General features: G+C 70.1%; 69 protein-coding genes and 1 tRNA gene (1 of these 70 only partly in view). 5 read left to right on the top strand and 65 right to left on the bottom strand.

The genetic code is table 11. The features are described 5' to 3' along the window. Nucleotides 1–916: aquaporin (locus CRM73_RS00005; protein ID WP_229586220.1), on the top strand; the 916-nt coding region annotated here is incomplete at its 5' end. 139 nt (nt 917–1,055) lie between these two features. Next, nucleotides 1,056–2,363 (top strand): hypothetical protein, encoded by a 1,308-nt coding sequence (locus CRM73_RS00010; RefSeq protein WP_017833232.1) that lies wholly within the window; start codon nt 1,056–1,058, stop codon nt 2,361–2,363. Nucleotides 2,364–2,455: 92 nt separating this feature from the next. Here the strand turns inward: CRM73_RS00010 and CRM73_RS00015 are convergent, their stop codons facing one another. The 3 genes from CRM73_RS00015 to CRM73_RS00025 form a co-directional block, all read right to left on the bottom strand. Further along, on the bottom strand, nt 2,456–3,196 hold the full coding sequence (locus CRM73_RS00015; RefSeq protein WP_229586225.1) for an MBL fold metallo-hydrolase: 741 nt from the start codon (nt 3,194–3,196) through the stop codon (nt 2,456–2,458). Then, nucleotides 3,193–4,290, bottom strand: coding sequence for an S-(hydroxymethyl)mycothiol dehydrogenase (locus tag CRM73_RS00020; protein ID WP_017833230.1), 1,098 nt, complete (start codon nt 4,288–4,290; stop codon nt 3,193–3,195). Before CRM73_RS00020 ends, CRM73_RS00015 begins: the two co-directional genes overlap by 4 nt. Nucleotides 4,291–4,466: 176 nt before the next feature. Further along, complete coding sequence (locus CRM73_RS00025; RefSeq protein WP_095651812.1) at nt 4,467–5,582, bottom strand: YihY/virulence factor BrkB family protein; 1,116 nt, start codon at nt 5,580–5,582, stop codon at nt 4,467–4,469. Between the two features lie 171 nt (nt 5,583–5,753). Between CRM73_RS00025 and CRM73_RS00030 the strand changes: the two genes are divergently transcribed. Then, complete coding sequence (locus tag CRM73_RS00030) at nt 5,754–6,578, top strand: transglutaminase family protein (protein ID WP_133410877.1); 825 nt, start codon at nt 5,754–5,756, stop codon at nt 6,576–6,578. A gap of 19 nt (nt 6,579–6,597) precedes the next feature. Here CRM73_RS00030 and CRM73_RS00035 read toward each other — a convergent pair whose 3' ends face one another. The 6 genes from CRM73_RS00035 to bcp all read right to left on the bottom strand — a co-directional run bounded on the left by CRM73_RS00035 (nt 6,598) and on the right by bcp (nt 14,572). After that, nucleotides 6,598–7,056, bottom strand: a complete 459-nt coding sequence (locus tag CRM73_RS00035) for a MarR family winged helix-turn-helix transcriptional regulator (protein ID WP_031282916.1) — start codon at nt 7,054–7,056, stop codon at nt 6,598–6,600. 232 nt (nt 7,057–7,288) lie between these two features. Further along, the gene (locus tag CRM73_RS00040; protein WP_144835935.1) at nt 7,289–10,486 is read right to left on the bottom strand and encodes an efflux RND transporter permease subunit; all 3,198 of its coding nucleotides are present in this window, start codon (nt 10,484–10,486) and stop codon (nt 7,289–7,291) included. Between the two features lie 210 nt (nt 10,487–10,696). Beyond that, nucleotides 10,697–12,181, bottom strand: coding sequence for a malate:quinone oxidoreductase (locus CRM73_RS00045; protein WP_031282915.1), 1,485 nt, complete (start codon nt 12,179–12,181; stop codon nt 10,697–10,699). 112 nt (nt 12,182–12,293) lie between these two features. Next, nucleotides 12,294–13,901: an ABC transporter substrate-binding protein gene (locus tag CRM73_RS00050; protein WP_115162818.1), complete on the bottom strand. Its 1,608-nt coding sequence runs from the start codon at nt 13,899–13,901 to the stop codon at nt 12,294–12,296. 78 nt (nt 13,902–13,979) lie between these two features. Further along, a tRNA-Leu gene (locus tag CRM73_RS00055) sits at nt 13,980–14,063 on the bottom strand. Between the two features lie 35 nt (nt 14,064–14,098). Then, nucleotides 14,099–14,572 (bottom strand): thioredoxin-dependent thiol peroxidase, encoded by a 474-nt coding sequence (gene bcp / locus CRM73_RS00060; RefSeq protein WP_017833222.1) that lies wholly within the window; start codon nt 14,570–14,572, stop codon nt 14,099–14,101. 228 nt (nt 14,573–14,800) lie between these two features. Between bcp and CRM73_RS00065 the strand changes: the two genes are divergently transcribed. Both CRM73_RS00065 and CRM73_RS19820 read left to right on the top strand, forming a co-directional pair. Beyond that, nucleotides 14,801–15,337, top strand: a complete 537-nt coding sequence (locus CRM73_RS00065) for a MarR family winged helix-turn-helix transcriptional regulator (RefSeq protein WP_017833221.1) — start codon at nt 14,801–14,803, stop codon at nt 15,335–15,337. A gap of 487 nt (nt 15,338–15,824) precedes the next feature. Beyond that, nucleotides 15,825–16,589 (top strand): Ltp family lipoprotein, encoded by a 765-nt coding sequence (locus CRM73_RS19820; protein WP_229586227.1) that lies wholly within the window; start codon nt 15,825–15,827, stop codon nt 16,587–16,589. Nucleotides 16,590–16,681: 92 nt separating this feature from the next. Here the strand turns inward: CRM73_RS19820 and CRM73_RS00075 are convergent, their stop codons facing one another. The 56 genes from CRM73_RS00075 to CRM73_RS00350 all read right to left on the bottom strand — a co-directional run. Then, nucleotides 16,682–17,113 (bottom strand): hypothetical protein, encoded by a 432-nt coding sequence (locus CRM73_RS00075; RefSeq protein ID WP_229586229.1) that lies wholly within the window; start codon nt 17,111–17,113, stop codon nt 16,682–16,684. Beyond that, nucleotides 17,110–18,576, bottom strand: coding sequence for a GH25 family lysozyme (locus CRM73_RS00080; RefSeq protein ID WP_229586231.1), 1,467 nt, complete (start codon nt 18,574–18,576; stop codon nt 17,110–17,112). The genes CRM73_RS00075 and CRM73_RS00080 overlap by 4 nt, the downstream gene beginning before the upstream one ends. 3 nt (nt 18,577–18,579) lie before the next feature. Continuing rightward, nucleotides 18,580–18,912, bottom strand: a complete 333-nt coding sequence (locus CRM73_RS00085; RefSeq protein ID WP_229586233.1) for a hypothetical protein — start codon at nt 18,910–18,912, stop codon at nt 18,580–18,582. Between the two features lies 1 nt (nt 18,913). Then, nucleotides 18,914–19,336 (bottom strand): hypothetical protein, encoded by a 423-nt coding sequence (locus tag CRM73_RS00090; protein ID WP_229586235.1) that lies wholly within the window; start codon nt 19,334–19,336, stop codon nt 18,914–18,916. 62 nt (nt 19,337–19,398) lie between these two features. Continuing rightward, a complete protein-coding gene (locus CRM73_RS00095) occupies nt 19,399–20,292 on the bottom strand; it encodes a hypothetical protein (protein WP_229586237.1) in 894 nt (297 codons plus the stop codon). 1 nt (nt 20,293) lies between these two features. After that, the gene (locus CRM73_RS00100) at nt 20,294–22,384 is read right to left on the bottom strand and encodes a hypothetical protein (RefSeq protein WP_229586239.1); all 2,091 of its coding nucleotides are present in this window, start codon (nt 22,382–22,384) and stop codon (nt 20,294–20,296) included. A 20-nt stretch (nt 22,385–22,404) separates the two neighbouring features. Further along, a complete protein-coding gene (locus CRM73_RS00105; RefSeq protein WP_229586253.1) occupies nt 22,405–23,403 on the bottom strand; it encodes a hypothetical protein in 999 nt (332 codons plus the stop codon). 14 nt (nt 23,404–23,417) lie between these two features. After that, nucleotides 23,418–24,560 (bottom strand): siphovirus ReqiPepy6 Gp37-like family protein, encoded by a 1,143-nt coding sequence (locus CRM73_RS00110; protein ID WP_229586255.1) that lies wholly within the window; start codon nt 24,558–24,560, stop codon nt 23,418–23,420. Between the two features lie 36 nt (nt 24,561–24,596). Next, nucleotides 24,597–25,538: a phage tail domain-containing protein gene (locus CRM73_RS00115; protein WP_229586257.1), complete on the bottom strand. Its 942-nt coding sequence runs from the start codon at nt 25,536–25,538 to the stop codon at nt 24,597–24,599. After that, nucleotides 25,535–29,536: a tape measure protein gene (locus CRM73_RS00120; protein WP_229586259.1), complete on the bottom strand. Its 4,002-nt coding sequence runs from the start codon at nt 29,534–29,536 to the stop codon at nt 25,535–25,537. The genes CRM73_RS00115 and CRM73_RS00120 overlap by 4 nt, the downstream gene beginning before the upstream one ends. Nucleotides 29,537–29,590: 54 nt before the next feature. Further along, nucleotides 29,591–30,061 carry a DUF5361 domain-containing protein gene (locus tag CRM73_RS00125; protein ID WP_229586261.1) on the bottom strand — a complete coding sequence of 157 codons (471 nt, stop codon included), beginning with the start codon at nt 30,059–30,061 and terminating at the stop codon, nt 29,591–29,593. Continuing rightward, entirely contained in the window at nt 30,025–30,399 is a 375-nt protein-coding gene (locus tag CRM73_RS00130) for a hypothetical protein (RefSeq protein ID WP_229586263.1), read from the bottom strand. The genes CRM73_RS00125 and CRM73_RS00130 overlap by 37 nt, the downstream gene beginning before the upstream one ends. A 167-nt stretch (nt 30,400–30,566) precedes the next feature. Then, nucleotides 30,567–31,163: a hypothetical protein gene (locus CRM73_RS00135; protein WP_229586264.1), complete on the bottom strand. Its 597-nt coding sequence runs from the start codon at nt 31,161–31,163 to the stop codon at nt 30,567–30,569. A gap of 86 nt (nt 31,164–31,249) precedes the next feature. Further along, nucleotides 31,250–31,420, bottom strand: a complete 171-nt coding sequence (locus CRM73_RS00140) for a hypothetical protein (protein WP_229586266.1) — start codon at nt 31,418–31,420, stop codon at nt 31,250–31,252. Beyond that, entirely contained in the window at nt 31,417–31,869 is a 453-nt protein-coding gene (locus tag CRM73_RS00145) for a hypothetical protein (RefSeq protein ID WP_229586268.1), read from the bottom strand. The genes CRM73_RS00140 and CRM73_RS00145 overlap by 4 nt, the downstream gene beginning before the upstream one ends. Further along, nucleotides 31,866–32,114 carry a hypothetical protein gene (locus CRM73_RS00150; RefSeq protein ID WP_229586270.1) on the bottom strand — a complete coding sequence of 83 codons (249 nt, stop codon included), beginning with the start codon at nt 32,112–32,114 and terminating at the stop codon, nt 31,866–31,868. The genes CRM73_RS00145 and CRM73_RS00150 overlap by 4 nt, the downstream gene beginning before the upstream one ends. Nucleotides 32,115–32,116: 2 nt before the next feature. Beyond that, nucleotides 32,117–32,476 (bottom strand): hypothetical protein, encoded by a 360-nt coding sequence (locus tag CRM73_RS00155; RefSeq protein WP_229586272.1) that lies wholly within the window; start codon nt 32,474–32,476, stop codon nt 32,117–32,119. Next, the gene (locus tag CRM73_RS00160) at nt 32,473–32,877 is read right to left on the bottom strand and encodes a Gp19/Gp15/Gp42 family protein (RefSeq protein ID WP_229586274.1); all 405 of its coding nucleotides are present in this window, start codon (nt 32,875–32,877) and stop codon (nt 32,473–32,475) included. The genes CRM73_RS00155 and CRM73_RS00160 overlap by 4 nt, the downstream gene beginning before the upstream one ends. Before the next feature lie 14 nt (nt 32,878–32,891). Then, nucleotides 32,892–33,332, bottom strand: a complete 441-nt coding sequence (locus CRM73_RS00165; RefSeq protein ID WP_229586276.1) for a hypothetical protein — start codon at nt 33,330–33,332, stop codon at nt 32,892–32,894. Next, on the bottom strand, nt 33,332–34,354 hold the full coding sequence (locus CRM73_RS00170) for a major capsid protein (RefSeq protein WP_229586278.1): 1,023 nt from the start codon (nt 34,352–34,354) through the stop codon (nt 33,332–33,334). The genes CRM73_RS00165 and CRM73_RS00170 overlap by 1 nt, the downstream gene beginning before the upstream one ends. 17 nt (nt 34,355–34,371) lie before the next feature. Beyond that, nucleotides 34,372–34,755 carry a hypothetical protein gene (locus CRM73_RS00175; RefSeq protein WP_229586280.1) on the bottom strand — a complete coding sequence of 128 codons (384 nt, stop codon included), beginning with the start codon at nt 34,753–34,755 and terminating at the stop codon, nt 34,372–34,374. 18 nt (nt 34,756–34,773) lie between these two features. Continuing rightward, the gene (locus tag CRM73_RS00180) at nt 34,774–35,565 is read right to left on the bottom strand and encodes a hypothetical protein (protein WP_229586282.1); all 792 of its coding nucleotides are present in this window, start codon (nt 35,563–35,565) and stop codon (nt 34,774–34,776) included. Nucleotides 35,566–35,588: 23 nt separating this feature from the next. Next, the gene (locus CRM73_RS00185; protein WP_229586284.1) at nt 35,589–36,446 is read right to left on the bottom strand and encodes a hypothetical protein; all 858 of its coding nucleotides are present in this window, start codon (nt 36,444–36,446) and stop codon (nt 35,589–35,591) included. Nucleotides 36,447–36,469: 23 nt separating this feature from the next. After that, on the bottom strand, nt 36,470–37,927 hold the full coding sequence (locus tag CRM73_RS00190) for a phage portal protein (protein ID WP_229586286.1): 1,458 nt from the start codon (nt 37,925–37,927) through the stop codon (nt 36,470–36,472). A 22-nt stretch (nt 37,928–37,949) separates the two neighbouring features. Further along, complete coding sequence (locus tag CRM73_RS00195; protein ID WP_229586288.1) at nt 37,950–39,620, bottom strand: hypothetical protein; 1,671 nt, start codon at nt 39,618–39,620, stop codon at nt 37,950–37,952. 19 nt (nt 39,621–39,639) lie between these two features. Beyond that, a complete protein-coding gene (locus CRM73_RS00200; protein ID WP_229586290.1) occupies nt 39,640–40,104 on the bottom strand; it encodes a hypothetical protein in 465 nt (154 codons plus the stop codon). 12 nt (nt 40,105–40,116) lie between these two features. Then, complete coding sequence (locus tag CRM73_RS00205; protein ID WP_229586292.1) at nt 40,117–40,530, bottom strand: hypothetical protein; 414 nt, start codon at nt 40,528–40,530, stop codon at nt 40,117–40,119. A gap of 376 nt (nt 40,531–40,906) precedes the next feature. Beyond that, nucleotides 40,907–41,170, bottom strand: a complete 264-nt coding sequence (locus CRM73_RS00210) for an HNH endonuclease signature motif containing protein (protein ID WP_229586294.1) — start codon at nt 41,168–41,170, stop codon at nt 40,907–40,909. Nucleotides 41,171–41,258: 88 nt separating this feature from the next. Further along, nucleotides 41,259–41,486 (bottom strand): hypothetical protein, encoded by a 228-nt coding sequence (locus tag CRM73_RS00215; RefSeq protein ID WP_229586296.1) that lies wholly within the window; start codon nt 41,484–41,486, stop codon nt 41,259–41,261. 11 nt (nt 41,487–41,497) lie between these two features. Further along, nucleotides 41,498–41,725: a hypothetical protein gene (locus tag CRM73_RS00220; RefSeq protein ID WP_229586298.1), complete on the bottom strand. Its 228-nt coding sequence runs from the start codon at nt 41,723–41,725 to the stop codon at nt 41,498–41,500. A 114-nt stretch (nt 41,726–41,839) separates the two neighbouring features. Beyond that, the gene (locus CRM73_RS00225) at nt 41,840–42,301 is read right to left on the bottom strand and encodes an HNH endonuclease signature motif containing protein (protein ID WP_229586300.1); all 462 of its coding nucleotides are present in this window, start codon (nt 42,299–42,301) and stop codon (nt 41,840–41,842) included. A 170-nt stretch (nt 42,302–42,471) separates the two neighbouring features. Continuing rightward, nucleotides 42,472–43,167, bottom strand: a complete 696-nt coding sequence (locus CRM73_RS19795) for a hypothetical protein (RefSeq protein ID WP_305067784.1) — start codon at nt 43,165–43,167, stop codon at nt 42,472–42,474. 68 nt (nt 43,168–43,235) lie between these two features. Next, the gene (locus CRM73_RS00235) at nt 43,236–43,487 is read right to left on the bottom strand and encodes a hypothetical protein (RefSeq protein WP_229586302.1); all 252 of its coding nucleotides are present in this window, start codon (nt 43,485–43,487) and stop codon (nt 43,236–43,238) included. A 133-nt stretch (nt 43,488–43,620) separates the two neighbouring features. Beyond that, nucleotides 43,621–43,824, bottom strand: a complete 204-nt coding sequence (locus CRM73_RS00240) for a hypothetical protein (RefSeq protein WP_229586304.1) — start codon at nt 43,822–43,824, stop codon at nt 43,621–43,623. Beyond that, nucleotides 43,821–43,994, bottom strand: a complete 174-nt coding sequence (locus CRM73_RS00245; RefSeq protein ID WP_229586306.1) for a hypothetical protein — start codon at nt 43,992–43,994, stop codon at nt 43,821–43,823. The genes CRM73_RS00240 and CRM73_RS00245 overlap by 4 nt, the downstream gene beginning before the upstream one ends. After that, nucleotides 43,991–44,323: a VRR-NUC domain-containing protein gene (locus CRM73_RS00250; RefSeq protein ID WP_229586308.1), complete on the bottom strand. Its 333-nt coding sequence runs from the start codon at nt 44,321–44,323 to the stop codon at nt 43,991–43,993. Before CRM73_RS00250 ends, CRM73_RS00245 begins: the two co-directional genes overlap by 4 nt. Next, nucleotides 44,320–45,369, bottom strand: a complete 1,050-nt coding sequence (locus CRM73_RS00255) for a hypothetical protein (RefSeq protein WP_229586310.1) — start codon at nt 45,367–45,369, stop codon at nt 44,320–44,322. Before CRM73_RS00255 ends, CRM73_RS00250 begins: the two co-directional genes overlap by 4 nt. 113 nt (nt 45,370–45,482) lie before the next feature. After that, entirely contained in the window at nt 45,483–45,770 is a 288-nt protein-coding gene (locus CRM73_RS00260; protein ID WP_229586312.1) for a hypothetical protein, read from the bottom strand. After that, entirely contained in the window at nt 45,767–45,943 is a 177-nt protein-coding gene (locus tag CRM73_RS00265; RefSeq protein WP_229586314.1) for a hypothetical protein, read from the bottom strand. The genes CRM73_RS00260 and CRM73_RS00265 overlap by 4 nt, the downstream gene beginning before the upstream one ends. A gap of 44 nt (nt 45,944–45,987) precedes the next feature. Beyond that, nucleotides 45,988–46,293, bottom strand: coding sequence for a DUF4326 domain-containing protein (locus CRM73_RS00270; RefSeq protein WP_229586316.1), 306 nt, complete (start codon nt 46,291–46,293; stop codon nt 45,988–45,990). Further along, on the bottom strand, nt 46,290–46,751 hold the full coding sequence (locus tag CRM73_RS00275) for a hypothetical protein (protein WP_229586318.1): 462 nt from the start codon (nt 46,749–46,751) through the stop codon (nt 46,290–46,292). The genes CRM73_RS00270 and CRM73_RS00275 overlap by 4 nt, the downstream gene beginning before the upstream one ends. Next, nucleotides 46,748–47,086: a hypothetical protein gene (locus tag CRM73_RS00280; RefSeq protein WP_229586320.1), complete on the bottom strand. Its 339-nt coding sequence runs from the start codon at nt 47,084–47,086 to the stop codon at nt 46,748–46,750. The genes CRM73_RS00275 and CRM73_RS00280 overlap by 4 nt, the downstream gene beginning before the upstream one ends. Next, a complete protein-coding gene (locus tag CRM73_RS00285; protein ID WP_229586322.1) occupies nt 47,083–47,304 on the bottom strand; it encodes a hypothetical protein in 222 nt (73 codons plus the stop codon). The genes CRM73_RS00280 and CRM73_RS00285 overlap by 4 nt, the downstream gene beginning before the upstream one ends. Continuing rightward, entirely contained in the window at nt 47,304–47,474 is a 171-nt protein-coding gene (locus CRM73_RS00290) for a hypothetical protein (protein ID WP_229586324.1), read from the bottom strand. Before CRM73_RS00290 ends, CRM73_RS00285 begins: the two co-directional genes overlap by 1 nt. A gap of 2 nt (nt 47,475–47,476) precedes the next feature. Next, complete coding sequence (locus tag CRM73_RS00295) at nt 47,477–47,719, bottom strand: hypothetical protein (RefSeq protein ID WP_229586326.1); 243 nt, start codon at nt 47,717–47,719, stop codon at nt 47,477–47,479. 2 nt (nt 47,720–47,721) lie between these two features. Then, on the bottom strand, nt 47,722–48,879 hold the full coding sequence (locus CRM73_RS00300; RefSeq protein WP_229586328.1) for a DNA translocase FtsK: 1,158 nt from the start codon (nt 48,877–48,879) through the stop codon (nt 47,722–47,724). Continuing rightward, nucleotides 48,876–49,226 (bottom strand): hypothetical protein, encoded by a 351-nt coding sequence (locus CRM73_RS00305; RefSeq protein ID WP_229586330.1) that lies wholly within the window; start codon nt 49,224–49,226, stop codon nt 48,876–48,878. The genes CRM73_RS00300 and CRM73_RS00305 overlap by 4 nt, the downstream gene beginning before the upstream one ends. Before the next feature lie 571 nt (nt 49,227–49,797). Further along, complete coding sequence (locus CRM73_RS00310; RefSeq protein ID WP_370658505.1) at nt 49,798–50,154, bottom strand: glutaredoxin family protein; 357 nt, start codon at nt 50,152–50,154, stop codon at nt 49,798–49,800. Beyond that, nucleotides 50,147–50,533, bottom strand: a complete 387-nt coding sequence (locus CRM73_RS00315; RefSeq protein WP_229586332.1) for a hypothetical protein — start codon at nt 50,531–50,533, stop codon at nt 50,147–50,149. The genes CRM73_RS00310 and CRM73_RS00315 overlap by 8 nt, the downstream gene beginning before the upstream one ends. Beyond that, entirely contained in the window at nt 50,530–50,868 is a 339-nt protein-coding gene (locus tag CRM73_RS00320; protein ID WP_229586334.1) for a hypothetical protein, read from the bottom strand. The genes CRM73_RS00315 and CRM73_RS00320 overlap by 4 nt, the downstream gene beginning before the upstream one ends. Next, a complete protein-coding gene (locus tag CRM73_RS19825) occupies nt 50,861–51,460 on the bottom strand; it encodes a hypothetical protein (RefSeq protein WP_370658506.1) in 600 nt (199 codons plus the stop codon). The genes CRM73_RS00320 and CRM73_RS19825 overlap by 8 nt, the downstream gene beginning before the upstream one ends. 2 nt (nt 51,461–51,462) lie before the next feature. Next, nucleotides 51,463–51,768, bottom strand: coding sequence for a hypothetical protein (locus CRM73_RS00330; protein WP_229586336.1), 306 nt, complete (start codon nt 51,766–51,768; stop codon nt 51,463–51,465). Continuing rightward, nucleotides 51,765–52,232: a DUF3263 domain-containing protein gene (locus tag CRM73_RS00335; RefSeq protein WP_229586338.1), complete on the bottom strand. Its 468-nt coding sequence runs from the start codon at nt 52,230–52,232 to the stop codon at nt 51,765–51,767. The genes CRM73_RS00330 and CRM73_RS00335 overlap by 4 nt, the downstream gene beginning before the upstream one ends. Next, nucleotides 52,225–52,623 (bottom strand): hypothetical protein, encoded by a 399-nt coding sequence (locus CRM73_RS00340; RefSeq protein WP_229586340.1) that lies wholly within the window; start codon nt 52,621–52,623, stop codon nt 52,225–52,227. The genes CRM73_RS00335 and CRM73_RS00340 overlap by 8 nt, the downstream gene beginning before the upstream one ends. After that, entirely contained in the window at nt 52,616–53,179 is a 564-nt protein-coding gene (locus CRM73_RS00345; RefSeq protein ID WP_229586342.1) for a hypothetical protein, read from the bottom strand. The genes CRM73_RS00340 and CRM73_RS00345 overlap by 8 nt, the downstream gene beginning before the upstream one ends. Before the next feature lie 334 nt (nt 53,180–53,513). Next, a protein-coding gene (locus CRM73_RS00350) for a hypothetical protein (RefSeq protein ID WP_229586344.1) crosses the window boundary here: on the bottom strand, nt 53,514–53,799 show its 3' portion. Its footprint extends 203 nt past the window's final position; only the last 286 of its 489 coding nucleotides appear in the window; its start codon lies off the right edge, out of view — the gene reads right to left on this strand; the stop codon is at nt 53,514–53,516.

Genomic DNA, 53,799 nt, shown 5'->3' on the forward strand with positions numbered 1-53,799 from the left:
CGGCACCACCGCGCGCCCCGGCGCCGACGGCGCCGACAGCGCCGTCCACGACGGCGCCGCCCCAGGCACGGCGGGCCTCGCGGCGCCCGTGCCCGTCGCCGCGCGCAAGGACACCGTGCCCGCCGGCGCCCCGGAGGCCGCGTCCGCGCCGGCCCAGTGGGCCGCCGAGTTCGCAGGGACGGCGCTGCTGGTCTTCGCCGGGCTGGGCACGGGCATGTTCGCCACCGAGGTCATCGACTCCGCGCTCGGCTTCGGTCTCGGCCTGGTCGCCGCGATCGTCGCCTTCGGGCACGTCTCCGGGGGGCACTTCAACCCCGCGGTGACGCTCGCCGCGGTCGTGGCCGGGCGCACGCCCGCACGGGCCGCGATCGGCTACGTGGTGGCCCAGGTGCTCGGCGCCCTGGCCGCGGCCGGCGTGCTGTGGGCGGTGCTCATCAGCCTGCTCGACTCCTCGACCACCGCGCAGGTCCTCGGCGCGGTCTCCAACGGCTTCGGGGAGAACTCCACCTCCCAGGCCGGGTGGACCACCGTGCTGCTCGTCGAGTTCGTGGCGACCGCCCTGTTCGCTCTCGTGGTCCTGGGCTCCACCGCGCCGCGGGCCAACGCGGTGCTCGCCCCCGTGGCCATCGGTGCGGCCCTCGCGTTCCTGCTCACGATCACCGCGCCGTTCGACGGCGGGTCGCTGAACCCCGCCCGCTCGACCGGCGCCGCCGTGGTCGCCGGCGCCGGCCACCTGGGCCAGCTGTGGCTGTTCTGGGTGGCCCCGCTGCTCGGCGGCCTCGTGGCCGGTCTGGTCCACCGCTCGGCGACGCTCTCCCGGCCGCGCCGCGGCGCCGGGGCGCCCGCCGCGGAGGAGGACGCCCCGGCAGCGGAGGCGACGCCCACCGCGTCCGCCGCGCCGGTCCGGGAGCGGTGAGCCCGCGGCCCTGCCGGATCCGGCAGGGCCGCCGGATCCTCCGCCCGCCGCGGGGGACCGACGCTTTCCGTCATCCTCCGGACGGCGGGGCTAGGCTGGTCCGTGCCCGGCCGCGGTCGGGAGGATGCGGAGGTACCTCGTGAGCAGTGCGCGCGCCGCCGAGCCCCTCGGGGGTTTCAGCACGGCCGCCCGCTCGCCCCTGGCCGACTCCCGGGAGCTCGCCGCCGTCAGCGGCGCGCTGTACCCCGTGCTGACCCTGCTCGTGCGGCTGCCCCAGACCATGGTGCCCCTCGGCGTGCTGACCACGGTGGCGCTGATCTCCGGGTCCCCGGCCCTGGGCGCCTTCTGCGCCGCCGCCGTGACGTTCGGCTCGGCGGTGTGCGGGCTGGCCATGGGCGCGGCCGCCTCGTGGCGCCGGCGCCAGCTCGGCCTGGTGCTGCTCACCCTCGTGAACCCGCTGGTGGTGTGGTGGCTCGTGCGCCGGCTCCCGGACCTCGCCGCCGACCCCGGGGCGGCCCCCGCCCAGCTGGTGCTCCCGTGCCTGCTCGCCGGGCTCGTGCTGCCGCAGATGGGCGTGGCGTGCCGGCTGCGCTGGTGGTCCCTGCTGCGCCGGGACTCCCGGGAGGACCTCTTCGACACCGCGCTGCGCCACGAGAGCGTCATGGACTCGCTGGCCACCGTCCTGGCAGCCGCGGTGACCGGGCTCGTGGCCGTGACCCTCGGGCCGGTGGCCGTGCTGGTGCTCGCGGCCACCCTGACCCTCGTGGGCACCACCGTGTTCCTGCTGCACTGCTCGGCCCGCCTGCCGCGGGGGCTCATCCACTTCCTGCCGCCCGTCGCGGCCGCACCGAACCGGGCGGCCCGCAACCGCCGCCGCCGGGCGCGGCAGCTCCGGCTGCTCCCCGTGCTGGGGATGGGGGCGCTGGGGGCCCTCGTGGGGTCGACCCTGGGAGCGGTCCTCGTCTTCGCGACCGCCGTGGACGCGGTGGTCTCGGTCAGCTGGCTGTACGCGGTCTCGGGGTTCACCTCGGCGCTGGCCGCGGTGGCCGCGTCCGCCCGCACCGAAGAGCTGCGGCTGTGGAACCGCTGGGTGGCGGCGGCCGCCGGGGCCGTGCTCGCCGCGATGCTCCTGACCATCCCGGACGACTCCGCGGGGATGGTGGTCGTGCTGGCGCTGGCCGGGCTGACCACCGGGCCGTGCCTGGTGGGGGTCTACGAGATCGCCCGGCTCGTGGCCCCGAGCTCCCGGGTCACGGCCCTGACCACCGTCATGACCGCGGTGATGAGCGTGGGGCTGACCGGGGGGCTCGCCCTGTCCGGGTGGTGGGGGGAGTCCTGGGGCTACCGGAGCGCCGCACTGGTGCCGGTGCTCTCCGCGGCGGTCCTGCTGGCCACGGCCCTGACCTTCGTGCACCGCTGGCGGCGCATCGGTCCCGGGGACCTCTGAGCCCACCGGGCCCGGGACAGTGCCGGCAGGGGCACCGCCGTCCCGGGCCACCCGCCGGGCCCGGAGGCCGCGGCGGGTGGCCGGGGTCGCGGTCAGTGGCCCCGGTCGATCCACTCCTGCAGGTGCGGGGCCTCGGCGCCGATCGTGGTGGTGTCGCCGTGGCCGGTGAGCACCTCCGTGGACTCGGGCAGCGTCAGCAGCCGCTCGCGGATGGAGTCGACGATCGTGGGGAAGTCCGACCAGGACCGGCCCGTGGCGCCGGGACCGCCCTGGAACAGGGTGTCCCCGGAGAACAGTACCCCGCCCTCGCCCAGGCCCGGGGCCCAGAAGCACACGGACCCGGGGGAGTGGCCCGGGGTGTGCAGCGCGGTGAGGGTCGTCCCCGCCACGGTGAACTCGTCCCCGTCGGCGATCGCCGCGTCGAAGGGCGTCTTCGGGTAGACCTGCTCCCACAGGACCGTGTCCTCCGGGTGCAGGTGGATCGTCCCGCCCACCTGCCCGGCCACCTCCTTGACGGAGCGGATGTGGTCGTCGTGGGCGTGGGTGAGCAGGACCGCGGTCACCGTGCGCCCGGCGACGGCCTCCACCACCGCGGCGGGGTCGTGGGCCGGGTCGATCACCACGCACTCGTCGTCGTCGCCCACGATCCACACGTTGTTCTCGACGTCCCAGGTCCCGCCGTCGAGGGAGAACGTCCCGGAGGTGACCAGCCGGTCGATGCGGGCCCGGCCGGCGCCCGCGGCGGGCCGCACCGGGACGGCGCCGCGGTCGGCGGGGTGGGCGCGCTCCCGGTCGGGCAGGGCCTCGCCGTCGTGGCCGTCGACGGCGCTCATCGGCCGAGCTCCACGACGGAGCGCAGCACCTTGCCGGCGGTCATCCGCTCGAAGGCAGGCTCGACGTCCTCGATCCCGATCCGTTCGGTGACGAAGCCGTCGAGGTCCAGCCGGCCCAGCCGGTACTGGTCCACGAGCATCGGGAAGTCCCGGTTCGGCAGGGTGTCGCCGTACCAGGCGGACTTGATGGCCCCGCCGCGGCCGAAGACCTCGTCCAGCGGGATCTCCCACGTGGTGCCGGGGGCGGGCACGCCCACCAGGACCAGCCGTCCGGCGAGATCGCGGGCCTCGAAGGCCTGCTGGAAGGTCGCGGCGACGCCCACGGCGTCGACCACGACGTCGGCGCCGTGCCCGCCCGTGAGCTCCTGGATCGCCGCGACGGGGTCCTGCTCCTTCGAGTTCACCGTGTGGGTGGCGCCGAACTTCTGCGCCGTGGCGAGCTTCTCGTCGTCGAGGTCCACGGCGATGATCGTGGTGGCCCCGGCGAGCTGGGCCCCGGCGATCGCCGCGGTGCCGACGCCGCCGCAGCCGATCACGGCCACGGACTCCCCGCGCCGGACGTTCGCGGTGTTGAGGACGGCGCCGATGCCGGCCATCACGCCGCAGCCGAGCAGGCCGACCGCGGCGTACTGGTGGTCCTCGAGCTCGCCCTCGATCTTGGTGCACTGACCGGCCGCGACCAGGGTCTTCTCGGCGAACGCCCCGATGCCCAGGGCGGGGGAGAGCTCCGTGCCGTCGGCGAGCGTCATCTTCTGGGTGGCGTTGTGGGTGGCGAAGCAGTACCAGGGCTCGCCCCTGCGGCAGGCTCGGCACTCCCCGCACACGGCGCGCCAGTTGAGGATGACCTTGTCCCCGACGGCGACCTCGGTGACGCCCTCGCCGACCGCGGCGACCACGCCGGAGGCCTCGTGGCCGAGCAGGTAGGGGTAGTCGTCGCCCACGGCACCGACCTTGTAGTGCAGGTCGGTCTGGCAGACCCCGCAGGTGAGGACGTCCACGAGCGCCTCCCCGGGCCCGGGGTCCGGGACGAGGATCGTCTCGAGGGTGGCTGGTGCGTTCTTCGCCGTGACGACGACGGCTCTGACCTCGTGCATGAGTGGGACCTTCCTGCGGACGACGTGACGGTTCCGGTCCGGAACACCGCTCCCCAGTCTAGGGAAGGACGCCGGGGGCGCGCGGTGCGGCGCCGGAGCGCGGCGGCCACGGTCCGGGCAGAACGAAGCGGCGGACCCGTGGATCAGCACCACGGGTCCGCCGCCGGGGTCGGCCGTCAGCTCCTGCCGGAGGCCTTGTCGGCGTCCTTCCCGGAGTCGTCCGAGGAGTAGTCGAGGTGCTCGTGCTCGAGGCGCAGCTTCCGGCCCTGGTCCACGAGCTTCTCCGCCTTCTTGTCCTTCTTGTCGACCTGACGGGTGTCGCGCGGCGGGAGCTGGATGGTCTCCTCGGCCTTGATCCCGCCCTGCAGCTGGCGGCCGCGCTCCACCTCGGCGTCGATCTCCGCGCCCAGCAGCAGCACGTTGTTGATGATCCACAGACCGAGCAGCAGGACGATGACGGAGCCGATGATGCCGTAGGTGGCGTTGTAGGACGCGAAGTTGACCACGTACCAGGTGAACGCCGCCGCGGCCACGGCCGCCACGACCAGGGCGACGATCGAGCCCATGCTGATCCAGCGGAACTTGGGCTGCTGGACATTGGGGGTGAAGTAGTAGAGCACCGCGATGAGGACGATGGCGAGGAGCACGATGACGGGCCACTTGGCGATGTTCCACACCGTCACGGCCGTGGCGCCGAGGCCCACGAGGTCGCCCACCCACTGGGCGACGCCGCCGGAGAGCAGCACCATGAGCATGATGAGGACCACGATGAGGACCAGCATCAGCGTGACGAGGAGGTTCACCGGCCGCAGCTTCCAGATGGGCCGTCCCTCCTCGACCTCGTAGATGCGGTTCATGGCCCGGCCGAAGGCCCCCGTGTAGCCGGAGGCGGTCCACAGTGCGCCGACGATGCCGACGACGAGGGCGAGCCCGGCGCCCGTGCTGGTGGTGAGGTTGTTGATGGGCTCCTCGAGGAGGGTCACGAGCGCCGCCGGTGCGTACTGGTCGAGGAAGTCCAGGATCGCCTGGGTGGTAGCCTCGCCCTGGCCGAACACGCCGAGCAGGGACACGATGGCGAGCAGCGCGGGGAAGAGGGAGAGCACCGCGAAGTACGTCAATGACGCGGCGAGGTCGGTGCAGTCGTCCTTGGAGAACTCGGAGATCGCACGCTTGACGACGTAGCCCCACGAGGGCTTGCTGATCTCGGTGGGACTGTCCGGCTTGCGGGGATCCTCGGGATCCGGTGCGGTGCGCTCCTTGGAGCGGCTGTCCTGGGTGGTGTCCTGGGCCATGCTGCGTCCTTCGCGGTCGGCCGCCGGGTGCAGCGCGCGGGCTCCGGCCGGCGGCGGGGCGTGTGGGGGATGTCTCGTGGATCAGTGTACTGATGAATCGCCCCCGTGAGCGACAATGGAGCGGACGGGCCACCGGTCCGCCGCACATTCCCCCCGACCAGGAGGCCCTTCGTGCCCACCACTCGGCGCACCGTTTCCGCGGAGGTCGACTTCGCCTCGGAGACCGACCACCTGGCGGTGTTCTCCCTCGCGGCCGCCCGCCCCGGCGGAGGCGCCCGCCCCGGCGAGCACCTGAGCCTGCGCGTGGACGGGACCGAGGTCGCGCTCGAGGAGGCGGAGGACCTGCACGGCACGCGGCTGCACCTGGCCCGGGTGCCGGGCGGCACGCAGTGCACGGTGTCCTATGCCCTGGAGCTGGACGGCCCGGCGGGGTCACCGCCTCCGGCGGAGCCGGTCGACTTCGTCCGCTACACCCGGCCCAGCCGGTTCTGCCCCTTCGACGAGATGGCCGGCACCCCCGACGCCCTCTTCCCCGGGGCCCGCGGCGGCGGCTACGAGACGCTCCAGCGGGTGCGGGACTGGGTGCACGAGCACCTGGACTACGTGGTCGGCTCCTCGACGGCCACCGACACCGCGGTGCACACGTTCCTCACCCGGCAGGGCGTGTGCAGGGACTACGCCCACCTGCTCATCACCCTGCTGCGGGGACTCGGGGTGCCGGCGCGGCTCGCGTCGGTCTACGCGCCCGGGCTGTCCCCCATGGACTTCCACGCGGTGGTCGAGGCCTGGCACGACGGCGCCTGGTACGTCCTCGACGCCACCGGGCTCGCCCCGCGCACGGAGTTCGTGCGCATCGCGACGGGCGCGGACGCCTCCGAGACGGCGTTCCTGACCACGCTCCAGGGGGAGATCACGCTGGGCGGGATGCGGGTGTCCGCGGAGTCCTCCGTCCCCGGCCGCGAGGACCCGGGGGCCAGGGTCGTCCTCCCGCTGTAGCGCGGCGGGGGAGCGCGGCTCAGAGCTCGTTGACGGCTTCCCGCAGGCGGTCGGCGAGCCGGGTCAGGATGCGCAGCTCCTCCGGGTCCAGGCCCGCGGACATCAGTTCGTGCACGTGCACCCGGAACTGCTCGGCGATCTGCACCTGCATCTGCCGGCCCCGGTCAGTCAGCCGGATCCGCAGCCCCCGCAGGTCCTGCGGGTCCTGCCAGCGGTGCACCAGCCCCTTGAGCTCGAGACGCTCCAGCATCCGGCTGAGGCTCGACTGGGTGAGCAGCACGTACTCGTTGAGCTCGTTGAGCCTCATGCCGGCCTCGTCGGAGCGGGAGAGGTTGAAGAGGACGTCGTACTCGCGGGCGGAGAGCTCCGCGAACTCGGGTTGGCGCTGGAGACGCCGCATGACCGTCACCTGGGCCCTGAAGAGGGCCTCCCAGGCGTCGGCGCTGTTCTGCACACGATCTGTTTCTCTGCGGGTCACAGGATAATGCTACGACCCGGTTACATCGGTGCACCGGGCCCCGGTGTCCCCCCTTTCGGGGGATGCCTCCCGGGGGCTCCCCGCACGCCGCCCGCTCCACAGCACCGAATCCCCCTGTGACCAGCGGCGATGATACCTTCTGCACCCTGCGGACGGGGAGTGACCGGGGTGCGCCCGCGAGTGTTTTCAGAAGCAAACGTCCACGAAAGAGCGCACGGTGACGAGTGTCACGTCACCTTCCGCGGGCGCCGCGCCCCGGGGCCGCGGCCAGCGCCGCGATCCGCTCCTCCCGGCGCCGGAGCCGCGCCTCCTTGCGCGCCTCGACGAGCCGGTACAGCACCGGCACGAGCACCAGGGTCAGCAGGGTCGAGGAGATCAGCCCGCCGATCACCACGACCGCCAGCGGCTGGGAGATGAAGCTGCCCTGCCCCGTGATCCCCAGCGCCATGGGCGTCATCGCCAGGATGGTCGCCAGGGCCGTCATCACGATGGGGCGCAGCCGGCGGGTCGCCCCCTTCTCGATGGCCTCCTCCAGGTCCATGCGGTGCTCCCGGCCCCGGTACTGGTTGATGAGGTCGATCAGCACGACCGCGTTGGTCACCACGATGCCCACGAGCATCAGCACGCCCACCAGCGAGGCGAGGCCCAGCGGCACCCCGGAGGCCAGCAGCGCGAGCACCGCGCCCGTCGCCGCGAAGGGGATCGAGACCAGCAGGACCAGCGGCTGGACGAGGGACTTGAAGGTCGCCACGAGCACCACGTAGACGATCGCGATCGCGGCGAGCACGGCGAGGCCCAGCTGCCGGAACGTGGTCTCCTGCTCCGTGGCGGCCCCGCCCAGCTCGGCCGCCGCGCCCTGCGGCAGGTCCAGGCCCGCGAGCGCGTCCCGGACCTCCCCGCTCGTGGCGCCGAGGTCGTCGCCGCCCGGGGTGACGGCCACGGTGGCGGTGCGCTGGTCGTTGCTCGAGGTGATGGTCTCGACCGTGAGCGCCTCCTCGACCTCGGCCAGCTCGTCGAGGCGGACGGTCCCGCCCGCGGCCGGCACCGGCAGGGCCCGCAGCGCCTCGAGGTCCTCGACGGCGCGGCCCTCGCCGATCGTCACCGCCACCGAGTCGGCGTCCAGGTCGATGGACCCGGCGGGGAGGGGGTTCACGGTGCCGGCGAGCGCCCCCGTGACCTGCTCCTCGCTCAGGCCGCGGGCGGCGGCGGCCGCCCGGTCGACCGTGACCACGACGGTGGGCTGGGTGGCGGCCAGGTTGCTCGTGACCTGCCCCGCGGAGTCGAGCTCCCGCATGGCCCGCACCACGGCGTCGTCGGCCTCCGCCAGCGTCGCCTGGTCCGTGGCGGTGACGGAGATCTCGACGTCGTTGCTCGTGAAGCCCTGGGCGCCCCGCACCGAGAACTCGCCGGCGCCGTCCAGCCGGTCCAGGCGCTCGCCGACGGTGCGGCGCAGCCGCTCCTGGTCGACCGCGGCGTCCGTCGTCACGGAGAACGTGGCGCTGTTGGTGCCGCTGCCGGGCAGGAACGCGGAGAAGCCGCCGCCGGGGCCCATGGTGACCTGGACGTCCTCGATGCCCTCGGTCCAGTCGAGCACCTCCTCGGCGCGGCCCGCCTGCTCGGAGGTCACCGCGAGCGCGGTGCCGGGCGGCAGGTCCTGCTCGATCGTCATGGTGTTCTGCCCGGTGTCCCCGAGCAGGTTGGTGGGCAGCACCGGCAGCAGGGCGGCCGTGCCGCCGAGGATCAGGACGCTCACCCCGAGGGTGGCCCACGGGTGGCGCTGCGTGCCGCGCAGGACCGGCAGGTAGCCCTGGGCCAGCCGGGGCGGCGTCCCGGCCGCGGCGCCGGGCGGGGGACCGGCCGTGCCGTCGGCCCAGGGGGCGGGGCGCCCCGCCGGCGCCCGGCGGGCCCGCCGCGCGAGGCGGGGGTCCCGGAGGAACCAGAACGCCAGCACGGGCACGATGGTCAGGGACACCACGAGCGAGGACAGCAGCGCGATGGTCGTGGTCAGGGCGAAGGGCCGGAACAGCTCGCCGGTCACGTCCCCCACGAACGCGATGGGCACGAACACCGCGACCGTGATGAGGGTGGAGGCGGTGATCGCCCCCGCGACCTCGCGCACGGCGGTGAGGATGGCCCGGCGCTTCGCGTTGGCGGGGTCGGTGCTCAGGTCGACCGTCCCGTAGTGGCGCTTGATGTTCTCGATCACCACGATCGAGTCGTCCACGACCCGCCCCACGGACAGGGTGATGGCCGCGAGGGTCAGCAGGTTCAGCGAGTAGCCCAGGGCGTTGATCCCGATGAACGTGGCGAGCAGGGACAGCGGGATGGAGATCGCGGTGACCAGGGTCGAGCGCAGCGACGCCAGGAACACCAGGATGACGAGCACGGCGAACGCGAGCCCCAGGAGGCCCTCGACCGTGAGGTCCTCGATCGACTGCTCGATGTAGGGGGCCTGGTCGAAGACCGCCGTGATCTCGGCGCCGTTGCCGAGGTCCTCCTCGAGCTCGGGGATCATCTCGCCGACCGCCTGGGAGATCCCGACCGTGTCCCCGTCCGGGGTCTTGGTGACGGACAGGGCGAGCGTCGGGGCCCCGTTGGTGCGGGTGATCGAGGTCTGCTCCTGCTCGGCGAGCTCCACGGCGGCCACGGCGCCCACCGTGGTGGGCTCGGCGCCGTCGGGCGCGTCCTCGGGGAGGGGCAGCGGGACGTTCTCCACGGCCTCGAGGGAGTCGAGCGGGGAGCCGGCCTGGACGGGCAGGGTCGTGGCCCCGTCGTCCACGGTGCCCACGGGCACCAGCCCGCCGCTCTCCTCCAGGGCGGTGCGGATGTCCGCGGGCGTGGCGCCCGCCCGGGCGAGGTCGGCGCGGTCCGGCAGGATCGAGACGACCTGCTCGGGGGCGCCGCTGACCTCGGCGGAGCGCACGCCCTCGATCCGCTGCAGGTCCGGGACCGTGAGCCGTTCCAGGTCGGCGGCGAGCGGGCTGAGGTCCTCGTCGGAGGACACGGCCAGGAAGACGATGGGGAAGTCGGCGACGGAGCCGGCGAACGCGGTGGGCTCGACGTCGTCGGGCAGCTGGGTCCGCACGTTGGAGATCGCCCGCTCCACCTGGTTGCGGGCCCGGTCCAGGTCGGTGCCGTACTCGAAGCCGAGCCGGATCTCGGACAGCCCGCTGCGCGAGGTGGACGCCGAGCTCTCGAGGCCCTCCACGATGTTGAGCGCCCGCTCCAGGGGCCGGCCCACCTGCTCGTCGACGACCTCCGCGGACGCGCCGGGCATCGCCGAGACCACGCTGATGGCGGGGATCTCCAGGGACGGGATGAGCTCCTGCTTCATGGAGCGCATGCTGAGCACCCCGAAGAGGGCGACGAACAGCGTGATGAGCACGATCAGGGCGCGGTTGGCCATCGACGCGCGGGCGAGGAGAAACACTCGTGCTCCTTGGGGAGGGATGGGCGAGGGCGTCCCGGCCGGGCCGGGGCGCACGCCCCTCAGCGTACCGCCGCGTACCGACAGGTCACCCGGGCCTCCTGGGCCGGGGGGCCGGGGCGGACCGGACGACGACGAGGCCCCGGACCGGCCGGTCCGGGGCCTCGTCGCGCGGGCACCGCGGCGTGCGGAGCGGTGCCCGTCGGGGCGGTGTCAGCTGATGCCGAGCACCTGGGCGGTGCGGCCCATGACCTCGTCCGCGAGCTGCGGGTTGTCGTTGAGCTTCACGCCGTAGGAGGGGATGAGCTCCTTGATCCGCGGCTCCCACCCGGACATCCGCGCCGGGAAGGACTTCGCCAGGAGGTTGAGCATGATGGGCACCGCGGTGGACGCGCCGGGGGAGGCTCCCAGCAGGCCGGCGATGGAGCCGTCCGCGGCGGTGATCAGCTCGGTGCCGAACTGGAGCACGCCGCCCTTCTGCTTGTCCCGCTTCATGACCTGCACGCGCTGGCCGGCCTCGATCAGCTCCCACTGCGAGCCGTCGGCGGTCGGGTAGAACTGCTGCAGCGCCTCGACCCGCTGGCCCTTGGACTTGGCCAGCTCGCTCAGCAGGTACTTCACGAGATCCAGGTTGGCCAGGCCCGCGCGGGTCATCGGGTAGAGGTTGTGCGGGCGCACGGACAGGGGCAGGTCCAGGTAGGACCCCTGCTTCAGGAAGTTGGGCTTGAACCCGCCGTAGGGGCCGAACAGCAGCGCGCGCCGTCCGTGCTCGTAGCGGGTGTCCAGGTGCGGGACGGACATGGGCGGGGCGCCCACGGAGGCCTGGCCGTAGACCTTGGCGTTGTGCTGGGCCGCCACGTCCTCGTCGGAGTTGCGCAGCCACAGGCCGGAGACCGGGAACCCGCCGTAGCCCTTGGCCTCCCGGATGCCGGACTTCTGCAGCAGCGGCAGGGCGCCGCCGCCGGCCCCCACGAACACGAACTTCGCGCGCACGAGCCGGTCGCCCTCGGTGTTGAGGCGGTTCTTGACCCTCGCCACCCAGGTGCCGTCGCCCTGCCGGTCGAGGTCCGTGACCTGCTGGCCGTAGCGCACCTCCCCGCCCCGGGCCTGCAGGTGGGCGACCTGCTGCCGGGTCAGCTCGCCGAAGTCGACGTCGGTGCCCTCGGGGGACCAGGAAGCCGCCACGCGACCCGCGCCGCGGCCGTGCATGGTCAGCGGCGCCCACTCCGCGATCTTCTCACGGTCCTCGGTGTACTCCATGCGCTCGAAGAGCTTGTTCGGCTGCAGGGCCTCCCAGCGGCGGCGCAGGTAGTCGCTGTGCGCGTCGCCGAAGACGAGGGACATGTGCGGCACCGGGTTGATGAAGGAGCCGGGCTCGCGCAGCTTGCCCTCCGACACGAGAGAGGCCCAGAACTGGCGGGAGAGCTGGAACTGCTCGTTGATGCCGAGCGACTTCTCCGGGCTCACGGACCCGTCGGCGGCCTGGGGCGCGTAGTTGAGCTCGCAGAGCGCGGAGTGGCCGGTGCCGGCGTTGTTCCAGACGTTGGAGCTCTCCGCGCCCACCTGGTCGAGGCGCTCGAGCATCGTGATGTCCCACTGCGGCTCGAGCTCCTTGAGGAACACGCCGAGGGTGGCGCTCATGATGCCTCCGCCGATCAGGAGGACGTCGGTCGATTCCGTTGTCTGAGGTGATGTCACAGTCGATGCTCCCGTTGAACGCCCGGCGCTGCGCCGGTGAATGGTCGGGATCAGACTATCGCCACGCCCGGACGAACCCCGAATGCGGCCGGGCGCGCGCCGGGGCCGGTGCTCACGGCGCGGCGCCGAGGTCCACCCGGTTGAAGACCTCGTTGCCGGTGGAGCTCAGGGGGAAGGACGTCACGGAGTCCCCGACGGCGACCGCGGAGATCGGGTGGGCCAGCGGGACGGCGGGCAGCAGCCGCGAGACGCGGTTGTTGATCGACACGTACGCGCTCGAGCGGTCCTCGCCGTCGGGCAGCGCCGCCGCGCGGTTGACGGCGCCGAACAGTGACACGGCGTCCGCGCCGAACTCCCCGCGGGGGGCGCCGAACAGGGCGGCCGTGAAGTAGTCCGGGTCGCGGTAGCCGCCGTTGAGGCCGAGCAGGTGCAGGGCGTGGTCGCCCTCCGGGTCCTGGACCTGCTGCACGTAGCCGTCCGACCAGGCCACCGGGACGGGCTCGATCACGAACCCCGCCCGCACGAGCTGGGCCGCGATGTCGGCGTAGATCTTCTCGGGCTCCTGCATGTAGGTGCGGGAGGTGCCGCGGGGATAGTAGAACCGCAGCGGCTCGCCGGCGTAGGAGGACGCCGCCAGCAGCTCGCGCGCCCGCTGCGGGTTGTAGGACGGGACCTGCAGGTCGGTCCCGTCCATCGCGAAGCGGGCGGGCAGGAACTGGTTCGCCACCCGGGTGCCGTCGGGGTAGTGCTCGCGCACGATCGCGCCGCGGTCCACGGCGGCGGCGATCGCCTCCCGCACCTCGGGGTCGTCCAGGGGCTCCACGTCCTGGTTGATGCCGAGGTAGGACACGGAGTACGGGTCGCGCTGGAGGACCTGCACGCCCTCGCGCGCGAGCGGGGCGAAGGAGTCCAGGCCCACCTGGTCGTAGCCGTCCACCTGGCCGAGGCGCAGCGCCACGTAGCGCAGCTCCGGCTCGGCGATCGTGCGGAACTCGAGCCGGCCGATGTCCCCGAGCTCGCCCCAGTAGTCGGGGTTCGCGACCAGCACCACGTTCGTCCCGTCCCCCGACTCGTAGCGGAAGGGGCCGGTGCCCACGGGGTGCGTCTCGTGCGTGCCGGCCGCCAGGGCCGCGGGGGACGCGATCCCGAACGCGGGCTGCGTCAGCGCCCGGAGCAGGGGCGTGTGCGGCGCGGTCAGCGAGAGCTCCACCGTGGACTCCGACGCCGCGGCGCACCCCGCGTAGAGGGAATCGATGCCGGGGGCGCCGGTGCGCAGGACCGTGGCGAAGGGGGTCCGTGCCCCGTCGGCGGCGAGGGCCTCCCAGCGCTCGAAGTTCGCGCACACCGCCGCCGCGTCCAGGGCGGTGCCGTCGTGGAAGCGCACGTCCCGGCGCAGGTCGAAGGTGTAGGTGAGCCCGTCCTCGGAGGTCTCCCACGACCGCGCCAGGGCCGGCACCGCCTCGCCCGTGGAGGGGTCGGCGGAGACGAGCCCCTCGAGCATCTGGGCCCCGATCCGGGACGTCTCCAGGATGTTGACCGTGGCCGGGTCCAGGGTGGGGGCGGCGGCGGCGTTGGCGAACACGAACTCCCCGCTCGGCACGGACCGGGCGGCGGTGGGGGTGCCGGGCCCCTCGCCCGCAGGGGCGCACCCGCCGAGGGCGAGGAGCCCCGCGACGAGCGCGAGCGCGGCCGCGGTGCGGGGGGTTCGCCTGGGCGCCATGGGTCCTTCGCCGCCTCACCGGATCTGTCGTGGGTGTCGTCGTGGGCCGGCCCCGGGGCGTGCCCGGGGACGGCGGGGTGCGCGAGGCGGGACTCGAACCCGCACGCCGGTCAGGGCACAGGAACCTAAATCCTGCGTGTCTGCCAGTTCCACCACTCGCGCCGAAGGGCCCGTCCGGGCCCCCGCCCATCCTAGCCTCAGCCCTCCAGGCCGAGGTCGCGGCGCAGCTTCGCCACGTGGCCCGCGGCGCGCACGTTGTACTGCGCGAGCTCCACCTCGCCCTCGGGCCCGACCACCACGGTGGAGCGCACCAGGCCCTCGTAGGTCTTGCCGTAGTTCTTCTTCTCGCCCCAGGCGCCGTACGCCTCGGCGACCCGGTGGTCCGGGTCGGAGAGCAGCGGGAAGGTGAGGGACTCGGCCTCGGCGAACCGCGCGAGGGCCTCCGGGGAGTCCGGCGAGATGCCGAGCACGGCGAACCCGTCCGCGGCGAAGCGCTCCAGACTGTCGCGGAAGTCGCACGCCTGCGTGGTGCAGCCGGGGGTCGAGGCCTTCGGGTAGAAGTAGACGACCACCCGCCGCCCGCGGTGGTCGGCGAGGGAGACGGTCCCGCCCCGGGCGTCGGGCAGGGAGAAGTCGGGGGCCGGGCTGCCGGGTTCGAGACGTGCTGCCATGGGGATGTTCCTCCGTCGGTTCGGTGGTGCCGTCCGGGCCGGGCCCGGGCGAGGGTCGGGTGCCGCGGGACGGCCCCGGACCACGAACACTACCGGCGCTCGTCCCGGTGGTCCCGGCCGTCCCGGGGGAGCGCTCAGGACCGCCGCGGATCCGCCCGCGGAGAAATGCTCGTCAGTTTGCTTAGCATGGTGCTGTATTCCGTGGTGCAGGTCGGTAGACTGCTTTGCATGCCTTTCACCACTCAATGGCCGACCAACCGACTGCTCTCCACCGCGGCCCGGCTCGTGGAGCACGCGTGGAACGAGCGCCTGGCCACGCTCGGGGTGACCCACGCGGGCGTCATGGCGCTGGACGTGCTGAAGACGGCGGGGAGCATGACGCAGGCCCAGCTGGCGCACCGCGTCCGGGTGCAGGCCCAGACCATGGGCAAGACGCTGCACCGGCTCGAGCTGCACGGCCACGTCAACCGGTCCAAGAACGTCCACGACCGCCGCAGCCACCTCGTGTCGATCACCCCGGAGGGCCTGCGCATCCTCGAGGCCGCCACCCAGCTCGAGGACGAGCTGGTGGACCACGGGCTGCTCACGGACGAGAACCTGCGCCGCACGCTGGCCGACATCATCACCACGCTCGGCGGCGCCCGCTGGAAGCTGCGGGTCCAGCCGGACGGGACCGTCACCGACGCCGGGTCCGCCGACGCGACCACGCCCGAGCAGTCGCGCGACATCGCCGAGGCCGGCACGGCGGGGGACACCGCGTCCTGAGACGGCCGCGGCCCGCGGTCCCGGCACGGACGGGCGCGGGGCGGGTCGGCACGGGGTCGAGGACGACCCCGGCACGAGGGCGCGCGAGGTCGCCGGACGGCGGCCTCCGGCGGGAGCACCCGGGGCACGACGACCCCGGGTTTTTTCGTGCCCGCGGGCCGCCGTGCCCCGGGGACGACAAAGGACCCCACCGCGGTGCTCCGCGGTGGGGTCCTCCTGTGGTGCGCCCCCTCGGACTCGAACCGAGAACCCATTGGTCACCCATCCCACCGCTTGCGATTGTCCCGGACGTGCCCTATGGGTACCCCGCAAAGTCCCGGAATCACGGGCAAGTACGGGCCCTCGGCCGGTCCGTTGTCCCGGACGTGACCCACCAATTACCCCCAGTATCCCGCTGTTTTCGATGAGTAAACGATGAGTGTCACAGATCATCATTTGCATCCACTTCCCTACAGTTAATGTCACCCCACTTACTAAGGAGCACCCCGTGTCGCACAACCCCAATGCCGGCCCCGACTACGGCCAGCAGCCCGGCCAGTACCCGCCCCCGGGCTACGACCAGCCCCCGAAGAAGAAGGGCAAGAAGAAATGGGCACTCGGCTGCCTCGGTCTGTTCCTTCTGTTCATCATCATCGTCGCCGGTTGCAGTGCCCTCGCCGGCGGCGGCGGCGATGACCCCACCCCCGTCCCCGAGCAGACCACCACCGCCCCGGCAGAGACCGAAAGCACCCCCGAGGACACCCCGGCCGAGACCGAGGCACCTCCGGCCGAGACCGAAACGGAACCTGCCGACACCGGTCAGGATGGAGACCAGTCGGGGCTGACGACGGCCCAGCAGAACGCAGTCCGCTCCGCCCAGAACTACCTCGACATCTCCGGCTACTCCCGCCAAGGGCTCATCGACCAGCTCGTGTTCGAGGAATACTCCACCGAAGACGCGACGCTGGCGGTGGACAGCCTCGACACCGACTACAACGAACAGGCCGCTCGATCTGCCCAGAGCTACCTCGACATCTCCGGCTACTCCCGCACCGGCCTGATCGACCAGCTGACGTTCGAGGGCTACACCCCCGAGCAAGCGGCGGCCGGTGTGGATAGCCTCGACACCGACTACAACGAACAGGCCGCGAAATCCGCCCAGAGCTACCTCGACATCACCGGGTACTCCCGCCAGGGGCTCATCGATCAGCTCACCTTCGAGGGCTACACTCCCGAGCAAGCGGCATACGGGGCCGACCAGGCCGGCCTCTGAACACCCCAGCCCCACACACGACGAAACGCCCCCTCCCCGGCCACAGGCGGCCGGAAAGGGGGCGTTCGTCATGCTGACGCATCCCTAGGGCGTCAGAGCGCCATGGAGCCGCCAGAACGGCGCAGCTGCGCGGCACGGGCCTCCAACGCGTCGGCCTCGGGAGTCAGCACCTCGGCGTGCGAGTCGTCCGCCGCGGGCTGCGCTTCCTCGTCCACGGCTTCCGCGGTGCCGACACCGGTGACGGGGAAAGCAGGGACGACCCCGCCGGCGGCGACTGCGGAGCCGCCGACCTCACGGAGCGGATCTCGCTTCGCCCAGGCGGCGACGCCGTAGCCGAGGGCACCGACGAACACGCCCACGGGGACGCCCCAGACGCCGAGGCCGTCCCAGGCCTCGTTGGGGATGGCCGCGATGCCAGCGGCTAGTGCGGTGGCCAGCAGGGTCAGCGCGATCCCGGTCCAGTTGCCGGCCTTCACCTTCGGGGAGATCTCCGCCTCAGCGGTGGTGGCGGTGTGCTTGCTCATGCTTGGGTTCCTTTCAGTGCGGCGACAGTGGCCCGCCCGATCTCGGCGTAAGCCTTCTCCGGGTCGAGCTCGAACTGCTCGGGGGACTTGTCGAGGAGGACGTCCACGGCGGACACGATGGCGTCCAGCTTCCGCTCAGCGGACCACGCCTTGTCCTCGATACGGCCAATACGGAAGCGGAACACCTCGCCGAACTTTCGGACGTTGCCGTTGGTGTCGTTGAACGTGGCGTGCTGGAGGTCCCGCTTGAGGACCCTCTCCACCACGCGCTCTAGCTGCTCTTCGGTTGCCATGCTGAACCAGTCTCCTGTTTCGGTTGCTGTGCCGTAGCCGGTGGGCCGCTTCCACGGGTCACCGAACGCCACGTTCAGGTCAAGGTGCCCCGCGTAACCGGGGAGGGTGCCACGCTGGGTGTACTGCCAGAGGGCGAGTCGCCAGCCGGGTGTCGCGGGTTTCGTGAACGTCTGCGCGTACCCGGTGAACGTGGGCTCCCCGAGCGCGTAGGAGGCGAGCCACAGCCCGTGGGACTTCGCGTAAGCCGACCAGTTCGTCCGCCGCGACTCGGTGAGGTTCATGTAGATCAGGCACTCAGTGCCCATCTCCGCCTCAACCCGGCGCATCCACGCGTCCGCGTAGTCCGTGCGGTGCCCCTGGCCCGGCGGCTCCCAATCCAAGATCGGCAGCACACGGCCCTTCCAGCGCTTCACCTTCGACAGGAAGTGCTTAGCCTCCACGTCACTGTTGGCGGAACCCTTCACCCGGGCGAAGTGGTACACGCCCACGCGTTTGCCCAGCTTGAGGGCCTGGTTCACCTGCGACACGAGATGCGGGTTAGTGAACCCCGCCCCGTCCGTGGCGAGCACGATCACGAAGTCCGCCGGCACGTTCGCCAGGTTGATCCCGGCCTGCCAGTTCGACACATCAATGCCGTTCATCGTCGAACCCGAGAAGTCGGGGGCCGTGAACGTGTTGAGCTTGAAGTACTTGCCCCGGGTGTAGGGGGTCGGGTCCACGGACCCGTAGTAGCCGTTGAGCCAGTTCGCCCGCCGCGGGATGGTCTGCAAGTGCAGGTGCGGGCCCGTAGAGGAGCCGGTGTTGCCGGTGAGACCGACGACCTGACCCTGCTTCACGGTCATGCCAGGCTTGACCATGTTGTTGTCCGACAGGTGCGCGTAGATCACGTCCACGTCGTCGTGCCGGACAACGGTCACGATGCCGCCGCCGACGTTGCGGACTCCGACGGCCGGGCGGATCAAATACCAACGGGCCTCCCACGAGGTGGCGGGGAGGTTCCACACCCAGTCGGAGAACACCACGGTGCCATCAGCGATCGCCACCGCCTCAGTGCCGACCGGGGTGGCATAGTCGTTCGCCCCGTGGCCAGCGCCGGTGTTATAGGACGTCAGGTTGTCCCGGTAGAACTGCGAGATCTTGAATTCTTCGGGGACTGGACGAATGCCCACAGCTCAGCCCTCCCTGTGGTCGTTGATCAGATGCGCCAGACGATCACGCAGCTGCGCAGGCACCGTGGGTTCCGGCTGCCCACCACCGCCGCGGCCCCAGTGAAACAGCCGCTCGATGAAGGACAGTGAGACGGACATGATGGAGCCGAGCTCCTCGATCTTCCGGTCCTTCTCCTCGTCCTTCTTCTCCAAGGACTCGACCCTCAACATGAGGTCCCGAGAGAACGTGATCGCGTTGGCCTCCTTCGTGGAACGCGCCGTGCGCAACGAGGTGAAGATGCCGGCGATGAAAGCGAGCACCGTGCCGAGCACGCCGCCAAAAACAGCCCAATCCATCTCAGATCCTCCCGTCCCTGGTCGGCTCCTTCACGCACGCAGCGATCAGCACCAAGCCGATAGCGAGCAGATAGAAGATCGCGTTGTACCAGGCGTCCGGGACACCCGGTGGGGGACCCGGGATCACCGACATGACCCACGCCCACAGGTACGAGGCCAGCCGTTGGACGGGCATCACCATCAGCGCCCCCACGGCCAGCGGCACCGCGCGCTTGCGCAGTGCCGCGTACACGGCCAGACCGCTCGTCACCCACCAGCCGCCCACCCGCACCGGCATCGGCAGCATCGTGTGGAACAGGGCCGGATCCGGGCCCGGGGCGGCGCCGACAGCGATCCCGGCGCCGATCAGCACCCACACCGCAGCACACCACAGCAGGATCTGGCCCCGGGTGCCCAGGTAGTCCAAGAAGCTCCAGCGGAGCATGAGACCTCCAATAAGAAGAGCCACCCCGTGGGGTGGCTCGTGTTCGTGGCGGCGGGTGATTTCTAGGCGACGGTGGCCGGGTCGGTGTAGGTGTCGCCGTAGTAGCGGCCGCCGGGGGTGAGGACGTCGCGGGTGTACTTGGCCTTCAGCAGGGTGTTGACCTGGGCGTAGGTGCGGCCTGAGACGGTGAGGTCCTCCAGGTAGTAGCCGTAGAAGACCTCCGAGGGGGAGTGCTGCTCGTTGCCGGCGCCCAGGGAGCTGCGGTTCATGCGGTGCGGAAGGAATTGCGCGGACGTGAGGTTGGCGAAGGACGACCAGGCCGCATCCACGAAGTGCGGGGTGGGTGCGCTGGGATTGACGTTGACTCGCTCGTTGCCGATCCGGTTGGCCGTGGGGTACGCGACTTCACCGCTGTCGCCGGACTTGCGCAAGAAGAACGTCGCGGCGTTATTGCTGGTGCCTGCCACAGAGTGCGCCCAGCCGCCGCTGGTGACCGGGCCGACAGGGCGAGTGACGCGGCCCCATTTGGCCGCGTAGAACGAGTGCCCCTTGTTGGCCAGGATCCAGCTTCCGAGCGCTGCCGCCGAACCGGCGCTGGAGTCGATGTTCAGCGTCTCGGCCACACCGAGCCCGACACGGCGCGACAGGATGACGTGGAGACCGCCCTTGGTCGAGCGCTCCAGCTTGTTGCCGTCGCTGATAAGCGTGGACCCGATGGCCATGAGCGGGCTGACCTGGGCCGAGGAGAGACCGGTGGTCGCCATGGCCTGCGTCTCGGCGATGTTCGGGATCACGGCGTTGTGCGGCGGGACGCCAGCGGCCCACGCCCGGTACGGGTGGGTGGGGTCCAGGAACATGAGGGCGCCGGCAGTGGGCAGGATCGCGTCGATGCTCGGCAGGACCGGCGCGTTGGGGTTGTTGATCTTGGTCCCAGTGAGGACGAGCTTGCGGCCCATATCAGGCGACTCCTTCGGTGATGAGACGAGCGAGCATGCCGGCCAGGGGCGTGCCGAGCTGCTCGTGTCCGGCGGGTGCCGACGGGTGGACCCAGTCGGACAGGTTGGCCTCCGCCACGGCGCCCAGGGAGGAGGCGACGTAGACGCGGTTGGTCCTCGCGGCAGTCGTGTCGTAGGCGGCGATGATGCGGGTGGCCGCTTCCTTCATCCGCTGGTCGAACTCCCACTTGTTGACCGTCTGCCCGGTCCACTTGTCCCAGGGGCCGCCGGTGGGGGCGAGGAGGATGACGAACGGGACGGTGGCCGACCAGGCGCGCACGGAGGCGATGACGGTGTCCATCCGCGTCTTCCAGGTCGTGAACTTGGCGTTGTCGATGCCGTTGAAGAAGTCGTTGGTCTCCAACATGATCGAGATCGAGGTGGGCCCGCCGTTGGGGTAGGCGGCCGCGTAGCGCTCCATGTACTTCGGGAAGGAGAACTCCACGGCCGGGCGCGCGATGGCCGTCCAGGCGCCGCCGGTGTACTGGCGGAACTCGTCGGCCTCCGCGTAGGTGGGATCCACGACCACGTCGCCCTCGGCCGGGGCCAGCGGGTAGCCGTCGGTCCCGTAGAGGAAGGGCGCGTTGCTTGGGCCCCAGCCGCGGGCCATCTTCTGGAAGCCGGCGTAGTCGTAGCCGGTGGGGTCCTCGTAGCAGACCCGCTTCCAGAACTGCGTGTTGCCCCAGAACTTGGCCCCGGAGACGTTGGCCGGGAACAGGAACGGGGAGTCGCCCCAGGACTCGTGGCCGATGTTGTCGAAGTAGCCGTTGAGGGACCAGCCGCCGCGGCCCTCGGTGGCCAGCGCCCCGTCGTTGTAGGTGCGGGTGCCGACGGTGGCCGCCCCGGCGAAGGCGGTCACAGCGGAGCGCACGTAGTCCCCGGCGCGGGTGATGGAGTCCCCGATGGCCAGGTGCCGGCGTCCGGTACCGGCCGGGGCCGCGTAGGTCTGGACCGGGATGGACCGGGATCGGACGGTGGCCCCGGTCCGGTCCACGACGCGGATCTCCAGGGTGAAGGACTTGGCCACGTCGGGGGTGTAGGACCAGTGCGTGCCCAGGTTGGAGCCGTTGCCCCCGGAGAAGGTCAGCACCGTGTGGGAGGGGTCCCGGGCCCCGATGACGGAGTCGTAGTAGATCCGGGACTCACGGCCAACGAGCAGCGGAACGGAGGACGGGGCCACGATGGTCGTCGGGTCGGCCGCAGCTTCGGGGGTGGGGATGTTCATCCGGGCTGCCCAGGCTGCGAGGACGCGGTCGGAAACCCGGCCGGTTTCGTCGAACTCCCACTCCAGCTGGCGGCCGTCCTCGTCGACCACGGCGAGGGAGAGCCCGGTGATGTCGGTGCGCATGTCGGTCAGGCCGGTCGCCTCCGCGGCGGCCGGGGCGATGTCCTCGATCAGGATCGACTTGGTCCACTCAGTCGGGCGTCCCTGCATGTTGGCTTCCAGCCAAAGGCGGGCGCCGTTGTCGTCGACCATGGCGAAGGCGAGGTCGTCCTGGTCGATGTTGCCGCCCTCGAGGATGTCGCGGGTGCTGAGCTCCTGGTCCACGGCCGCGGCCGCGGCCTGGGCTACGGTGCCGTCGGCGGCCACGGCCTCGGCGACTCGTCCCTGCACTGCCATCGAGGAGGCGGAGACCCCGTCGTCGAGCAGCTCCGCGATCCTGGCGTCGGCGAGCGCTTCCGCGGTTGGGATGAGCGGGCCGCCGACGATGGTGCCGTCGGGGTACTCGAAGGTGAACGCGCCGGCGGACGCGCCGACGGCGACCGGGGCGGGTCCGGAGGGGCCCGGGACCGGGGTGGAGGAGCGCAGGTAGAAGCGGTGGCCGCTGGAGGTCTGGAAGCCGACGACGGGCTGGTCTTCGACGTAGAAGTCGGGGAAGAGGCCTTCGACGGTGGTGTTCAGCGTCGTCATGGCGAAACCGTTGACGTCGTGCACCTCGATAGGGGTCTCCCAGTTCTCGTCGAGGTGGACGGTGCCGGTGGCCGAGCGCACGATCTCGGTCTGATCGGTATTCGGGTTGATGGCGATGACGCCGGCGTAGCGGAACAGCACGATGCCGCCCTTCCTGTCTGTTAGTCGGTGGTGGTCCAGGTCGGGATCAGGCTGATGCTCGCCCCGGTGCGGATGGTGGTGGTGCCCATCCCTTGGATCGCGCGGATCCGCAGCGCGCCGTCGACCTTGTTCCAGGCCACTGCGATCATCTGCGGAGCGTCATCGGAGCGGGTGACGATGGCCGGGAAGTGCTGCCAGGCCGTACCGGTGGGCGGGGTCTTGGTCGCCTTGGTGACGTCGAAGAGGATCACGCCGAGGTTGGTCCAGCCGCCGGCGGAGAGGGTGAATGTCGCCCCGGTCCGCTCGACGGCGATGTCGGCGTTGTTGATCCGGCGGGGTGGTTCGTTGGTGGAGGTGATGGTGCCTCGGGCGGCCCAGCCGGAGAAGAGCTGCTGGTGGCCGTGGCGCATGCCGATGCTCGAGGTCTTGACCCATCCCCAGGGGGAGCCGTTGTTGGTGCCGCGGCTGAAGGTCCAGGTCTGGTAGTCGAGCCAGACCATGGAGCCGGGGAAGGCGAGGTACTGCATGGCGAGGTCGGTGAGGACCTGCACGCCGCCGGACTCGGCCCAGCAGCGCAGGTCGATGATCTCGGCTGGGGCGGACTGGCCGGCGACCACGCGCACCAGGGCCAGGGGCTGGTCGTCGACGTCGCCGGCGGTGGCGAGCCGATTGGCGGGGATGGCCTTGAGGCTGGTGCCTTGCACGGAGACGAGGCTGGTCTTGCCCGGGGTTTCCAGCCAGGAGCGGCGCAGCGCGATGAGGTCCCAGCGGGAGCCGGAGGCGACGGCGGGCAGCTGCACGCGCAGCGGCTCGGGGTTGTGGTTGAGCTCGTCCATCACGCCCTGACCCCAGGCCCGGCCCGGGGCGACCTCGAGGGTGCGGTCGGCGCCGCTCACGGCGGTGACGGCGCAGTCGTCGAAGCCGACGACGCCGTAGCGGGCGGCGGAGATGTGCGGGGCCATGCGGGCCCACTGGACCTCGTCGATGGTTCCCCGGTAGCCGTAGCTGGTGATCGTCATGGGGGTCTACCTGCCTATCTACGTGCTAGTTCGCGGACGGTGCCGGCCAGGCGGCCGATGGCCTTGGCGAGCTGGGCGGAGGGGTCGTCTGTGCGGTCGCCGACGGAGGGGACCACGGCGAGCCCGTCCTGGTCCCACGTGATCGTGGCCTGGCGCAGGACGTCGGTGAGCTCCACGCCGTTGGCCAGGCGGATGGTGACGGTGTCCCCGACCCGCACCCCGTGCGGACCGCCGTAGCGGAAGGTGCCCGTCTCGGCCAGCGTCAGGGCGAGCCCGGAGGTCGGGGCGCCCTCGGTGAGGGTCTCCTGCGCCCGGGCGGCCAGGGTGGCTGCGGTCTCGGCGTCGCGGGCGTCGCGGAAGACCTCGATGACGTCACCCCACTCGGTCTCGCGTCCGGTGTCCGTGGCGGTGATGAAGGCCCGGGCGGTGCCTTCCCCGGCGCCGCCGGCGACCACGCGGGTGGCCTCGGGCGGGTCCTGGTTCCATTTCCAGTCCACGAGTGTGCCGCCGGCCTCGGTGAGGGCCCGCGGGTAAATCTTGGGCTGGTAGACGTCCAGGACGACGCCGGTGCCCTGCTGGGCGGGCCCGTCCTGGACGACGCTCACCCCGAGCCCGGCCTGCTCGACCTGAGTCAGGACCCGGTCGGCGAGCGGGTGGAAGCGCAGGGACACGCCCCCGGGGATCACCGCACCCCGGCCGAGGTCCGGGGCCAGGCGCACGGGCAGGGCGAGCCGATCGACGGCGTTGACCCGCACCGCGGCCTTCAGGACGGTCTCGGCCGCCCCGGTGGCCCGCCAGTAGGCGCCGTCGTCGCCCTGGGCGGTGACGGCCCGGGTCGGGGCCGCCCAGCCCAGTACGCGCCACAGCAGCCGGATGTCGTCCTGGACAGTCACGGTGATCTGCCCGGCCCTCTCCGGGCCCTCCCCGGAGAGTCCCCGCACCGGCCCGGAGATCGTCTCGGTGCCGGCGTAGGTGACGACCAGGCGAGCGCCCGGTGTCATGAGGTCCGGGACGCGCGGGTGGTCGGAGGCGACGGTGAGCTGCACTTGGCCCTGGCCGTTGTGGACCGGGGTGAAGTGCACGGAGATGGGGTCGCCGATCCAGCCGCGGCGGGTGAGGTGCTTGTCGTATACGGCGATCCGGAAGGGAGGCTTCACGGGTTGCGCCTCCTTCCTGGTGGTGGGTGGCGCCTGCTACCAGGCGCGGAGGTAGCGCGGCTCGAAGGAGCAGACGATCTCGCCGGTGCCGACCACCTCGAGGTCCAGGGAGATGTTCTGCCCGTCGGGGATGGCCACGAACTCGGCGGCGCCGAGGAGGTGGGTGACCTCTTCGGTGCCGGTGTCCGTGCGACGGATGGCGGTCTGCTGGTGCGGGCGGGTGTCGATCTCCACGGTCTGGCCCTCGAAGATCTTGAAGGGCACCTCGATCTGCAGCCCGTTGAGCCCGACCCGGACCGAGGTGGTCGGCCCGGTGATCGTCCAGGTGGGCCAGGCCTCGAGGTCGCCGGTGTTGGTGACCTTGGCCCGGGCCATGGAGGACCCGGAGGAGATCCGGAAGACGGGGGCGGCCCCGTCGTTGAAGAACTCCTCCGGGGCCTCGGAGGCGAAGCGGCGGATGGTCGGGTCCCCGAGCCAGAAGGGCTCCTCGTCGGCGACCAGGGCGATCCCGTAGTTTGCCCATCCCTTGCGGAACGGGTTGAGCGGGAAGGCCGCCGGCTCCCCGTCGAAGCGGGCCCGCAGGTAGCGGCGTTCCTGCGTCATGGGGTGCTCGACGGTCCAGGTGCCGTATTTGAGCGGCTGGAGGGTCTTCCAGAACGCCCGGTCCCAGGTGAGCCAGTCCGCGCTGGAAGTGTCGGAGTAGAGCATGATCGGCCAGAAGACCGGCCGCGGCTGGGCTCGCCAGCCGCGGGCCCGGGACCCGTGCACCCCGGGGGAGGTCTGGGAGTAGACCTCCCACGGGGGCGTGTCCAGGCCCTCGACGCCGTCCTTCTTCAGGATCAGCCCTGAGCGCCGCGCGGTGAGCGGGAACTCGTGGCCGTTCCAGCCGGTCCAGGACATGGTCAGGCCCTTGAACCGTTCCGATCCCGAGATCGGCCCGGGGGTGACCAGGCCCGGGGAGGCGAAGACAACACTCATGCGCCCACCTTCCCGATCGCGCCGATGTTGGCCTGGTAGTTGGCCCGGCGCTGCTTACGGTCCATCTCCTCGACGATTCCCTTGGGCGTGCCGAACATGTTCTCGACCTGCAGCACTGTTGGACCTCCCATCTGGTCCTGGCGGGCCAGGACGCCGAGCGCGGCCTTGTAGGTGCGGGTCTGCTCGGGGTTGAGCACGGACTCGGGCTTGCCGGTGCGGTTCTGGATGATGTTCAGCCCCGGGGTGAGCTCCCCGCCGTTGTCGTGCAGCTTGGGCACCACGGACAGGCCGGCGCCCTTGGCGTTGGTGTCGTCTCCGCCGAGGAGCCCGCCGAGGGAGGTGGCCTGCTTGACCAGCCAGTCCCAGATCCCGGAGCCCAGCGTCTTGGCCATGCCGCCGATCATGTCGCCGATCACGTTGCCCTTGAACCGGCCGATGACCTTGTCCGCGATCCCGTCGACGAGCTTCTTGACGGGGTTCAGTAGGGCGTCCAGCAGCCCGCCGCCGCCGTCCCCGCCGCCGCTGGCGAAGCCGCTGCCCCCATAAATCGCCGACAGCGCGCGGACGTCGGCGCCGGTGACGGAGGCGTGGGCGTACATGTTGTCGTAGTTCATCATGGACGCCGCGCCGTTGCCCCCGTGCTGGCGGGCGTTGTGCGGCAGGCCCAGTGCGTGGCCGAGCTCGTGGGCGAGCAGGACCCGCTTGGAGCGCACGGGCATCCCGCCGGCGATGGAGTTGTTCAGGTAGACGTTGTGGCCCTCCTGGTATCCGGCCCACCACTGGTTCATGTGGCCGGCGCGCACGTGCACGCCGTTGGCGGCCATGGGGCCGCGCTTGACCTTGACCCGGGTGGCGCGGTCGAGCATGTTGATCGCCCCGGTCATGTCGTAGCCCGGGGCCGACCCGGCGACGTTGAGCACGCCGGAGCGGTAGATGGCATCGCGCGGTGCGCCGACCCACGAGCCCATGCCGCCGTAGCTGGGCAGTGCCGCCCCCGGTGCCGCGTGGGCGGGGTTGAGCATGCTCAGGGCCTTGGCGCCGTGACGGTGGATGCCGTCCAGCAGGCCCGGGGCCTTCCGGTCCAGTTCCTCGGTGCGCGCGGCGTTGACCACGAACTCCTTGCCGTGGACCGGCCCGCGGATCTCGTCCTTGCTCTTGCCCCCGGTGCGCCCGCCGGCCTTGAAGCCCTTGGGCATGTTCATCTTGGGCAGATGTTTGGACTCGTCCAGGCCCACCTTTTCCATCACCGTGTTGATATTGGCGCGCAGCCCGTTGTTGTAGACCGTGTTCACGAAGAAGTCGACCGGCCCGCGGAAGATGTCGCGCAGCTTCTGCCACTGCTTCCCGACGCCCTCCTGGGCGGCTCGGAAGGCGTTCGGGATGGTCTGGCGGGCGAACTTCGTCATCGGGTCGAAGGCCTTGGTGCGGACCCAGTCCCAGACGCCGGTGATCTTGTCGCGGATCCAGTCGAAGACCGGGCGCACGTGCTCCCGGTAGAGCCCGACGAAGCGCAGCCCCAGCAGGTGGAGCCGGGTCTGCATCTCCAGGCGCTTGACGTTGAACCAGTTGAGGACGTCGCCGATCTTGGTGCGCGTCCAGTCGAAGACCGGGCGCACGTGGGAGTTGTAGAGCACCAGGAACTTCAGCCCGAGCATCTGCAACCGCATCTGCAGCTCCAGGCGCTTGACGTTGAACCAGTTGAGGACGTCGCCGATCTTGGTGCGCGTCCAGTCGAAGACCGGGCGCACGTAGGAGTTGTAGAGGCCGACGAACTTCACGCCGAGGGCGGCCAGGTAGCCCTGCACCCTGATCCGGGTCACGTCGAACCACGCCCGGAAACCCTCGACCTTGGCCCGGGCCCAGTCGAAGGCCGGTCGGATGGCGTTGTTGTAGAGCCAGGTGAAGGCCGGGCCCAGGGTGTTGCGCACCACCCATGCCAGCCCGTCGAAGATCGTCATGATGGTGCCGACGACGACGGAGACCACGATCCGGATCCCGGTCCAGACCGGCTGCACCACGTGGGTGTTCAGCCAGGAGAAGGCCGAGCCGACCGCCGAGAGCCCGGTCTGGAAGGCCGGCACCGCGGTTCCCGTGAACCAGGACGCGACGGAGGAGGCCGCGGACTTCACGCCCTCCCAGGCGCCCATCACGATGGAGCGGAAGGTGTCCGAGTGCTTCCAGGCCAGCACCAGCCCGCCGGCCAGGGCTGCGAGCGCGACGACGACGAGCCCGATCGGGTTCGCGGTCATCGCGGCGTTGAGCAGCCATTGGCCGGCGGCCGCGGCGCGGGTGGCCACGGTGGTGGCCACGATGGCCACGCGCTGGGCGACGAGCCCGGCCACGGCCCGGGTGCGGGTGAGCACCCCGGCGGACTGGGCGGTGTTGTTGGCGACCGTGGCGCCGGTGTTGGCCGTCGTGCTGGTCGTGAGCGCCAGGCGGGCGGCGGTCTGGCGGTTTTCCAGGATGATGTTGGTCAGGCGCAGGACGTTGTTGGCGAGCAGGACCGGGGCCATGGCGACCTGGGCCCACTGCAGCTTCTGCGAGGAGGCGGTCAGGGCCATGGAGGCCACGCGCCAGGCGATGAAGCCGGCCACGATGACCGGCATGAATCGGATGATCGTGTCGACGTGGCGGGCGAGGAAGGACAGACCGGTGGCGAGCGCGGAGATCCCGGCCACGGCGATCGTGCCGACCGCCCCGCCCAGCTGCGGCAGGGAGGTGAGGAAGGAGGACATCGCCGGGCGCAGGGTGACGAGGGAGTCCCCGATGGAGGAGAACGCGGAGGCGATCTGCCCGCCGGAGGAGCCGAGGGAGGTCTTGAAGGCGTTCCAGGAGGAGAAGTCCAGGGAGCGCAGGGCGTCCCAGGTCTGGCGCAGGGCGTAGGCGGCGCGCTCCATGAAGCCGGGGAAGCCGCTCGAGGTGACCTCGCCGTCGTTGTAGCGCCAGGCCGCGGAGAAGGCGCGGAGGCCGCCGATGAGGGCGTTCATGCCCTTCCCCAGTGGGGAGCTCTCGGACAGGCCCATCCGCTCGACGATCTCGGGGGTGAGGATGGAGCGGTTGCCGATGTCGCGCAGCGGGGTGATGAAGCGCACCGCGGCCGCGCCGGCCGTGGCCAGGGCGCCGCCGACCTTGACGGAGAGTCCCTCCGCGAGCGGGGTGAGGTAGCCCTCGGCCTTGTCGAGCCAGGAGGTGAGGGTGTTGAAGACGGGGCCGATGGCCGGGTAGACGCCCTTGAGCAGCCCTGCGCCCAGGCGCGCGAGGGCCGCACCCATGTTCTTGAAGGCGCCCGTGGTGGTGTTGCCGGAGGACAGGGCTGCGCCCTCCATGGAGGACATCGCGGAGAGGAACTGCTCGGAAGAGATCTTGCCGTCGGCGCCGAGCTTGTAGACGTCGGCGGCGGCCACGCCGAGCTCCTCGGAGAGCAGCTGCACGACGGGGATACCGATGTCGCCCAGCTGGGCGAAGACGTCGCCCTGGACCTTGCCGGAGGTGGCGACCTTGTTGAAGATCGAGCCCATCGCGGCCAGGGAGGTCCCGCCGATGGTGGCGGCGTCGCCCACGAGAGAGAGGTATCCCGTGAGCTCCTTGCCGGGCTTGATGCCGGCGGCCACGGCGGAGGCCGCGGTGGTGGCGGCCTCGTCCATGCCGAAGGCGGTGCCCTTCACCGAGGCGAGGGCGTTGGCCATGATCTCGGCGGTGGCCTCCCCGGAGTTGCCCAGGCCCTTGAGCTTGGCCTCGGCGTTCTCGATCGCCGAGAGGCGCCCGAAGCCCTTTACCAGGGCGGTGCCGAGCACGGCCGCCACACCGGCGCCGGCGACCTTCGCGCCGGTCTTCAGGGTGGAGCCCAGCCCGGAGGCCATGCGCGAGCCCATGGACTGCCCGGACTGGGTGGCCACCGAGGCGATCCCAGAGCTGTTGAGCTCCCGGGCGACGTGCGACTTGATGCCCTTCATCGACGGCATGAGAGGCACGTAGGCCGGAACCAGCTCGATGGCCATGCGCGGCACCTCCCAGGGATGCGTGAGACCCGCACCCCGGTGTGGGTGCGGGTCTCACGATTCGGTTTTCAGGTGGGCGAAGCGGTCGCCGAGCCACTCGATCATGTCGTCCTCATCGAGGGCCCCGGTGCCGTAGTGCTTCTTGGTCGACTGCACCCCAGGACGCTGGATCGGCTCCGGCGGGTTCGCCCCGGGCTTCTGTGCTTCTTCGGTCTTGGCCCACTGCAACCAGTTCAGGGCGTCGGCCATGGAAGCCAGCAGGTGCCGGGTGAGGTCCCATTCCACGGCCTCGGACCCGTCCGTGGACAGCACCAGGGCCGAGGATCGCGGGGCGAACTCGACGATCACGTAGAGGTCGCGCCAGTTGAAGTCGCGGGCGGCCATGGTCGTCGCGCTGTCGAGCCAGCGCAGCCGGTAGCCGCCGCCGGTGGAGAGCAGATCGAACTCGATCGCCTCGCCGTGCTCCTCGAGGAGCCCGGCGAGGTCTGTTATTCCCCCAGGGACATCGCGGACTGCTCGTTCCACTGCGTCATCAGCTGCTCCTGGTCCCAGAGCGAGATGTCATCGAGCGTCTCGTACTGGCCCTCGGCGAGCAGCCCGCCGAAGAGGTACTCGTCGACGGCGTCCTCCTCCAGCTCCCCTGCCTGGACCTGGCGGGTGAGGTTGTTCAGGCCCTTGATGAAGCCGCGGGTGAGGTTCTCGATGTAGGGCAGGGTGAAGGTGCCTGCGTCGCAGGTGTAGACGAACTTCTCCGACGGGTCGTGCCGCTGCTTCTCCTGGCCCTCCTGGTGGTCGGTGGGGAGCTTGGCGCCGGCCTCGGCGGCCTTCTCGGCGGTGGTCTTGGCGGTGTTCTTCGGGGCCATGGGGTGGTCCTTTCTGGAAGCTGTGGGGCTGGGCGGGGCGGTCGTGGTGGGGCGTGCCCCCTGGCCTGGTGGACCGCCCCACGGAAAAGACCAGGCCAGGGGTGTGCAGGGAGACGCCCCGCCGGCGGCCACAGGGGCTGTCGGCGGGGCGTCAGGAGGAGGGTGGATCAGGCCGCGGGCGCGGGAGCCGTGGTGGCCGGGATCAGCTCGTACTCGTACTCGTTGTTGCCGTCCTCGTCGGGGTAGGCGGTCATCGTGCACTCGTACTGGATCGGGCCGTTCTTCACGTGCGGGATCTCGGCGATCTCGGTGATCTGGCCCAGCGGGTAGACCTTCCGGATCCGCACCCCGCCGCGGTCGCGCATCTCGGCGACGTACACGCGGACGGGCAGCTCCTCGGAGTTGTACTTGATCACTCGCAGGGTGTCGCCGGTGGTGCCGTCGACGGTCTCGGTGACGTTGCCCTGGCCGTGGACCTCGCGCAGGGCCTGCAGGGTCCGCTCGATGATCGTGAATGTCACGGTCAGGCCGTGCTCGGACTGCACGGTCCGGGCGATGTCGCCGTTCCAGTCGCGGATCTCCTCGGTGGAGCGCGACGGCGTCTCGGCCAGGCCGGCGTTGCCAATCAGGCCGAGCCCGACCAGGCCCGGGGCCAGATCGGTGGTGGCGTCGGTGGGCAGAGGAGTGCCCTCGGGCCCGGAGAGCAGGCCTCCGGTGGTGCGAGCGCTCTTGGCCGGTGCTCCGACCCGCACTGCGTTTGCCATGGTGGTGTCCCTTCGTCAGGAGTCTGTGGTGGCCCGGGGTCGGGCCAGACGGCGCGCGGGGTGCGGTTCGTCCGTGCGGGGCGGAATCAGGAGGACTTGGCGTCCGTGTCCGGGTCCTTGGCCGGGGCTGGGGACTCGGTCCAACCGGCGGCCTTCCAGGCCTTGGCGTCGGCCTCGGGCACAGTGCGTGAGCGCCCGGGCTGGTTGGGGTCGTAGAGCGTGGTGTACTTCGGGGCCTTGCGGCTGGGGGTGCTCACGAGGGAGCTCCTTCCACGGAGAGGGTCAGTTCGGTCAGCGGGACGGTGAGCACGGCGAGGAACTGGTGGCGGTGCAGTTCCGGGGCCAGGTCGTCGTCGAGGGTGTAGGGCACGCCGAGGTCGACGTCGTAGAGCTCCACGCCGTTGATCTGCTGGCGGGCGGAGGCCAGGGCGAGCAGTGCCCAGGCGCGCTGGGCGAGAGCCCAGGAGGCCACGGAGTTCTTCTCCCAGGTCTCGATGAGGATCTGCGGGACGTCCTGGACGAAGTTGCTCAGCTCCCCGCCGGTACGGGTGACGCGGACCATGCCGGGGGCGCGTTCGTCGTCGATCTCGGTCTGGGCCGGCAGCTCGTTGGCCCGGAAGTGCGCCACGACGTCGGCCTCCACGTCGCGGGGGACTTCGACGATGGCGTCGATCTTCTCCCCGGGGGCGTCGTAGACGACGCTCATCGTGCTCGCCCGATGCTCTTGAGCAGGGTCTGATTCCTGCTGTTGTCCCGCACGGCCCGGGCAGTAGTGGTGATGACCGATGCGCGGGCGCGGGAACGTCCGGTGATGGCAGAGGCCTTGTAGCCGGGCCCGGCGGCGCGGGCCACGATCTGCGCCCGGCGCAGCATCTCGGCCCGGGTGGTGGGATGCTTGAGGATCTGTTCCACAGCGCGGCGGTTGAGCTTGCCCAGGGTGATCTTGGCCATGGTCATCCCTCCGAAAGTTCGATTTCGATCTGCACGCCTTCGTTGCGGCGCGTGTGTGCGTGCGGGTTGTTCTCCCACACGCGCGGGCGGCCGACGACCTCGTAGGTCAGCCCGTCGGGCAGCTGGACCAGGTCGTGGGCGCCGATCTTGCCCTTGGCGCTGATCGGGGCGAGCACGGTCTGGCCGGTGACCACCGGGCGGCGGCCCTGTTCGTCGGGTTCGGTCGAGCCGGTGGGGTAGATCGCGTAGACCTCCATTGGCACCGGATCCTCGTGGCGTCGGCTCTTATTGCCGTGGGCATCGCGGCCGACGGACTTCAACAGCCTGCGCACCCCGATGGTGGCGGTGATGGGCCGGCTCATGCCATCCCCAGTCCTGGTCGGATCCTGATGGTTCCCACGGTGAAGGACGACCCATAGGAGGGCAGGAAGAGCTTGAGGTCCCCGTCGGAGACGTAGAGGTTCACCCCGGCCACGGACTGGTCGTAGGTTCCGCCACCCGAGAAGGGGCCGGTGGTGTCGGAGAGCTGCTTGAAGCCCTCCGGGTTCATGAGCACACGCTTCACGACTTGCTGGGCGGAGAAGGCCACCAGGGCCGCGTTCACCGCCCCAGAGGCCACCAGGGCCTCCAAGTCGGGAACGCGGGCCCGGAAAATGCCGGAGACCACCTCGAGCAAGGTCGTGGCGTTGGTGATCTCCTGGGCGCTGAGGGGCCGCCACATGGCCTCCAGCCCGGCGGTAGTTCCGTAGACGGTCTCGGCCATGGCGGCCCCCTCTCCTACTTGCTCAGCGCGTCGAGGACATCGGCCTTGGAGCGGGCCTCACCGAGGTCCACACCGTGGGCCTGGGCGTACTCGCGCAGGCGGCGCAGCGTCCACTCCCCGGAGGGGGTCTCGCCGGAGACCGTGCCGGTCTCGGCCGGGGCGTCGTCCTGGCGGGTCTCGACCTCGGGGCCGGTGGCGAGCTCGTCGCCGTCGACCTCGTCGATTACCGGGGGTTCGTCCTCGGTGGTCTCCGGGTCGGCGGGCGGGGCCTCGGGCTCGGTGGTCTTGTCGTCGGGTGCGGGCGGCACCTCGGGCTCTGCGGGGGCGCTGCCGGCCAGAAGTCCCGGGTGGGTCACCATGTCGGTGGCCCACTCGGGGAGCTCCTGGCCGGCGGTCAGCACGACCAGCTCAGAGTCCGAAGGGCGGCGCAGCACCACTGTCGCCGTCACCTTCATCAGATGACCGTCGCCGCCATGGTCTTGCGCGGGTTGGCCAGGACCGGGAACGCGACCGCGGCCGCGTTGACCCAGGTCTGCTTGGGGTGCTCGTTCTCGTAGTGCGCCGCCAGGATGCCGGGGCGGTCCGTCTCTTCGATGCCGTACTTGGGGTCCAGGGCCTCGGCCGGGACACCGAAGACGGTGGCGCCGGCGGCCTTGGAGCCCGCGGAGGGCACGAACAGGATCTTGCCCTTGGGCAGCACCCGTGTCTCCACGAACGCGTCGTTGAGGTACTTCGCGTCGTAGATCTCCACGGCCGGCAGACCGTTGGCCTCCAGCACCCGGTTCACGAACTCGTTGGTCACGAAGTCGGGGGTGCCGACCTGGTTGACCGAGGCGAGCTTGCGGAACTGCTCGTTGGTGGCCAGCAGCGCGAACGTCTGCTTCGACATCACCATCGTGCCGTCGTTGTCCCACAGCTCCACCCAGTTGCGGATGTCCGTCAGCGGGGTGGACGTCGCCGAGGTCCACGGGGTGCCCGCGGCGACCGTGTGCGAGGCCGGGCGGCCCCAGTCGGCCTCCTGGGTGACGCCCCGCTCGTTGGTCAGGGTCGTGCGCCCGGTCATCAGGGTCTGGGCGACCGCGAGCTCGATGCGCACGATCGTGGCCATGGTGACGTCGCGGGCGGCCTTGGCGACCTCCGCGCGGAACGCGTCCTCCCCGGCCCGGCGCATCTTGAGCCGGTCGAACTCGGTGATGAAGTGCCGCAGGCCCAGGGGCAGCAGCTCACCGGTGACCGTCTCGAAGCCCGGGCGGGCCGCGATCGCGTTCTCGGAGTCCCAGGAACGAAACTTCGCCGAGGACGGGATGCCGGACTCGCCGGCCTTGATCCGGTACTCGACGTCGTAGGTGTACTCCGTGGGGAGGTACAGCCGCTGAAGCCGGTAGTCGGTGTCCGCGGGGCGCTGCTGGTTCTGCACCTCACGGGAGAGATCGGTCAGTTCGACCGGCTCGAAGTACTCAGTGACGAGAGTCGCCATCTTCAGTCGCCCCTTCCTCAGGCCTTGCCGAACACGAACTTGGAGATGTTGCCGCTGGTGACCCCGGCCGGGGCGAACGCGACAGGCAGCAGGGACGCGTCGATGGTCCCGTGCCAGATGTAGCCGACCGAACCGTCGCCCTTGGTGGTGTCCACCGGGTCCACGATGAAGCCGGAGAACGGCTTGGTCGCCTGGTCGCCGACCACGAACGGGGCCGCGATGCCGTCAGCGCCCACCGTCACCGGGTACAGCGCCGGCACCAGGCCGTCGCTCACCCCCGGGGCGGTGGCCCAGGTGGCGGCCTTGAGGGTGCAGCCGAGGCTGTCACCGACGGCGTGCTCGGTGATCAGCGCCCGCCGATCCACCCGGCCGTAGTTCTTGCGTCGAGGATTGACGCCCATCTTTTGCCTCCTACAGGCTTAGAGATACTTCTTGGCGATGTCCGCCCCGCTCATGCGGGTCGGCACCTCGCCACCGGTTCCGGTGCCTGTGTCAGGCCAGGTCTTGCCGCCACCGGCGAGCCGGGAGGCGTAGTTCTTCACCTTGTCGGTGTCGACCGTCAGGTCGTCCTTGAGGAACTTGCTCAGGTCCAGAGGGTCCAGGGCCTCGGCGATCTCCTCGGGCTTCCGGGACCCGGCCAGCAGCCCCTGGAAGGTCGCCTGCACCAGGGCCGGGCCGTACTTCGCCGCCGCTTCCTGCGCGGCGGTGTCCCGGCCACGCTTCTCCGCGTCCTGAAGCTCCCGCTCCCGCTCCGGCACGGACTGCCGCTCGTGCTCTTCCCACTTCTCGGCCTTGGACTTGATGTCGTCGTAGTCCGCGCGCGAGCGCACGGTGGACTCGTGCTTGCGGGCCTTGTCCTTCCAGTAGGCCTCGCGCTGCTCGACGGTCATCTCCGCCAGCGGGGTGTCGGCCGGGAACCCCTTGTCGGCGTCCTTGGCCTTGTCCTCGTTGCCGGTGTCCTTGCCGTCCTGGGCGTTGCCGGTGTTCTGACCGGACTTGTCGTCCAGGCCGGATGCTCCGGTGTCGCCGGAGGCGCCCGTGCCGGACCCTCCGGTGTCGCCGCCGGCACCCGAGTCCCCGTTGCCCTCCATGACGGCGTCACCGAAGGTGCACCGGTGGAAGTCGAGCAGGGCCTGCACGCCGCCGGGGGCGGCCAGGTCGATGCCGGAGGCGGGGTGGACGAGGCTGGGCAGAACAGTGGTGCGGTGCATGGTGTTCCTCCTGTGTCAGGGGGTCAGTCGGTGCTCGTGTCGAGCGCCATGGGAAGGTCGTCGGGGCCACGATGGCGGTGCTTGGGGTTGACCAGCAGCGGGCCGATCTCGCCGTGCTCGGTGATCTCGTAGCGCTGCTTGATCAGCCCGGCCCGGGCCGTGGTGCCGGCGTCGTCGTAGAGCCGGTTCAGCTCGTCGTCGTTGAGGTCGCGGCCGGGATCGTTGCCATTGACGATCGGCAGGACGTCGCAGACGCACCCGTGATGGATCGGCAGCAGGTCCCCGATGCTGTAGATCCGGTCGGAGGCGGCCAGGCAGATCCCGCAGACACCGTTCTTGGACAGCTCAGGCCGGATCACCCGCCGGTAGCCCTGAATGCGGCCGCCGCGGCCGAAGCGCCGCCCCGCGGGGGCGTCCCCGCCCAGCGAGCGTCGTGCTTGATGGGTGCGGGCCAGCTGCAAGTCGGTGCGGATCATGGTCTGCGCCCGGGTGAGCACGGCGGCCGCAACCACTGGTGCGGCGACCCGTAGGGCCGTCTGGTAGCGGTACTGATCGGCCAGGCGCCCATAGACGCCCTGGTGGGTGATGCCCTGTCGCAGCTGTGCGGGGTCGATGGTCGCCCCGAGCGGGGCCACGTCCTCGGTGAGCATCTCGGAGAGCACCCGGGCGATGTAGGCATCGGTGAGAGCGGCGCTCTGCCGCTGACCGGCCTCGACCGCCGCGACGATCGAGGCGGTCATCGCGGTGATCGCCTCCCGGCTGTACCACTGCTCGAACTCCTCGACGGTGGGCAGCGCCAGGGACTCCACCCGGTTCTGAATTGCCTCGCTCTGGGCGGTGTGCGCGTCGACGAGGGCGAGCACGGTGGCGGCGTCCATCATTCACCTCCACGCCCTGGTCGGTGCTACTGCGGTGCCGGATCCCCTGCTGGGACGGGCTGCGGTGCCGGCGCGGAGGCCGCGAGCGCGGCCGCGGCGTTGGGATCGACGCCCATCATGAAGTCGTCGAGGGCCGCGGACATCTCACGTTGGATCTGCTCCGGGGTGGCCTGCCAGCAGTTCTCCAGGATCCAGCGCTTAGACATGCCGGCGGCCTTGGCCTGCTGGGCGGAAGACGCCTTGGTGGTCAGCGGCCACCGCTCGACCGGCATCCACTCCACGGACAGGTTGGTGAGGTCTCCGCGCTGGTCGTCGCCCATCATCCGGAACCCGTAGGCGATCGCTCGGGCCAGGTCCCTGCCGAAGCGCATCTCACGGTCCTCGGTGGCGAAGGTGAGGCCCTCACGGGTCAAGGCCGCGCCCTCGGCGGACTGGTTCGCGCCCTCCGGGGAGAGCACGTTCAGCGGCCGGCGGGTGACGGCGGCGAGGTTGCGCACGTCGTCCTTGACCGCGTTGAGGATCCCGGAGAGGTCGACCTGCCCGGACTCCCAGATCTCGGCCGAGGCCGGGAGCAGCCACATCGCTCCGGGATCGGACTCGAACAGCTCGTCGTAGTTGATCTCCTGGCCGGCGCGCGGGTGGTTGTCCGGGTAGGTGTTGGGTAGGTCGCCCTTGACCGCGCGCTGACGGAAGGCCTGCATGGTGGCGATGACCATGCGCTGGAGGATCATGTGGTCGATCCGGTCCAGCAGGTCGGTGTGGCGCTCGAACTCCCCGACGCCGCGGCGGTTGCGCAGCCGCACCACCGGCACCCGCACGTCGCCGGGCAGGGCCAGCCCGTCGGGGTCGTCCCACTCCCACTCGGAGGGGTTGAAGTAGACCATCTTCCGGTTCGTCGTGCGCGGGGCGGTGGCCCGCCACAGGCGCCCGGCGATCCACAGGTAGGCCACGTCCTGGCCGGCCTCGGAGTCGTGCAGGAACCGGGCGGCGGCGCGCACCACCGACTGGTCCTCGGCGTGCTGGATGGACACCATCTGCCGCGGGTCCTCCCACGTGAGACGGATGTCCTCGACGGTGAGATCCCGGTCCATCGGGGTGCCCGGGCGGATCCCGGTGATCAGGTAGGACACACCCATGACCAGGGCGTGCTCCAGGGCATCGGGGAAGGACACGTCCAGATCGTTGGCCCGGTACATCGTCCACGCCGTCTCGTCGGAGGCCTCGGAGGACACGGAGGTGCGAATCGCGCGGACCCGCATCCGCTCGAGCATGGAACCGACGACGAGCTCGGCCATGTTCAGCCGCGTCTTGCGGTAGAACGTCTCGGCGGCCTTGGGCAGGGACGAGGACAGCGCGGGGGAGGGGCCCTTGCCCTCGTAGCGGTCCATGAGCTTCTGGTGGGCGCTGCGGGTGCCCTTGAGCTTCTGGTAGAGCCGGTCCAGCCACCACCCGGGGGTGTACTGCTCGGACGTGTCGATCGCCACGGAGCGGACCTCCCTCCCGATGTCAGCGCACCCGCACAGGCACGGTGAGCACGTTGGTGTTCTGCTTCTTCAGGGCGCCGCCCTTGCGGGCGTCCAGACAGGCCTGCCAGGACAGGACCGAGCACATCGCAAAATCCATCTTGTTCTCCAGGCGGCCCTCGAGCTTGCCGATGATCCACAGCGGCTGACCCTGGTCATCGAGGATCCGCAGCTCCTGCTTCCCGCAGTTGCCAAGGTGCCGCACCAGGTCGTCGTGACGCTCCTCAGAGCCGCCGAAGGCGACCGCGGCGGTCTCGGTGGCCTCCACGTAGGCGCGCAACGAGTACGCCATGACCTTGTGGCGGTTCGTCCACCACTCCTGGACGACCTCGTGCTCACCGGCCCACTTGCCCATCGTGTCCGTCCAGTAAGGCGGGTCACCGTAGAACAGCAGCACGTCCCACTCGGACATGATCCACTCGAGGGTCTGCGTGACCTCGTCCTCCGGGACCTCCCAGTCCGCGGCCTGCTGCGGTGTGAGCACCGCATCGGGCCGCTCCCAGGCACCCACGAGCTCCTGCAAGCCGGTCTCCACGTCGGTGATCACGAACCCGGTCGAGTCCCGCCGGCGAGCGCCGTCGAAGCCGACCGTGACCCGGCGGCCGCGCGCGATGCGCTGACCGGGCACGAGCAGCCCGTTTTCCCGCATCGCGGTGATGCTGAAGGCCTGCGATCCGGAGGAGTGCCAACGGTTGAGGTAGACGCGTTCCCAGTAGGCCTTGTCCGCGCCCTTGCGGTCGTAGTCCTTGGCAATGCGCAGGAACTGTCCGGGCCCGTACTCCCCGGTGGGTCCGGTGGCCTCGGCGACCGCGGCCACGCGCTTGTCCACGGTGGTGAGGTCGTCGTGGGTCTCACCGGCCCAGCGGGCGAAGAAGAACAGCGAGGGGTCTTCGACCTTGCCCTGCTGGATGTCCTCGGCTTCGTGGCGCAGGTCCTCTTCGATGGAGCCCTGCCCGGCGGCACCGGCGGTGGAGGTGTAGAGCGCCCAGGGGTCCTCCAGGGGGCGCTTGGCGAGGTTCTGCTGCATCGTCTCGTGGGCGTGGCGCACACGGGGCATGTAGAGGCGGTGGGGCTCGTCGAAGTGCTGGAAGGTGGTCAGCGCGCCGTCACGGGAGCCGGGGGACCCGGAGACCGGGACGGCCTTGCCGTTGTCCTGGCCGCGGGAACCCAGGCGGATGATCCGCTCCAGGGAGATGTCGAACAGGTCCGCGTCCGGTCCGTTCTCGGCCACGTACTTCAGCACACCGAACGCGAGCTCGGCGACCTGCTCCTCGGAGACGGCCATCATCGGGATGTAGGGAAACTCCACCGGCCGCCCGACCGGGTTGCCGTAGGCGTCGAACCCGTCGCACCGGACCGGGGCCTCCGGGTGCAGCTCGCACAGGGCGAGCCACGCAGCCCGCTCCGTCTTTGCCGTGCCCTTGCGCTCCTCCAGGGCCACGCGCTGGAAGCGCCGGCGCCCGGCGAGCTCGTGACCCTGCGGGAAGACCTCATAGGCCCGGTAGAGCTGGGCGCGGAACTCCTTGGTGACCACCGCCGGGCGGCCGGCCAGCGACCCGGGGCCGTAGACGCACCGCTCCTCGATGAACTCCGCGACCGCCGGACCCAGGGTGGGATAGGTCAGGTCCAACGGCGGCACGATCAGCGTCGCCACGGGACCTCCCTCTCGGGGTCTACTGCACGAGCGTCAGCCTCGGGTCGTCGCCCTCGTCAGGCTGACGCGACGTCGAAGACCCAGCGCGGCGCCGGGTGCCGCGGTCCTTGGCTTCCTCCGCGGTCTCGATCGTCCACTCCAGCCGCCGCCGGTCGTAGGGCGTCAGGCCGAACGCCTGGCGCTGCAACCTGATCTCACCGGCCAGCTTGGAATCCGGGGCGACCCAGAACTGGTCCATGAGCGCGGCGAGCACGAACAACGCGTGCTTATCCGAGGAGTGATACTCCGCCGACATCGGCGCCGCCCACAGGTCATCCCACCACTCCAAGGTCTGCGCCTGCCACGGGATCTCGTCGCCTTCCAGGTTGCGGCGCACCGGCAGCTCGGGAGTCTCCGCCGCAGCCGCCCCGGGCAGGAGCACCGCCGCCGTAGCGGCCTTGTTCCCACGAGCGCGCACCGAAGTGTGCTTCTTCGCCTGCGGCATGGCGTCTCCTCTCTACAGCTCGAGCTTCCGGCCGGTCACGGCGATGTAGCGTCCTTGGGAATACCGCTCGACGTGCAGGCCGTTCTCCCGCCGGCGGGAACCGCGGCCAGGGCCACCGGTGTGCCATACGTGCACACCCTCCCCGGACAGGGACACCTCCACGAACAACTTGTTCGGTGTCGCCTCGATCAGCGCGCGCGCCTTCTCGTCCAGTACCCCGCCGGTGATGCAGTGATCCAGATCGATGCAGGAGATCTCGTCCTCGCTGGTCAGCACGAACCCGAGTCCGACGCCGCGCCGCGAGCGCTTCGCCTCCTCGTAGGAGCACCAACTGCTCGGGTCCGTGACCGAGGCCCACCGGCCGTTGTCCGCGCGCACCGGGCGCTTCTTCCGATCCCGGCGCACCCACTGCGGGGAGCCGGTCATCTCTGCCGGCAACCGGGAGTCCCGGTCGCGCTGGCGCTTCGCCGCGACCCGGCACCGGGTCGTACAGAACCGTGCGTCATCGCGAAGCAGACGGATCGAGACACCGCAATGTTCACAGGTCCTAGGCATGCCCCAAGTCTACCTCAAGCACCGCATAAACAGACGGATTATCCGTTACAAGTCATCAGAAAGAGCACCGACGTGAACTGTAACGGATAACACCTGTCAAACACTGGTTACGCTGGCCACGAGCATCCGATCCTGGGAACCGTAGCCAACACTTTTTCACGAACCTTGGCGTGAGAGCAAGAACGCCCGGGGGAGGGGGTGGACGGGGGGCCATCCTGCTCACCACCACCGTCACCGCACCGGAACCTCACTGGTACCCGGCCCGGCGCTTACCCTCCCGGGACTCCGCCTGCGTCTTGATCTTGTGGCAGTGCGGACACGCGCCCTGGCCGTTGGCCACATCGAACGGTGCACCGCCGAACGCGACCGCCACCTTGTGGTCGGCCTGCGTGGCCTTGCCTGAGCATCCCGGATACTTCAGCCGACACCGCCAGTGATCCCGATCGAGCACCGCACGACGCCACGCCTTGTGTTCGGCCGTCGATGTCCGCGGATCACCTCGCCAGTTCATGGGCCGGTGCTCATCGCAGTACGTCACCCCGACGACCTTGACCGGACACCCGAAGTGACCGCACGCCTTCGACGCCCTGGGCATCAGCTCAGTCCCCGTCGTCCACGTCGAGCGCCTCACGCAGGATGTCCTGCTGCACCCTCGTTGCCATACCGAGACGCACAGTGTTGCTCATCCACGACGAGAACCAGCCGAGCTTGGAGAACAGCTCACCGTTCTCACCGACCTGCTCGCACTCCACGATCATGATCGCCCGGGCCACGGCGTAACCATCCGGTACCTCGACGTCCACCTCGGCGCCATCGATCCGAACCACCTCGACACGAGTCACAGCCCCAACCCCCAACGCGCTCCCCGCTCACGGTCCACCTTGGCGATGGCCTTGTCCGCGGTCGGATCCGCGTAGGTCCGGAGCTCCGGCTCCGGGCCCACCATGTACGGGTTGTTGCCCCGCCGAGGGAACCGCGCGTAGGCCGCTTCGGCGCGAGCCTGCTCAGCTCTGGCGACGTCGCCCGACGTCGGACGAGGGCGCGGCCGGAAGGGTTGCTCGCTCATGACTGCCTCCCGTGGGGCCGAGTGCCGGCGCGACGCTTCCCCACACCGCACCGGCACCCGGGCATGAGGAAGGCCCCGGGAGCTGCTCACGCGCTCAACCGGGGCCTTCCGAGACTAAATGGATATGGCGGGGAGCGGATCATATAGCCTCGCGCGCTCGCGAATTGCTACCTGCTCTGCCTCTTCGATCGTGGGATAGGTCCCGAAAAAGTGAACCTTGCCGTTGTGGCCGATTCGCACGACCCATCCCGATCGGTTCTTCCCGACCCCGCGGACACCGCTGTGGATGTTGTTCCGCTGAGGCCCGGACCTGTTCTGCTTATTCTGCTGTGACGTTGCGACACGCAGGTGCTTCGGATTCACACAGGAAGTGTTGAAGCACAGGTGGTCGATCTCCATGCCTTTCGGGATGGGGCCGAACGCCATTTCATACGACACCCGATGCGCACGACGCGGAGCACCTTGGACAGTGAACTGTCCGTACCCCTGCGGAACTCTTGACGCCGTCCAGTTCCAGCAACCGTTGGTCTTCTCGACCTTGGCCCAGAACCGTTCCTCTAACGTAGGCTTGCTCATGTGATCGTCCTCCAACGACGGTCGCCACGCCCCCGGAGGTTGCCGCCTCGCGGGGGTCATTAAATGGTTGAAGTGCCGGAGGACCGCTCATCTCCGACACTTCAACTGATCTAATCAGATCCTACGCGACACACGCCGTTCCAACAAGCGCGCCAGCCCCACAGGTCAATTCAGACCCTCAGACCCTCACTACGCTCTCTCTCGGCCTCCCAGGCATCCAAGACGTCCCCAATCCGATACAGCGCGGGCTTCCCCTCCACGAACGGGCGAATCACCTCCCTCGCCGCCCACCGCTGCAACGTCCGCGCCGTCACAGGCACCTTCAACGACCGCGTCAAAAACACCGCCAGCTCAGGCAACGTCCCCACCTGACCCCGCGCCTCCACCGCCAACTGAGCCCGCCCCTCATCCCACGCTTCGATGTCGTACTCCGCCCCACACCGCCGACACCGCGCCAACCCCTCATCCCGACGCGTGACCACGAACTCCCCACACTCACACGCCCCCAGCACCCGCCGCTCCTCCGCCGGCTCCAACACACGACCCGCCGCCACCAACGCATCATGAAGGTCCTGCGCCACGATGTGCACCTGCGGACTCCGACACAACTGCTGAAACCCCGGCAGATGCCAGGCCCGCGCCACCAGATGCGCCGGCCTCTCGTCATACCGAAACCGCGCCTGAGGATCCGCCAGCTGAGCAGCCGACCGGAGCACCACCACCACGTCCTCACGTGCATCAGACGCCGAGACATCAAACGCCATGCGCTCGCCGGTCCCGTTGTTCCCTCCCTGCTTGGCCTGGTTCGTGATGTTCACATCGAGATCCCGCAGGATCTCGATGCTGCGCCGAAGCTCCTCCCGCAAGGTCGAAGCATGGGCCGTGCAGAGCTGCCCGATCGTGGCCGGGGCGGTGCAGTGGCAGGTCGCTGGCATCAGTGGTTCTCCGTCTCGTTCTGGTGCTGAGGGTGCTCGCCGTCAATCAGGTACAGCAGAGCGAGGGCAAGCTCCTGCGCCTCTTCCCGGGAGAGGAGCGCGCTGGTCGTGGACTTGTCACTGCCGGTTGTCAGAACAACCTGGCCAGACCGGCAGTTCGTGGCACGTACCGTGTCGCCGTCCTTGTCCGGATCGGACTCCCACCGGTACATCCCGTGGTACTTCTCCGCGAGGTTCTCGACAGTGCTCATGACAGGTACTCCTTCGGGCGGTGGCGGGTCTCTCCGGAAGCAGCGGTCCAGGCCCGAGACGCAAGGACAGCGCCGGCGGCCGTGCCAACCACGGTGCCGGCCACCGCGGCGAAAATGAGGACCGTGGGCGTCGTCATGACTTCACCTGGCCGAGGTGCCGATCGCGGAAGGGACAGTCAGGCTCGATGTACGTGACCCGGTCGTAGCGCTTGCCCTCGTGCATCCCGCTCTTGTGGACGACACGGCAGGTGCACCCGTAGGGGCGCAGCTCCACAGCTGACCTCAGAGGCTGGCCGTTCGAGTACGTCGGAGGGTCCTGGTGTACGCGGGCGGTCATGACTGCTCCTCGGTGCAGCGGCACGGTGTGGGGTGGTCGTGGACGGTGACGAGCTCGTAGCAATCGCGGGCGTCGTCGTGGCACAGCCGCTCGGCGTTGCCGGTGGCGAAGCCCAGCGCGGGCAGGCCGCAGTGGGCGCAGGTGTCCGAGACGCCAGGGACGGTGATCATGGGCGGAGCTCCTTCTCGATGCGGCCGGACACGACGTCACGGGGACGCCAAATGTCAGCGTCGGCCTCGGCGGCTTGCAGGTCGTTGATCCACTCGCGCTGCTCCGGGCGGACGCGCCCGCGCTCGGACTTCAGCTCACGCCAGAGCACACGGCCGAGCTTCGGGTGGACGAGCACGAGGTCCGGGAAGCCGGGGCGGGAACGCCGGGAGTCGGTCTCGTGATGGAAGCGCCAGCCGAAGACGGTGGCGAGCTGGAGCACGTGGTTCTGCAACTGGTCCTCAGACCACTTGAGAGTTAGCTGGTCCATGAAGTCACGGGCGGTGGTCACTTCTTCTTCCTCCTACGAGGTCTCTTCCGCTTGCCAGGCTTGTGGTCACCTGGGCGTGGTGGGTCTGTGGGTGGGTTCTCGTGGCGGCTCTCCTGAGGGGGTGGGGGAGTCGCGCCCCCGTCCAGTCCCGGCCCTTCCCTTTCCTTCCCTTCCAGACCCGTCCCGACCCGACCCGGCAAAACCGGTTCCGTCGGAGCTTCCGATTCAGTACGGGCAGTGGAACTGGAAACCTGCCCGTGGGGCTCTACGCCGGTGTGCTCAACCTCCGGGGAGGGAGCACTGTCCGGTGGAGTCACCACGGGGGGCGCCTCGGTGAGCGTGTACTTCGTCCGGTGCTCGGACGGTTCGACGTCGATGTTGAGGTGCCGCTTGATGTAGGCCGCCGTGTCCACGCTGTAGAACGGCTCATCTGGAACGGGACGCAGCTGTTTGGTCCAGCCTTCGCGGTCGTCCTGACGGGACTGGTTGCACGGGCCGCAGGACACGACGAGCATGTCCGGCTTCGCCGGCTTGCCCTTCGGGTCCTTGCCGTGCAGGTGATCCAGGTGCTCGGGAGGAAGGTCACTGACGGCGGAATAGGTGCCGGCCCGGGAGGATCGGTGGTCGTTGAACTCGACCACCTTCCCGCACCACCGGCAATTGTCACCGTCGCGCTGCTTCACCCGCGCCCGTACGTCTGCCTTTCGGGTGTCGTTGCGGTGCTGGTTGTTCGCCTCCTTCGCCTCACGGCTGATCATGTGGTAGAGCGTCTTGTCCTCAACCAGCTTCAGCGCGCGGGTGCCGTCCTCGAGCTTCACCTCGTGTCCGTACCCGGCGCGCACCGCCTGGCCCCACAGCTCATCCCAGTACGGGACGGGCATGGCAGCCTGCATAAACTTCGCACGCGTGAGGATGTAGTCGCCCTTGTGCATCGCCACGAAAGTCACTGCCCGGGTCATGACTCCGAACAGCACCCACGCGCGATCCAAGGGTGCCTCCTCCCAGTTGAGAGGAGCCATCACCACCTCATGCATCCCGGATTCGTCCCCGAGCCTCACCCACGACATCAGGCACCCACCTCCGTCGCCGCCACGGAGGCGGCCGGGACCCGCTCAACAGCCGTGAGGCCGGAGTCAGGGCGGTGGGTGGATGGTGCTGGTGGGAGCATCTGAGGGGTCTCCTAGCGGGTGCGGTGGATCAGGACAGTGGGGGCGGGGTCCAGGCTCCGGGAGCTGGTTCGGCCGTCGCGGTATCGGAAGGCCAGCACCACGGCATCGGAGTAGATCTCGGCGCCGGTCAGGACGACGAGGCCGGGGCCGTCCTTGGTGCCGATGCTGATGAGCCGACCGGCGTAGGCCTCCGTGGCCGCCACGACCCCGGCCGTGGCCGAGTGGGACCGGGAGAAGTCCCTGGGCCCAGCCGGGGTATCGCGGCGAGCGCCGTTGCCCATGAGCTGGGGGCGGTTCATCCGGTGCTCCTGGACTGCCGTGCGAGGCGGCGGCGGGCGCGGAGGTTCCACCAGCCGACGCGGGCCCAGATGTAGATCGGGCCACCGGTGAAGACGTCGTTGGCGGTGGTGGCGTGCCAGGCCTGGCCGCACCAGCAGCGCCACACCTGGTCGGGGCGCGATGCTGGCCCCATGGGATACCCGCACGTGTGGGGTGCGGGGTTCGCCCCGTATGCGGTCATGACCGGCCGCCGTTCGCGATTTCGAGGAGCACGTCTGCGTGGCAGGGCTGGTCGAGCGGGCACCAGCAGGCGAGGTCCTTGCCGTCCAGCAGGCTCCGGATCTCTCCGGCGCTGGGCACAGTGGTGAAGGGCAGGAGGCCGTTCACAGCGTCGCGGTACCGCCAGACGGCGCCGTTGGGGCTCATGCCGTCCTCGACGCGCCACGGGTTGCCCCAGCGGCTTCCACGTCCGACGTAGACGGTGTTCTCGGGCATGCGCCAACCCTGCGTGCGCTTGCGCGGGATCCGCTTGGGGGCGCTCATGCTGCGACTCCCTCGGGGAGAGCATCGATGTGCGTGAGCGGCACTCGATGAGGACGCCAGATCACCTCGATGGCCTGGGTCTCGATGAGGCCCTTCCGGGACGGGTGCGGGTCGTGGGCGAGGCCCAGGGTGTCCGGGTCGAGGACCACAGCGTGCAGGAACGGGCCGCGCGGGGAAGGGCCGGCGCCGATGATGCCGAGCACGTCCCCGGCCCGGCGGATGGCGGTCAACCGGTCCTCGTCGTCAGCGGTGAGGAAGGTGTGCATCAGGCCCTCGTGGTGCGCCCATGCCTGGACGTTGATCCACCAGTCCCCGGGGAGGGAGACGATGTGAGGGACGTTCGCCAGGGGCTTCTCGACGATGGACGCCAGGCACGCCTGATAGCAGTTCCCGGGGACACCGTTGGCGTCCGTGCCATCGTCGTTGGCCGCGAGGATGTCCTGGTCGACGGGGATCATGCGCCACCGCCCTCGGTCGCGAGCGCGTGGCCGGTGCGGACTCCGTTGATCCAGGCCCACATCTTGTCGTAGCTGTAGGCGCCGCCGGAGTAGCTGCCCACGCTGTAGCCGTACTCGCCGGGGAAGGTGCGGCCGGTGATGAGATCGGTCCGGACGTCGGTGACGATGTTGACGGTGACCCCGGTGGCGGCCTTCAGACACCCGGCGTGCCAGCGGAGCTTGTCCAGGTCAGACCAGTCGTAGTTCATCAGGGGCACCGGGGTAGTCCAGGTCCCTCCCTTGGGGTCGCGTTCGACGTGGTAGTGCACGTCCATCGGTTCGTGCGACTGGGTCATGGCCGGGATCCTTTCGGGTGGAAGGCGGGCGGGCAGGTGCAGGGGACGATCTCGTCCGTGGCCTCGTTGAGTGCCTCGCCGTCGCAGTTGTCGTGCTTCCCGGAACGGCACTCCGGGCAGATCGGGGCGCGGGCCGCCCGCCGTACCTCGGCCACCCGGTGATCCGAGTGGCAGATGCACGTCCCGTCCGGGAGCTGCAGGTGCTTCACGAGTTCCATCAGGAGTCCTTCCGGGTGGTGGTCTTGTCGATCTGTCCGAGCACGGCGGCGCCCACGAGGAGCAGCACCACGGCGGACGCTGCGCTCTGCCACCGGTACTCGGCCACCCAGATGGCCGAGAGGAGCGCGAGCACGGAGGCGCAGAGCAGGAGATGTCCGAGGATGCGCATGGTCAGGACTCCTCGGTGGTCGGTGCGTCCGTGAGGACAATCGCCTTCGAGGGGGCGAGCACCCTCTGCGTGCTCTCGCCGAGGCACATGCCGTAGACGGTCACGCCTCGACCAGCGTGGGCGACCTGGTCGATCGTCATCGTGAGGGCCTGGCCCTTCTCTCCGGCTTGGGAACCTTCGATGGTGAGGAGCTTCTCCAGGTGCTCATGGTTCAGCTGGCCGGCGGTGATGGTCTGAGTGCTCATGATCAGGACTCCTTGTCCGTGGGGAGGGCCGCGAGCGCGTCGTCGAGGCCTTCAGTGGGGATGAGGACCTCGCGGCTCTTGCCGTTCTCGGAGGCGCCGAGGATGCCGTGGTCTTCGAGTTGGTCGGCAAGTCGGACGGCTCGGGCGAAGCCGATGCGCAGCTTGCGCTGGAGCATGGACACGGATCCGAACTGGGTGGTGATGACGAGCTCTGCGGCCTTGCGGATGAGGTCGGGCTCCGGGTCGGAGAGCTTGGTCACGGTGGGGTGGAGGATGCTCACGGTCGTGCCCTTGTTGGCCAGGTCGTCGACGATCTCCTTCATGGCGGGGGACTCGAATGCCTCGGCGAGCCATGAGCGTGCGCCGTCCTCGCCGGAGACGAATCCGGCGCCGTCCTTGAGGAAGCTGGAGGCGGCGGACTCGGTGGAGGCGGTGAGCACCGCCTCGAGGCGGGGGTGCCAAGAGCTTCCCGGGGCGCCCTCGAGCGGGGTGTCCACCGGGGAGCCGTAGCAGTAGCCCATGAAGTAGCTGCCGATCTGCACGTAGAGCTCGGCACCGCCGGCGGCCCGGAACTCGGCTGACTCCTCGTATAGCCGGGCCGCGGTCTTGAAACGGGCCAGCAGGTCCGGGTCGGTTTTGAGGTCCACGATCGAAGACGCGATCAGGGTCGAGTCGCGGAGCCGGGCCCACATGCGGTCCGGGGCGTACTGGCGGCCGTCGATCCCGCCCATGCGCAGGCGGCGTCCGCCGAACAGCTGGTCGGCCTCCACGAACTCGACCTCGGTGCGCCGCTCCGTCTTGATCGGCAGGGCCTCCCCGGTCTTGGTGTTGAACTCCTGGGGCAGGCGCTTCACGTCATGGGTGATCGTGATCTCGATGACGGTCTCCTCCCGGGGGGAGAGCACGGCCGGCACCTTCGGCGCGTCGTCCTTGAACAGCTGGAAGTCGGTGACCTCCCCGTCCCAGTCGTCGGCGAAGATCGGCACGACCGCGGCCGCACCGGTGCCGCCCCCGTGGGCGGATACCAGCAACTCAGCTGTGGGCGTGATGTGGAAGTGCATGCACGAGCCCTCGACGTTGTCCTTGAGCTTCGGCACATGCGGGTGCACGGCCTTGATCGCATGGGCCAGCTGCTGGCCGTCAACACTGATCGTCGTCATCGGGTCCCCTCCCCGTAGGGGTTGGCGTCCTTCAGCTCGGAGGCGTTCATCAGCCCGGACGAGGCGTCGAGCTGGTCGGCGCAGTGGTCCCACGCCTGCCGTGCCACGTCCTTCCACGTGGTGAGCGTCGCCGCGAGCGCGAGCTCTCGGTAGCGGTAGACCGTGTCTTGGTTGACGGTGCCGGTGTCCCATCTGTTCAGCGCGTACTCGCGGAGCCAGATGCGGGCCGCCGCCGCCTTTTCTGCTGACTCCTGGGGTTGCCGGCGGATGCACTGCTCGGCGAGGTCTTCGGCGAACAGGGCGCGGGCGGTGGCCTCGTTCATGGGGGTGAGGTCGATGTCAGTCATGCTTCCTCCGGGTCGGATTCGGTCTTGATAAAGGTCTCGCCGGACCACGCGTCTCGGTGGGGCAGTTCGTGCCCTCGGGGGCGCTGACAGTAGAGGTCCCCGTCCGGTGAGTACTGTCCGCACGCGGGGTTCGGGCAGTCATGGTGAGAGGGGAGCTCGGTGCAGAAGTACTTTCCGCACCCGTACTCATCGGGGCCGCGGTGGCCATCCGGGGTCTCTCCACAGAGCTGGTCCAAGCCCCGGTGTACTTTGTTGGTGCACCCGGGGGCGTCGCACTCGGCTTCTACCCCGTACCCGGCTTCGCGTCCGTCCGGTAGTTCGTAGTGGGCGTATCCCATGTCAGGCCCCCTGGTTCGTGATGGTCCGGCCGTAGATGGCCGCGGAGATGACAGCGGCGCCGCACGCCGTAGCGAGGCCGTAGACGGCGAGGATGGCGATCACAGGTTCCCCCTCGAGGCCTGGAACTTTCGGACGGCTTCGCCCATCTGCACTCCGAGGAACCGGAGGTTGGCGCAGTAGGCGATCACCCATTGCTGAGGCTGCTCGTCGCTGTTCTGAGGTTGGTCGGTGCTCATCGCTGAACTCCGATCATCGGGAGGGCGATCGTGAGCTGGTCCGGGCGGAAACCGGACCAGTGGATGAATGACTCCTGGCCGGGTTCGGAGTCCGGGGCGTCGACAACGACCACGGGCGCCTGCTGGTATCCCAGGACCTCGGTCACGAACCTGTGGGCGGCCGGGTCTGTGGTGATGTCGACCTCGGTGAACTGCACACCCTTGCGGGTCAGCCACGCCTTGGTGCGGTCGCACTGGATGCAGGACGGCATGGTGTACACGACCACGGCGCGAGCCTGGGCGGTGGCCGCGGCGAGCGCCGTCAGCGCTGCGGGGGTTGGTTCGGGGTAGGGGGTGGTGATCTGATCAGGCACTGGTGGTCTCTTTGCGGTACTGGTCGGCGAGGTGGCGGAGGTAGCTGCGGACGATGGCTGCGTCTTCCCCGTCTTCGCTGAGCTGGATGGCCATGGATCCGCCGGTCACGTACTCGCCGGTGGCCGGGTCGGTGATGGCCGGGTCGGCCAGGGTGTAGGGGCCGATCTTGTCGGCCACCATGTCGAGCACGGCCGCGGCGATCAGCGGGGTGGCGGCTTCGACGGCGACACGGGTGACGCCTGGGTGGCCGTCAACCCCGAAGTGGTGCTGGTCGCGGGCGACGTCGGGGACACCGAAGCCTGCGGCGAAGTACTCCCGGGAGCCGCGGACCGCTTTCGCGGCCGCTTCGGTGGCGGGGGTGAGGTCGATGTCGGTCATCGGGTCAGTCCCTTCTTGATCACGGGCGGGTGGTAGGCGCGGTTCGTTTCCACGAGGGCGCGCCGGTAGGTGCGGGCGATCGCGTCGTAGCGGGCCGCGATCCGGAGGAGGCGGCGACGCTGCCAGCGAGGTCCGCGCGGGTGCGGGGTGGACCCTCTGGCCGTGGCGCGGAGGTAGTGGGACCGGTCATCGGCTGAGTGCATCCCGAGGGCCAGGGCGAGCAGCTCGCGTTTGAGAGCGATCTTCTTGCGCGTCTTCGCAAGCTCCCCAGCCCGCCGGCGGTTGTCCTCAGCGCGGAGCCCCTGGAGCTCGGCGTACTCGGGGTACTCAGACACCGGGGTCCTCCTCGTCGACCCAGGTGTAGGCGTCCAGCTCGCCGGCCCAGGTGTAGCGGACCGGCTTTCCGGAGAGCACGGCGTAGCCGATCTCGAGGCGTGTGGAGTGTCCGATGTACCCGCCGGGGTTCACGACGAGCACCTCATAGGCGAGGTCGATCTTGCGGCGGTGCAGATCGTCGAGACGGGTCTTGTCGTCGTCGGTCATGGGATCGCCGTCGTGCCCATAGACACCGGGTGCCACCACGATCCGGCCGGCCATGGTCACGACCCGGTTCGCCTCGGCGATCTCGGACCGGAAGCGGGTCGAGCCGCAGATACAGACCACGCGAGGGCGAGACGGCTCGGCGAGCTTCTCAGTCGTCACGTACAGGGGCAGCGAGAAGTCCTCGAACGGGACCAGGACGGGCGACTGCCTGCGCGCGTACCACTCCTCCTCGGTCGGGGTCCGGACAGCCCAAAGCCCGTCCTCCGTGTCATAGACGAACCAGACGTCCCCGGCCTCCTCCCTCACGAGCGCGCCCTCCCCGATGTCGCCGGAGCCCAGCAACGCCTCGAGCTCCTCGGCGGTCTCGATCTTCTGCGTGGCCATGGTCAGGCTCCCTTCGTGAAGTCGTCTCGGGTCTGGGCGGCGGCGGCCTGGAGGGTCTTGTAGGCCGGGGTGTACAGGCCGGTTATCCGGTTGATCGCCTCAGCGATATTGATGACCGCGGCGCTGAGCTCGTCGCGGGGGCGGGTGAGAGAGCCGTCCGGGTGGACGTAGTAGCGGGCCATGGGCAAGCCGAACTCGGGGCCCAAGGTCACGGCCTTGGGGCGTTCCCCGAAGCGCGGGGCATGGCGCGCCCGGAGCTCCTGGGAGTGCTGGGGCGCCAGGATCAGGCGCGGTGCGGTGGTGGTCACGGTCGGCGGTCCTCTCGTTGGGTCCGGAGCCGGTCACACAGGGCCGGTTCCAGACGGTTCGCTTCGGGATGATCGATGAGCTGGTTGAGGCGCTGGTAGTAGCGGGTCGGTGTGACCCCGCCGTACCGGCCGCCGATGACCTCGGCCGCCCGCTGGTCTTTCGCCCCCTGGTACTTGAAGACCTGCTTCTCCAGCGCGAGGATCTCCAGGTCCACCTCCGCCAGCACGAACGGATCCAGGGGCGGGACGACACGGGTAGGGCGGGCGCCCTGCGGCACCGCCAAGGAGGGGGCGGTGCCGTGGGAGGGACAGGAGCCGTCGACCTTCGCGCGGTCCTCGGCGCGGCCGTGCCGGCCTACGCCGCACGTGCACCCGTGCATGGGGCAGGCGTTGGAACGGCGGGCGGCCTTGCCCTCCCGGGCGGGTAGGCAGCAACAGGTCTCGGAGGGCGCGGTCTCAAGCACCGGTGGCCTCCTCGGGTGCGCGCTCCGGGTGGCCGCCGGCGTTGACGATGAGGCCTTCGCACCACTCCACGTCGACGTACCAGCGGCCGGTGAGGCCGATGTCGTCGGCCGCTTCGTCGGCCGCCGCGGGGCCGTCGTCGTAAGCGCTGATGCACTGACCGGAGTCGGTCATGAGCATGCCCTCGTAGACGTGGTGCACCTCGCCGTGAATGACCTGCTCGAAACCGCCGCCCGCAGCGTGTTCGGCACGCTCGGTGTTCCGGCAGGCGCGGCACTCGAACCAGAGCTTGCAGTGCGTCCGCTCCGGGTCGTGGCACTCAACCACGCCGCGGAACTCCTCCGGGTCGTCCGGGTCGGTGGTGACGACGAGGATGTGCGGGTTCTCAACCACGGTCGGCCTCCTGCTCGAGGAGGGCCTCGTGCTCGGAGCGCTTGATCGGTGTCCAGTACACGGGGTCAGGGGCGCCGCTGAACCACGAGCCGAGCCGCGGGTCCACCACGATGGCGTCGGACAGGATCTGGACCTTGGCCGGCCCCCACTGGAAGCTGCCGTCCCGGTCCGCGGGGCTCCTTGTCGTGGCCTCCAGCCCATAGTCCTTGAGGACGAACGCGGGCTTCGGAGCCACCCTGTGGTCGGTCACCCACTGGTGAGCATCCAGGACCTCCTGCGGGCTGTTCTTCGTCTTGCGCAGGGGCCGCCACACCCCGTCCTTCTTCCGCAAGAACCACCCGGCGGGCGGTTCCTTACCGGGGGTCGGGAGCAGCCCCACGACGTGGACGTCCCCGAAGAACGACGTGAACTGGTGAAGTCCCTCGGCGCCCATGGCCTTCGCGTCATCGAGGGCACGCTGCTGTGTGATGCGGTGTTTGTCGTAGGCCTCGTGGAAGTCCCCAAGGATCACCGGGTCTCGAGTGATGACTGGGAGGGCCTTCTCGGTCGCGGTCATCGTGAGTTCTCCTCGTGGACGGGACATTCAGGGGTGGGATGCGGGCCGACTTCGGAGTAGGACACCCATCCGACAGGGCAGGTGCAGCCAATGTGTCCGTGGGCCCACATCCGGTATGCGGCGCCCCACCCCACCCCGAGCGCGTTGGCGAGCTCGGTTGCGACGTCGTCCACCGTGGGCCAACGCAGGGCCAGTGCCAGCTGCCAGGACGCCTCGAGAACGAAGTTCGGGTCTCCCTCGGCCAGCTCCCGGCTCTGGAGCCTTAGGGAGGCGATCAGGGTCTGGAACTGTTGCCGTGTCTTCCACGACGCGGGGGGCGGGGCGGGTGGGTTGGTCACGCGGGACATGGCTTGCCGTCCTTCCCCGCGGTGCGGCCCTTGATCCACGCGGCGTGCAACACCACGGCGGCCTCCGGATCGTCGTGGACCATGGCCGGGTGGTACGGGGACAGAGTGATCGCGCCCAGGGACCGGATCTCCTCCGGGGAGCCATTGGCCCGGAACTCCCGGAACACCAGCCCCGTCTCCCACCCGAGCCGAATGGCTTTCTTCCGAGCCTGGACCTGGTCCGGGGACATCGCGTTGTAGGTGTACTCCACCCGCACATGCAGACCCCGCGGG

This window comes from Kocuria sp. CCUG 69068, assembly GCF_020833785.1.
GTDB lineage: Bacteria > Actinomycetota > Actinomycetes > Actinomycetales > Micrococcaceae > Kocuria > Kocuria rosea.

Bases quoted from the DNA above. Each gene is read 5' to 3' on its own strand.
- CRM73_RS00015 (WP_229586225.1), bottom strand. From the start codon at position 3,196: ATGAGCGCCGTCGACGGCCACGACGGCGAGGCCCTGCCCGACCGGGAG.
- CRM73_RS00020 (WP_017833230.1), bottom strand. From the start codon at position 4,290: ATGCACGAGGTCAGAGCCGTCGTCGTCACGGCGAAGAACGCACCAGCC.
- CRM73_RS00025 (WP_095651812.1), bottom strand. From the start codon at position 5,582: ATGGCCCAGGACACCACCCAGGACAGCCGCTCCAAGGAGCGCACCGCA.
- CRM73_RS00050 (WP_115162818.1), bottom strand. From the start codon at position 13,901: ATGGCGCCCAGGCGAACCCCCCGCACCGCGGCCGCGCTCGCGCTCGTC.
- bcp (WP_017833222.1), bottom strand. From the start codon at position 14,572: ATGGCAGCACGTCTCGAACCCGGCAGCCCGGCCCCCGACTTCTCCCTG.
- CRM73_RS00065 (WP_017833221.1), top strand. From the start codon at position 14,801: ATGCCTTTCACCACTCAATGGCCGACCAACCGACTGCTCTCCACCGCG.
- CRM73_RS00075 (WP_229586229.1), bottom strand. From the start codon at position 17,113: ATGAGCAAGCACACCGCCACCACCGCTGAGGCGGAGATCTCCCCGAAG.
- CRM73_RS00085 (WP_229586233.1), bottom strand. From the start codon at position 18,912: ATGGATTGGGCTGTTTTTGGCGGCGTGCTCGGCACGGTGCTCGCTTTC.
- CRM73_RS00090 (WP_229586235.1), bottom strand. From the start codon at position 19,336: ATGCTCCGCTGGAGCTTCTTGGACTACCTGGGCACCCGGGGCCAGATC.
- CRM73_RS00095 (WP_229586237.1), bottom strand. From the start codon at position 20,292: ATGGGCCGCAAGCTCGTCCTCACTGGGACCAAGATCAACAACCCCAAC.
- CRM73_RS00105 (WP_229586253.1), bottom strand. From the start codon at position 23,403: ATGACGATCACCAGCTACGGCTACCGGGGAACCATCGACGAGGTCCAG.
- CRM73_RS00115 (WP_229586257.1), bottom strand. From the start codon at position 25,538: ATGAGTGTTGTCTTCGCCTCCCCGGGCCTGGTCACCCCCGGGCCGATC.
- CRM73_RS00120 (WP_229586259.1), bottom strand. From the start codon at position 29,536: ATGGCCATCGAGCTGGTTCCGGCCTACGTGCCTCTCATGCCGTCGATG.
- CRM73_RS00130 (WP_229586263.1), bottom strand. From the start codon at position 30,399: ATGGCCCCGAAGAACACCGCCAAGACCACCGCCGAGAAGGCCGCCGAG.
- CRM73_RS00135 (WP_229586264.1), bottom strand. From the start codon at position 31,163: ATGGCAAACGCAGTGCGGGTCGGAGCACCGGCCAAGAGCGCTCGCACC.
- CRM73_RS00145 (WP_229586268.1), bottom strand. From the start codon at position 31,869: ATGAGCGTCGTCTACGACGCCCCCGGGGAGAAGATCGACGCCATCGTC.
- CRM73_RS00150 (WP_229586270.1), bottom strand. From the start codon at position 32,114: ATGGCCAAGATCACCCTGGGCAAGCTCAACCGCCGCGCTGTGGAACAG.
- CRM73_RS00155 (WP_229586272.1), bottom strand. From the start codon at position 32,476: ATGAGCCGGCCCATCACCGCCACCATCGGGGTGCGCAGGCTGTTGAAG.
- CRM73_RS00160 (WP_229586274.1), bottom strand. From the start codon at position 32,877: ATGGCCGAGACCGTCTACGGAACTACCGCCGGGCTGGAGGCCATGTGG.
- CRM73_RS00165 (WP_229586276.1), bottom strand. From the start codon at position 33,332: ATGAAGGTGACGGCGACAGTGGTGCTGCGCCGCCCTTCGGACTCTGAG.
- CRM73_RS00170 (WP_229586278.1), bottom strand. From the start codon at position 34,354: ATGGCGACTCTCGTCACTGAGTACTTCGAGCCGGTCGAACTGACCGAT.
- CRM73_RS00175 (WP_229586280.1), bottom strand. From the start codon at position 34,755: ATGGGCGTCAATCCTCGACGCAAGAACTACGGCCGGGTGGATCGGCGG.
- CRM73_RS00180 (WP_229586282.1), bottom strand. From the start codon at position 35,565: ATGCACCGCACCACTGTTCTGCCCAGCCTCGTCCACCCCGCCTCCGGC.
- CRM73_RS00185 (WP_229586284.1), bottom strand. From the start codon at position 36,446: ATGATGGACGCCGCCACCGTGCTCGCCCTCGTCGACGCGCACACCGCC.
- CRM73_RS00200 (WP_229586290.1), bottom strand. From the start codon at position 40,104: ATGCCGCAGGCGAAGAAGCACACTTCGGTGCGCGCTCGTGGGAACAAG.
- CRM73_RS00205 (WP_229586292.1), bottom strand. From the start codon at position 40,530: ATGACCGGCTCCCCGCAGTGGGTGCGCCGGGATCGGAAGAAGCGCCCG.
- CRM73_RS00210 (WP_229586294.1), bottom strand. From the start codon at position 41,170: ATGAACTGGCGAGGTGATCCGCGGACATCGACGGCCGAACACAAGGCG.
- CRM73_RS00220 (WP_229586298.1), bottom strand. From the start codon at position 41,725: ATGAGCGAGCAACCCTTCCGGCCGCGCCCTCGTCCGACGTCGGGCGAC.
- CRM73_RS00225 (WP_229586300.1), bottom strand. From the start codon at position 42,301: ATGAGCAAGCCTACGTTAGAGGAACGGTTCTGGGCCAAGGTCGAGAAG.
- CRM73_RS00235 (WP_229586302.1), bottom strand. From the start codon at position 43,487: ATGAGCACTGTCGAGAACCTCGCGGAGAAGTACCACGGGATGTACCGG.
- CRM73_RS00240 (WP_229586304.1), bottom strand. From the start codon at position 43,824: ATGACCGCCCGCGTACACCAGGACCCTCCGACGTACTCGAACGGCCAG.
- CRM73_RS00245 (WP_229586306.1), bottom strand. From the start codon at position 43,994: ATGATCACCGTCCCTGGCGTCTCGGACACCTGCGCCCACTGCGGCCTG.
- CRM73_RS00255 (WP_229586310.1), bottom strand. From the start codon at position 45,369: ATGTCGTGGGTGAGGCTCGGGGACGAATCCGGGATGCATGAGGTGGTG.
- CRM73_RS00260 (WP_229586312.1), bottom strand. From the start codon at position 45,770: ATGAACCGCCCCCAGCTCATGGGCAACGGCGCTCGCCGCGATACCCCG.
- CRM73_RS00265 (WP_229586314.1), bottom strand. From the start codon at position 45,943: ATGGGGCCAGCATCGCGCCCCGACCAGGTGTGGCGCTGCTGGTGCGGC.
- CRM73_RS00270 (WP_229586316.1), bottom strand. From the start codon at position 46,293: ATGAGCGCCCCCAAGCGGATCCCGCGCAAGCGCACGCAGGGTTGGCGC.
- CRM73_RS00275 (WP_229586318.1), bottom strand. From the start codon at position 46,751: ATGATCCCCGTCGACCAGGACATCCTCGCGGCCAACGACGATGGCACG.
- CRM73_RS00280 (WP_229586320.1), bottom strand. From the start codon at position 47,086: ATGACCCAGTCGCACGAACCGATGGACGTGCACTACCACGTCGAACGC.
- CRM73_RS00285 (WP_229586322.1), bottom strand. From the start codon at position 47,304: ATGGAACTCGTGAAGCACCTGCAGCTCCCGGACGGGACGTGCATCTGC.
- CRM73_RS00290 (WP_229586324.1), bottom strand. From the start codon at position 47,474: ATGCGCATCCTCGGACATCTCCTGCTCTGCGCCTCCGTGCTCGCGCTC.
- CRM73_RS00295 (WP_229586326.1), bottom strand. From the start codon at position 47,719: ATGAGCACTCAGACCATCACCGCCGGCCAGCTGAACCATGAGCACCTG.
- CRM73_RS00300 (WP_229586328.1), bottom strand. From the start codon at position 48,879: ATGACGACGATCAGTGTTGACGGCCAGCAGCTGGCCCATGCGATCAAG.
- CRM73_RS00305 (WP_229586330.1), bottom strand. From the start codon at position 49,226: ATGACTGACATCGACCTCACCCCCATGAACGAGGCCACCGCCCGCGCC.
- CRM73_RS00315 (WP_229586332.1), bottom strand. From the start codon at position 50,533: ATGACCGACATCGACCTCACCCCCGCCACCGAAGCGGCCGCGAAAGCG.
- CRM73_RS19825 (WP_370658506.1), bottom strand. From the start codon at position 51,460: ATGGCCACGCAGAAGATCGAGACCGCCGAGGAGCTCGAGGCGTTGCTG.
- CRM73_RS00345 (WP_229586342.1), bottom strand. From the start codon at position 53,179: ATGACCGCGACCGAGAAGGCCCTCCCAGTCATCACTCGAGACCCGGTG.